Origin of the sequence: Ruminococcus flavefaciens MA2007, assembly GCF_000621845.1 — a bacterium.
Classification (GTDB): Bacteria; Bacillota; Clostridia; order Oscillospirales; family Ruminococcaceae; genus Ruminococcus; species Ruminococcus flavefaciens_E.
On the sequence record NZ_JHXF01000021.1, the window covers coordinates 1 to 57671 of the forward strand.

Annotated in this window: 52 protein-coding genes, 1 tRNA gene and 2 rRNA genes (1 of these 55 running past the window's edge); 31 read left to right on the forward strand and 24 right to left on the reverse strand. The window is 44.0% G+C overall.

Annotated elements, in window-relative coordinates:
• The 3 genes from T497_RS0109860 to T497_RS0109870 all read left to right on the forward strand — a co-directional run.
• Positions 1 to 302, forward strand: a 23S ribosomal RNA gene (locus tag T497_RS0109860); the annotation flags it as partial.
• 61 nt (positions 303 to 363) lie between these two features.
• A 5S ribosomal RNA gene (gene rrf, locus T497_RS0109865) occupies positions 364 to 480 on the forward strand.
• 48 nt (positions 481 to 528) lie between these two features.
• Positions 529 to 602, forward strand: a tRNA-Ile gene (locus T497_RS0109870).
• A gap of 83 nt (positions 603 to 685) precedes the next feature.
• Here the strand turns inward: T497_RS0109870 and T497_RS0109875 are convergent.
• Positions 686 to 2320, reverse strand: a complete 1635-nt coding sequence (locus T497_RS0109875; protein ID WP_028515469.1) for a CotH kinase family protein — start codon at positions 2318 to 2320, stop codon at positions 686 to 688.
• 157 nt (positions 2321 to 2477) lie between these two features.
• On the opposite strand from T497_RS0109875, the gene T497_RS0109880 reads away from it, so the two are divergent.
• Positions 2478 to 4217 carry a MutS-related protein gene (locus tag T497_RS0109880; RefSeq protein WP_028515470.1) on the forward strand — a complete coding sequence of 580 codons (1740 nt, stop codon included), beginning with the start codon at positions 2478 to 2480 and terminating at the stop codon, positions 4215 to 4217.
• A 332-nt stretch (positions 4218 to 4549) separates the two neighbouring features.
• On the opposite strand, the gene T497_RS0109885 is transcribed toward T497_RS0109880, so the two are convergent.
• Positions 4550 to 6439 carry a diguanylate cyclase domain-containing protein gene (locus tag T497_RS0109885; protein ID WP_028515471.1) on the reverse strand — a complete coding sequence of 630 codons (1890 nt, stop codon included), beginning with the start codon at positions 6437 to 6439 and terminating at the stop codon, positions 4550 to 4552.
• Positions 6440 to 6770: 331 nt separating this feature from the next.
• Here T497_RS0109885 and T497_RS17575 point away from each other — a divergent pair, with 331 nt between their 5' ends.
• The 5 genes from T497_RS17575 to T497_RS0109910 all read left to right on the forward strand — a co-directional run bounded on the left by T497_RS17575 (position 6771) and on the right by T497_RS0109910 (position 11468).
• On the forward strand, positions 6771 to 8645 hold the full coding sequence (locus T497_RS17575; protein WP_155266893.1) for an EAL domain-containing protein: 1875 nt from the start codon (positions 6771 to 6773) through the stop codon (positions 8643 to 8645).
• Positions 8646 to 8847: 202 nt separating this feature from the next.
• Complete coding sequence (locus T497_RS0109895) at positions 8848 to 9867, forward strand: lysylphosphatidylglycerol synthase transmembrane domain-containing protein (RefSeq protein WP_242840001.1); 1020 nt, start codon at positions 8848 to 8850, stop codon at positions 9865 to 9867.
• A gap of 103 nt (positions 9868 to 9970) precedes the next feature.
• A complete protein-coding gene (locus T497_RS16510) occupies positions 9971 to 10492 on the forward strand; it encodes a MotA/TolQ/ExbB proton channel family protein (protein ID WP_037324856.1) in 522 nt (173 codons plus the stop codon).
• Positions 10489 to 11046 (forward strand): hypothetical protein, encoded by a 558-nt coding sequence (locus T497_RS17580; RefSeq protein WP_051530617.1) that lies wholly within the window; start codon positions 10489 to 10491, stop codon positions 11044 to 11046. The genes T497_RS16510 and T497_RS17580 overlap by 4 nt, the downstream gene beginning before the upstream one ends.
• Positions 11047 to 11057: 11 nt before the next feature.
• Positions 11058 to 11468, forward strand: coding sequence for a hypothetical protein (locus T497_RS0109910; RefSeq protein WP_028515474.1), 411 nt, complete (start codon positions 11058 to 11060; stop codon positions 11466 to 11468).
• Between the two features lie 35 nt (positions 11469 to 11503).
• On the opposite strand, the gene T497_RS0109915 is transcribed toward T497_RS0109910, so the two are convergent.
• The 6 genes from T497_RS0109915 to thyX are packed head-to-tail and all read right to left on the reverse strand — an operon-like array spanning position 11504 to position 16973.
• The gene (locus T497_RS0109915) at positions 11504 to 12721 is read right to left on the reverse strand and encodes a peptidase U32 family protein (protein WP_028515475.1); all 1218 of its coding nucleotides are present in this window, start codon (positions 12719 to 12721) and stop codon (positions 11504 to 11506) included.
• Entirely contained in the window at positions 12714 to 14195 is a 1482-nt protein-coding gene (mltG, locus tag T497_RS17585) for an endolytic transglycosylase MltG (protein WP_028515476.1), read from the reverse strand. Before mltG ends, T497_RS0109915 begins: the two co-directional genes overlap by 8 nt.
• Positions 14188 to 14748, reverse strand: coding sequence for a 5-formyltetrahydrofolate cyclo-ligase (locus tag T497_RS0109925; RefSeq protein WP_037324868.1), 561 nt, complete (start codon positions 14746 to 14748; stop codon positions 14188 to 14190). Before T497_RS0109925 ends, mltG begins: the two co-directional genes overlap by 8 nt.
• 1 nt (position 14749) lies before the next feature.
• Entirely contained in the window at positions 14750 to 15292 is a 543-nt protein-coding gene (locus T497_RS0109930; protein ID WP_028515478.1) for a DJ-1 family glyoxalase III, read from the reverse strand.
• A gap of 16 nt (positions 15293 to 15308) precedes the next feature.
• Positions 15309 to 16196, reverse strand: a complete 888-nt coding sequence (locus T497_RS0109935; protein ID WP_028515479.1) for a DUF2156 domain-containing protein — start codon at positions 16194 to 16196, stop codon at positions 15309 to 15311.
• Positions 16197 to 16973 (reverse strand): FAD-dependent thymidylate synthase, encoded by a 777-nt coding sequence (thyX, locus tag T497_RS0109940; protein WP_028515480.1) that lies wholly within the window; start codon positions 16971 to 16973, stop codon positions 16197 to 16199. It abuts the gene before it with no gap.
• Between the two features lie 221 nt (positions 16974 to 17194).
• Between thyX and T497_RS0109945 the strand changes: the two genes are divergently transcribed.
• Positions 17195 to 18457: a hypothetical protein gene (locus T497_RS0109945; RefSeq protein ID WP_028515481.1), complete on the forward strand. Its 1263-nt coding sequence runs from the start codon at positions 17195 to 17197 to the stop codon at positions 18455 to 18457.
• A gap of 33 nt (positions 18458 to 18490) precedes the next feature.
• On the opposite strand, the gene T497_RS0109950 is transcribed toward T497_RS0109945, so the two are convergent.
• The 5 genes from T497_RS0109950 to sigK form a co-directional block, all read right to left on the reverse strand.
• Positions 18491 to 19450, reverse strand: a complete 960-nt coding sequence (locus tag T497_RS0109950; protein WP_028515482.1) for an ATP-binding protein — start codon at positions 19448 to 19450, stop codon at positions 18491 to 18493.
• Positions 19451 to 19462: 12 nt separating this feature from the next.
• Positions 19463 to 20443 (reverse strand): DnaD domain protein, encoded by a 981-nt coding sequence (locus T497_RS0109955; protein WP_028515483.1) that lies wholly within the window; start codon positions 20441 to 20443, stop codon positions 19463 to 19465.
• An 81-nt stretch (positions 20444 to 20524) separates the two neighbouring features.
• Positions 20525 to 20968, reverse strand: coding sequence for an HD domain-containing protein (locus tag T497_RS0109960; RefSeq protein WP_028515484.1), 444 nt, complete (start codon positions 20966 to 20968; stop codon positions 20525 to 20527).
• The gene (locus tag T497_RS16525) at positions 20965 to 21876 is read right to left on the reverse strand and encodes an NAD-dependent epimerase/dehydratase family protein (RefSeq protein WP_037324859.1); all 912 of its coding nucleotides are present in this window, start codon (positions 21874 to 21876) and stop codon (positions 20965 to 20967) included. Before T497_RS16525 ends, T497_RS0109960 begins: the two co-directional genes overlap by 4 nt.
• A gap of 89 nt (positions 21877 to 21965) precedes the next feature.
• Positions 21966 to 22649 (reverse strand): RNA polymerase sporulation sigma factor SigK, encoded by a 684-nt coding sequence (sigK, locus tag T497_RS0109970; protein ID WP_028515485.1) that lies wholly within the window; start codon positions 22647 to 22649, stop codon positions 21966 to 21968.
• A 236-nt stretch (positions 22650 to 22885) separates the two neighbouring features.
• On the opposite strand from sigK, the gene rpe reads away from it, so the two are divergent.
• The 11 genes from rpe (at position 22886) to pfkA (ending at position 35209) form a co-directional block, all read left to right on the forward strand.
• Positions 22886 to 23545 (forward strand): ribulose-phosphate 3-epimerase, encoded by a 660-nt coding sequence (gene rpe, locus T497_RS0109975; protein ID WP_028515486.1) that lies wholly within the window; start codon positions 22886 to 22888, stop codon positions 23543 to 23545.
• Positions 23539 to 24522: an RnfABCDGE type electron transport complex subunit D gene (locus tag T497_RS0109980; protein ID WP_028515487.1), complete on the forward strand. Its 984-nt coding sequence runs from the start codon at positions 23539 to 23541 to the stop codon at positions 24520 to 24522. The genes rpe and T497_RS0109980 overlap by 7 nt, the downstream gene beginning before the upstream one ends.
• Positions 24515 to 25147 (forward strand): Rnf-Nqr domain containing protein, encoded by a 633-nt coding sequence (locus T497_RS0109985; protein WP_028515488.1) that lies wholly within the window; start codon positions 24515 to 24517, stop codon positions 25145 to 25147. Before T497_RS0109980 ends, T497_RS0109985 begins: the two co-directional genes overlap by 8 nt.
• The gene (locus T497_RS0109990; protein ID WP_028515489.1) at positions 25131 to 25703 is read left to right on the forward strand and encodes an Rnf-Nqr domain containing protein; all 573 of its coding nucleotides are present in this window, start codon (positions 25131 to 25133) and stop codon (positions 25701 to 25703) included. Before T497_RS0109985 ends, T497_RS0109990 begins: the two co-directional genes overlap by 17 nt.
• 34 nt (positions 25704 to 25737) lie before the next feature.
• Positions 25738 to 26940, forward strand: coding sequence for a putative glycoside hydrolase (locus T497_RS0109995; RefSeq protein WP_028515490.1), 1203 nt, complete (start codon positions 25738 to 25740; stop codon positions 26938 to 26940).
• 40 nt (positions 26941 to 26980) lie between these two features.
• Positions 26981 to 27940: an HPr(Ser) kinase/phosphatase gene (hprK, locus tag T497_RS0110000; RefSeq protein ID WP_028515491.1), complete on the forward strand. Its 960-nt coding sequence runs from the start codon at positions 26981 to 26983 to the stop codon at positions 27938 to 27940.
• Positions 27941 to 27981: 41 nt separating this feature from the next.
• Positions 27982 to 28884 (forward strand): UDP-N-acetylmuramate dehydrogenase, encoded by a 903-nt coding sequence (gene murB, locus T497_RS0110005; protein ID WP_037324860.1) that lies wholly within the window; start codon positions 27982 to 27984, stop codon positions 28882 to 28884.
• A gap of 26 nt (positions 28885 to 28910) precedes the next feature.
• Positions 28911 to 29783, forward strand: a complete 873-nt coding sequence (gene rapZ / locus T497_RS0110010; RefSeq protein ID WP_028515493.1) for an RNase adapter RapZ — start codon at positions 28911 to 28913, stop codon at positions 29781 to 29783.
• A gap of 17 nt (positions 29784 to 29800) precedes the next feature.
• Entirely contained in the window at positions 29801 to 30709 is a 909-nt protein-coding gene (whiA, locus tag T497_RS0110015; RefSeq protein ID WP_028515494.1) for a DNA-binding protein WhiA, read from the forward strand.
• Positions 30699 to 34106, forward strand: coding sequence for a DNA polymerase III subunit alpha (locus T497_RS0110020; protein WP_028515495.1), 3408 nt, complete (start codon positions 30699 to 30701; stop codon positions 34104 to 34106). Before whiA ends, T497_RS0110020 begins: the two co-directional genes overlap by 11 nt.
• A 140-nt stretch (positions 34107 to 34246) precedes the next feature.
• Entirely contained in the window at positions 34247 to 35209 is a 963-nt protein-coding gene (gene pfkA / locus T497_RS0110025; RefSeq protein WP_028515496.1) for a 6-phosphofructokinase, read from the forward strand.
• 43 nt (positions 35210 to 35252) lie between these two features.
• Here pfkA and T497_RS0110030 read toward each other — a convergent pair whose 3' ends face one another.
• Both T497_RS0110030 and T497_RS0110035 read right to left on the reverse strand, forming a co-directional pair.
• Positions 35253 to 36170, reverse strand: a complete 918-nt coding sequence (locus T497_RS0110030) for a S1 RNA-binding domain-containing protein (RefSeq protein ID WP_028515497.1) — start codon at positions 36168 to 36170, stop codon at positions 35253 to 35255.
• 61 nt (positions 36171 to 36231) lie between these two features.
• Positions 36232 to 36588: a hypothetical protein gene (locus tag T497_RS0110035; protein ID WP_028515498.1), complete on the reverse strand. Its 357-nt coding sequence runs from the start codon at positions 36586 to 36588 to the stop codon at positions 36232 to 36234.
• Positions 36589 to 36759: 171 nt separating this feature from the next.
• Between T497_RS0110035 and T497_RS0110040 the strand changes: the two genes are divergently transcribed.
• Genes T497_RS0110040 through T497_RS0110060 form a run of 5 tightly spaced genes read left to right on the forward strand, consistent with a single transcriptional unit; the run spans position 36760 to position 41191 of the window.
• On the forward strand, positions 36760 to 36948 hold the full coding sequence (locus T497_RS0110040) for a DUF951 domain-containing protein (protein WP_028515499.1): 189 nt from the start codon (positions 36760 to 36762) through the stop codon (positions 36946 to 36948).
• Positions 36949 to 36997: 49 nt separating this feature from the next.
• The gene (prfA, locus tag T497_RS0110045) at positions 36998 to 38071 is read left to right on the forward strand and encodes a peptide chain release factor 1 (RefSeq protein WP_028515500.1); all 1074 of its coding nucleotides are present in this window, start codon (positions 36998 to 37000) and stop codon (positions 38069 to 38071) included.
• Positions 38072 to 38076: 5 nt separating this feature from the next.
• Entirely contained in the window at positions 38077 to 39090 is a 1014-nt protein-coding gene (locus T497_RS0110050) for an L-threonylcarbamoyladenylate synthase (RefSeq protein ID WP_028515501.1), read from the forward strand.
• Positions 39087 to 39734, forward strand: coding sequence for a dephospho-CoA kinase (coaE, locus tag T497_RS0110055; RefSeq protein WP_028515502.1), 648 nt, complete (start codon positions 39087 to 39089; stop codon positions 39732 to 39734). Before T497_RS0110050 ends, coaE begins: the two co-directional genes overlap by 4 nt.
• Positions 39735 to 39787: 53 nt before the next feature.
• Complete coding sequence (locus T497_RS0110060; RefSeq protein ID WP_028515503.1) at positions 39788 to 41191, forward strand: aminopeptidase; 1404 nt, start codon at positions 39788 to 39790, stop codon at positions 41189 to 41191.
• Between the two features lie 288 nt (positions 41192 to 41479).
• On the opposite strand, the gene T497_RS0110065 is transcribed toward T497_RS0110060, so the two are convergent.
• The 5 genes from T497_RS0110065 to T497_RS0110085 all read right to left on the reverse strand — a co-directional run bounded on the left by T497_RS0110065 (position 41480) and on the right by T497_RS0110085 (position 48248).
• Entirely contained in the window at positions 41480 to 42418 is a 939-nt protein-coding gene (locus T497_RS0110065) for a LysR family transcriptional regulator (protein ID WP_028515504.1), read from the reverse strand.
• 310 nt (positions 42419 to 42728) lie between these two features.
• Positions 42729 to 43334, reverse strand: coding sequence for a DUF308 domain-containing protein (locus T497_RS0110070; RefSeq protein WP_028515505.1), 606 nt, complete (start codon positions 43332 to 43334; stop codon positions 42729 to 42731).
• Position 43335: 1 nt separating this feature from the next.
• Positions 43336 to 46092, reverse strand: a complete 2757-nt coding sequence (locus tag T497_RS0110075; RefSeq protein ID WP_028515506.1) for a transglutaminase-like domain-containing protein — start codon at positions 46090 to 46092, stop codon at positions 43336 to 43338.
• Entirely contained in the window at positions 46092 to 47285 is a 1194-nt protein-coding gene (locus T497_RS0110080; protein WP_028515507.1) for a DUF58 domain-containing protein, read from the reverse strand. The genes T497_RS0110075 and T497_RS0110080 overlap by 1 nt, the downstream gene beginning before the upstream one ends.
• 9 nt (positions 47286 to 47294) lie before the next feature.
• The gene (locus tag T497_RS0110085) at positions 47295 to 48248 is read right to left on the reverse strand and encodes an AAA family ATPase (RefSeq protein WP_028515508.1); all 954 of its coding nucleotides are present in this window, start codon (positions 48246 to 48248) and stop codon (positions 47295 to 47297) included.
• 443 nt (positions 48249 to 48691) lie between these two features.
• Between T497_RS0110085 and T497_RS17590 the strand changes: the two genes are divergently transcribed.
• The 5 genes from T497_RS17590 to T497_RS0110110 all read left to right on the forward strand — a co-directional run bounded on the left by T497_RS17590 (position 48692) and on the right by T497_RS0110110 (position 54728).
• Positions 48692 to 49669 (forward strand): cell wall hydrolase, encoded by a 978-nt coding sequence (locus tag T497_RS17590; protein ID WP_051530618.1) that lies wholly within the window; start codon positions 48692 to 48694, stop codon positions 49667 to 49669.
• Between the two features lie 110 nt (positions 49670 to 49779).
• The gene (locus tag T497_RS0110095) at positions 49780 to 50130 is read left to right on the forward strand and encodes an arsenate reductase family protein (protein WP_028515509.1); all 351 of its coding nucleotides are present in this window, start codon (positions 49780 to 49782) and stop codon (positions 50128 to 50130) included.
• Between the two features lie 141 nt (positions 50131 to 50271).
• Positions 50272 to 52251 (forward strand): DNA gyrase/topoisomerase IV subunit B, encoded by a 1980-nt coding sequence (locus tag T497_RS0110100; protein ID WP_028515510.1) that lies wholly within the window; start codon positions 50272 to 50274, stop codon positions 52249 to 52251.
• 11 nt (positions 52252 to 52262) lie between these two features.
• Positions 52263 to 52487: a hypothetical protein gene (locus T497_RS0110105; protein WP_028515511.1), complete on the forward strand. Its 225-nt coding sequence runs from the start codon at positions 52263 to 52265 to the stop codon at positions 52485 to 52487.
• Positions 52488 to 54728 (forward strand): DNA gyrase/topoisomerase IV subunit A, encoded by a 2241-nt coding sequence (locus T497_RS0110110; RefSeq protein ID WP_028515512.1) that lies wholly within the window; start codon positions 52488 to 52490, stop codon positions 54726 to 54728.
• A gap of 44 nt (positions 54729 to 54772) precedes the next feature.
• On the opposite strand, the gene T497_RS0110115 is transcribed toward T497_RS0110110, so the two are convergent.
• The 4 genes from T497_RS0110115 to hpf form a co-directional block, all read right to left on the reverse strand.
• Complete coding sequence (locus T497_RS0110115) at positions 54773 to 55747, reverse strand: aldolase catalytic domain-containing protein (protein ID WP_028515513.1); 975 nt, start codon at positions 55745 to 55747, stop codon at positions 54773 to 54775.
• Positions 55748 to 55927: 180 nt separating this feature from the next.
• Positions 55928 to 56743: a putative ABC transporter permease gene (locus T497_RS0110120; RefSeq protein WP_051530619.1), complete on the reverse strand. Its 816-nt coding sequence runs from the start codon at positions 56741 to 56743 to the stop codon at positions 55928 to 55930.
• Positions 56744 to 56746: 3 nt separating this feature from the next.
• A complete protein-coding gene (locus tag T497_RS0110125; protein ID WP_028515515.1) occupies positions 56747 to 57418 on the reverse strand; it encodes a lactate utilization protein in 672 nt (223 codons plus the stop codon).
• Between the two features lie 66 nt (positions 57419 to 57484).
• Positions 57485 to 57671: the 3' portion of a ribosome hibernation-promoting factor, HPF/YfiA family gene (hpf, locus tag T497_RS0110130; protein ID WP_028515516.1), read on the reverse strand. The gene runs 341 nt beyond the window's last position; the window shows 187 of its 528 coding nt (coding positions 342-528); its start codon lies off the right edge, out of view; the stop codon is at positions 57485 to 57487.

Sequence of the window (57671 nt, forward strand, 5' to 3'; positions counted from 1 at the left end):
GTGAGACAGTTCGGTCCCTATCTGTCGTGGGCGTAGGATATTTGAAAGGAGCTGTCCCTAGTACGAGAGGACCGGGATGGACGCACCGCTGGTGCACCAGTTGTCATGCCAATGGCACAGCTGGGCAGCTAAGTGCGGAACGGATAAACGCTGAAGGCATCTAAGCGTGAAGCCGACCTTAAGATAAGATATCCCTTCGTAAGAGTAAGACCTCTCATAGACTATGAGTTTGATAGGCTCAAAGTGTAAGCGTGGTGACACGTTCAGCTTGCGAGTACTAATCGGTCGAGGGCTTTTCCTTTTTACTTCATTCAGAGTTTCGCCTCGCATTACGCTTTATTCTCTTCAAAACTTCAATAAATAGTCGGTGCTTATGGCAATGAGGTCACACCCGTTCCCATTCCGAACACGGAAGTTAAGCTCATTCGCGTTGACGATACTTGGCTGGCGACGGCCCGGGAAACTAAATCAGTGCCGACACTATATACATTATCGGAAGCTGAAAAAGCTTCCGATTTAATGTTATAAGGGCCATTAGCTCAGTTGGTTAGAGCATCCGGCTCATAACCGGACGGTCTGGGGTTCGAGTCCCTAATGGCCCACTCAAAAAAGCACTTCGCAATGCGAAGTGCTTTTATTTTTTATATAAAAGCAAGCCGCCTGCGAAATACAGGCGGCTTTCGTATCAGTTATGCCATTGCTCATTGAGAAATTCTATCCTGCTGTTGAGCCAATCAAGAAGAAAATCAGCAGCTTCTTTTTCAGTTTTACAATTTTTTGCAGGCTCAGACAGCTCATTTACAAATTGAGTATTGTTTTTAATATTATTCCATTTTTTATAGTTCTTTTCAAAATCCGTCTGAAGCGTTGAACTGTCATCGGAAATCAGCTTGCAGGTACGCTCGAAAACTCCACTGTCATAGGCTTTGGTCCATGTCTCCTTAATCATATCCTGATACCAGTCCTGATGAGCGAGGATAACAAGCCATGGATTTATAGTATCATATCCGCCGAATTTACTTCCTCCGTCAACGTCTGGAACAACATTTGAAGCATAGAAGCCCTCACCGTCAATACATCTGTCCTTATTGCCCATTGAGGAATCAAAATCCCACGGAGCTTCAAATGTAAGCTTTTTCTTTCCGTCCGCACCAAAATCAGCGTCCATATAGAAGCTAGACCAGTAAATATCCGCGTCGCAGGTCAGCTCACTTATAATGTACATATCAACGAGGGACTGAACGTCAACAACGTTTTCTACGGCTTGCTGAGGCGTGATTTTTGTGGTTTCTGAGATATTCTTGTAATCTGCATCGAAAACAAAAGCTTTATCATTGTAAGCAGCCTCATACATTATTTGGTATGTGTTATTTACGAAATTTTCGATGAAATCGTGCTGCTCCTGGGAGTAGATATCGCTCTTAATCGTCATTCCAACAGGTTTTTTATGTTCCATTTTGGTTGCAGGAAGTGCTCTCATTTTTTGTCCTTTATCCGAACCGTCGAAAGCTGTCAGAGGAGCATTGCCTGCCAGATCAAGGCTGAATTTGTGAAGCTCGTCTTCGCTTTCAAAATAGCCGTCGTACTCCATGAAATAGCCTATATCGGTGCCTGTATAGTCCTTTTCGGGCTCTGTTATTTTAACTCTCTGGGACGAAACCTGCTGAGTATCGGAGAGGAGATAGAGTCCCAAGTATTCGCCGTTTATCACCACCTGTACGAAGTCCGTGTCAGCAGCATAGAGACCGTCCTTGCCGAGAATCTCACGGGACGCATAAAGCGCAGCCTTATTTCTAAGCATTGAAGCGTCCTTGTACTCAGCAAGCAGCAGCCAACTTTTCTGCTCAGCGCCGTTATTGAGACCGAGCATACTCTGTTTTTCACTGAACTTTATCTTCAGAGGCTTTTTATCGTATAAAGTTGTCCAGTTTCCCCGAACTTTTACTTTTGCTTCGGCGGAATCAAGCATGACTTCGCCGTCTTTGTTCTTGAGAGATATTGTGCAGTCCTCATAATAGGGCTCGGGCGGAATTTTATAATTTGGAGTCCATGAAGCTATAGCCGCTGAAACGTGTCCTGCCACAGGCTTTGTTATGAAATCAAGGACATTTGCGTCCTTGCTCTTTGTTTCAATATAAAGTACAGGAAGAACATTTGAAATAGATTCTTCGGTATTAGTCGAAGCTGATGTTGCGCCTGTTGTGTGCTCTGTAGGATTTATTGCAGAATCAGATTCAAAACTGCTGTTATTATTGGCTGAACACCCGAAAAGCATTAATGCCGCAGCAGAAGCTGAGATTATTCTGGGGATTTTTTTCATTTTGTATGCTCCTTGATAAAAAATTACATTTCTATATTATCACAAATTGCACGAAAAATCAAGCGATTTATACATAATTTTGGCTTTTTTATTTGACTTTATCAGCATATTATGCTACAATGAATGTGCAATAGTTTTTTATATGAAAGGAGCTCCTATGAATACAAACAAATATTTCAGTATATTATTCCCAAATAACGCTGATATAAAATACAAACAGCTTTCAGCGGAGACCTGTCACGACCTTGGCCTTGATACCCTTTGCAGCTGCGTTACAAACGATACAAAAGAGCAGAATCTATTTATGAATATAATCTCAAATATGACAGCTGATCCGCAGGTCGCTGAGTACAGATGTCAGGTATTCAGGGATATTCTTCATAATCCTAAGCTCAGAACTCGTATGGTGGAGCTTTTTGATAAGCTTGGTTTTATAAAGCAATTCAGTGCTTCACGTATCGACTCCGACGAAAAGCTGGGGTTCTGGCATCTTATGCACAGGCTTGACGAGCTTAACGATTATATCAAGTGCATAGAGGAGATGAAAAGCTGTCTTGAGGGAGAAGATCTCCAATCAGAGGGACTAAAGGGTTTTCTGAGTTACATAGACGAGCTTTATAATGAAGCCTGCTTCGCGGAGATGAAAAAGGATATAGCAGAATTAAAGATAAAATCTGCTGATATACAGAGCGTTACTGTTGGTATTAACGTGAATGAACGCTTTGAGGCAACAAGTATGGGACTTATCTCCGTTAACGCAAGGCAGTTCAAAAAATCCAATATAGTGAGCAATTTTGCAGACGCATTAGCTTCAAAAAGCAAGATTAACGAGGGTGCTGCATGGGACGGTGATATGCATTATCATCAGGTGGATAAGCTCAGAACACACGCTATTTCTAAAACCATAAATAAAATGGGGGAGTATCTGGCTGTAACGAACACGGCTTTTGTTGACGGCAGGATAAGAGCTACGGTAACTCAGACTCCCGACGGCGACGGTACAAGCGGTGCGACCTTTTATCTTGATAAGGTATTGAATAAAATGCTTGACTCAATGGTGAAAAAGCTACGGGACACGCTGTCTAAATATGCGGATATAGCCGTTGTCAATATCTCCCAGCTTGTTCCCGAGTTCATATATTATATCCGATTTGCGGACTTTATAGAGCAGTATATCGGGAAAGGCTTCAAATTCTGCGAGGCGGAGACTATTTCTGACGATAATATCTCTATGGACGCTAAGGGAATGTACAATATGAAGCTTGCGGTGAACAGCGAAAAAATGGAGGATATAGTCTGCAACGATCTTGTTTTCGATAAGGAGCATTCTATTTATATCCTTACAGGAGCAAACAGAGGCGGCAAGACTACTATAACTCAGGCAGTCGGTATCATGTACGTTCTGGCACAGGGCGGTATCTGCGTACCAGCGGAGTCCTTCCGATACAGACCTGTGGACTGCGTATACACACATTTTCCAGCGGACGAGGATAAGACTCTTGACCTTGGCAGACTTGGTGAGGAATGTGTACGTTTCAAGGACATCTATTCACACTGCACCAAGGACAGCCTGCTGCTCCTCAACGAGACCTTTTCCACAACTTCATTTGAGGAGGGATTCTTTATTGCTCGTGATTCTGTAAAGGCGATAGCTCAGAAGCAGATTCGTACTATTTATAATACCCATATGCATAAGCTCGCACTGGAGGTCGATGATATCAACTCCGCCGAGGGCAATGCAAAGGTATCTTCACTTATCATGAAAAGCGATAACGGACAGCGCTCATTCAAAGTTGAGGTCGGTTCGCCCGAGGGTATGTCCTATGCCCATGATATCGCCGTGAAATACGGAGTTACATTTGAAATGCTGACAGATACAGAAAAAAACACCCATTAACCGTGATATTTAAATAGAAGTTTTACGCTTATTATTGAGAGAACAATTTTGAAGATGTTTTCTCAGATTTCTTTCAAGACCGTTATTTCATTTTTTCTATAAAAGAGCCCAAAAATTAAACTTGCCCCTCTGTAAAAATTACAGAGGGGCTCTTTTATAGAAAAAATCAGCTAAAAGTCTTTGGAAAGTGGTTCGGGGTGACTCCCCGCAGTGCGGGGAGATGTCCGAAGGACAGAGGGGCGCGCCTCCGTCAGAGGGAGCCTTTCCTCAGAAAGGTTTCCCCCGATAAAAAGTATAATCTGCTATATAAGTATCACAGTTAATAGGTGGTTTTACTGTCTGACGCTGCGTTTTGCTTTTTTATTTTCGTACATTCTGGCGTCGCTTATTTTTAGGAAGTCCTCAAGTCTTCCTGTTGCGTCAGTTTCAACAAGGTAAGCGCCGCAGCTCAGTGATACTGAGTAGGGCTTCTTGGAGTAGCCGTTATAGCTCTCGCACAGGTCGTTGAGCCTTTCTATAAAGCGTTCAAGCTTTTCCTCGGAATAGTCGGGAGCAAAGATATAGAATTCATCGCCTCCTGCTCTTCCAGCTATTTCGCCCGAGTCGCAGCATTTCGTGATTATGTCCGCAGCGCCCTTTATAGCGCGGTCGCCTTCGTAGTGACCGTAATCATCGTTGATACGCTTAAGACCGTCCATGTCAATGACCATGGTGCAGACTGTGCGGCTTTTTTCAATTGCAAGGATAGCCTCGCGTGACATATCGTCGAAGCCGCGGCGGTTCAGCATACCTGTAAGAACGTCCTTTATGCTGAGATTTTCCAGTGAACCGATAAGCTTGTTGATTCGGTCGTTCTTCATAAAGGTTTCAAGCGTCATCGCGATATTCAGCAGCCATACATTGTAGAACTCGTTGAATACGTGCTTTTCTGTCATCTCAATTGCAGCATATCCGAACATTCGCTCAGCGCAGTGAACGCTCATAATGTAAATAGAATGAGGTTTGTCGGACTTTGTATGCGGAACCATTGACGAGAAGTCAAAGGTGAGGGGGGAGCGGTCGTATTCATTGTTTTTATCTATCCAGATAGCAGGCGTGAATTTTCCTGACGGACAGGTATAATCGCTTTCGCTTGAAAGTCTGCCGCTGCCGTCGATATGGAGCATAAGGAAAAATGCATTGAAGTTTCCGAAATTAGTGGAATCAGTCTCAAAAACGTCAGCAAGACCTTTCAGGTCGTCCACCTTATTAAGCTTCAGGATAGATGATTCAGAATCATAAAGATTATAGGTGAAGGAGCGGTTCAGCGCATAGACGTTATTGATATTTTCGGATTCCTGCTTGTAATCCAGTGGGTGACAGCCGCATGAGTGCGTGAAAATCGGAGATGGAACGATGCGAAGATCGGTAATCTCTTCTTTTTTGTCAGCCAGATCCTTTAAAAGCTGGATACATTTATAAGCTATATTGCGCCTTTCTCGGGTAGCAGATGTGATATGCGGTATGTATTCCTGTCCTTCTATGGAGCCGTCATAGCCTGAAATGGCAATGTCCACGGGAACCTTGATACCGCGCTTTTTCAGTGCTGTTATAAGAGCGATAGCCATATAGTCGTTTGAGCAGACTATAGCTTCGGGACGTTCAGGGCGTGACAGGAAAAAATCAGCAGCCTCCTCGCCCTTATTGAACCAGAAATCTCCCTCGAATACACCGACGCCGTTCTTTGGGAATCCGTGTGATTCCATTTCCTCATTGAATACTTTCAGACGAAGCTGTGCGTCAGGGTGGGTGAGATAGCCTGCCATAAAGCCTATTTTTGTATAGTGATGAACATCTATCATATGCTCGATGAGCTGACGCATACCGCCTGCGTCGTCGAAATCGATATTATAGAAGCCCTCTACATAGCTGCTCATGGAAACAACGGGACACTTAGCTCCGCGGAGCTTGTGAATGACTTTTTCGGTAATGCCGTCAATATTGTAGCCCTCACCGTCGAAAATAATACCGTCGAACTGGTCAAGGTCAATGAATTCAATGAGATCAAACTCATAATCTCCGTACTGTGCGTTTTTGCCGCCGATCTTACCGAGGGAATTGATATAGACCAGATTTACATTGAGCTCCTGTGCTGCATCGTTGAAAGCAGTTGGCATACTTTGTCTGTAGAGACTTGAATAAGAACAGCCAAAGATAGCAATAGTTTTCAGTTTTTCGGTCATTGTCAAGCTCACCTCGGTTGGATAATCCTATAAAAATTGTAGTTATTAGTAGTATATATATCCTTTTATATTATAATAATATCACATTTTAGCCTGTTAGTCAATGAATATTTTGTTACAAAATAACATTTTATGAGAAAAAAGAGTTATTTTTTATAATTAATACATATAGTTATCTAAGTAAACATTTATACAGCTCAGTCAAAAGAAATATAGTTTACAATTTAAAACGATTTACAGAATATTCATGCAATATTATAAAATATATACAAATTTACATTAAAACTATGCTATAATAAAGTAAAAGTAAACTCATTTAGGGGGTGAGTTTTTGACACAAAGCATTCAGGTGCAGATGTGTGCAATGGTACTCATGCTGCTTGTCTGTTATTTTTCTTTTATCAGACACAGCGTTGTACTGAAAAGTATGCTGCTGTACAGGCAGCTGGTAGTAGTTACAACAGGATGCGTTGCGGCGGATATCCTGTCAATTATTGGTATCGCTCACGCAAATTCGCCTTTGACCGATATATTATGCAAGATATATTTGTTTTTTGTTATATGGACAAGTTTCCTGTCCTTCAATTATGTCTGTTATGACATTGTAAAGATCAGGCGCAAGGTCATGCTGCGGCGTTTTTTCAGGTTCTTTACTCTTGTCAGCAGTATCATACCGTTTTTCCTGCCCATTGATTTTTACAATTCGGGAGACGAGATCTACAGCTTCGGACCTGCTGTGACCTATACTTTTGTAATTTCTCCTATTTTTATAATAGCTTCTATGGTACTTATCCTCATATGCAAGAAACATATGAACCCCTATCGCAGCAACGCTGTTATGATATGGATGCTTATGGAGACAGCAGGAGCGCTTATCCAGATAAATAACCGTGGATTGCTGCTTATAAGCTTTTCTATGGCTTTAGGAGTTACTGTGCTCTTTGCTAAGCTTGAGAACCCCGACAGCGGTATCGAGCGAGTAACGGGCTGCTACCGTATATCACTTCTGAGGGAATATGTTCAGCAGTTATACGATAACGACGACAAGGAAAGAGCGCTTATAGTTATCGAGAACGAAGAACTGGAAAAGGAGCTTTCTATTGAAGCTATAATGCTTATCGAGATAGGTAATTTCCTAAAAAGACTGAATTGCGGAAAGGTGTTCCGTGGTATCGGGAATGACTTCGTTATAGTTTTCAAGGACGTAAACGAAGCCAAAACGATTTTTCCTGCTATCAAGGAGCGCTTTGAGTTCAGCTGGCATGAGGGGAATATACTTCACCCGCATTATCTGCTTATACCGTCTATCAAGGTATTTGAGAACCCCAGCGAGCTTTTCTCTACATACAGGTATTACTCCAATATGACTGCGGATAGCAGCGAATCTTTCTTTATCATTGATTCGGAAGCTCTTGACAAAATGAAGGAATTCCGTTTCATGCAGAGCGAGATAAAGGCAGCTCTCAACGAAAACAGGTTCATTGTCTTTTTGCAGCCAATATACTCCGTGACGGAAGGGAAATTCGTTTCGGCAGAGGCTCTTGTCCGTATGAAGAGCCGCGACGGAAAGCTTATCATGCCGAGCAGCTTTATCCCTATTGCTGAACAGACAGGACAGATAGAGCAGATAGGCGAGAGGGTATTCGAGATAGTCTGCGACGTCATCAAGGAGCATGAAATACAGCTTCTGGGACTTAAATACATTGAGATAAATCTTTCTGTCATTCAGTGTGAGAACAGAAACCTTGCGGCGCGTTTTTCAGATATAATCCGAAGATATGAGATAGAGCCCAATACAATAAATCTTGAGATAACCGAATCGGGTTCCATAAAGCAGAAAAGCATACTTCTGGATAATATGGACTACCTCAGCAGATACGGCTGTTCATTTTCGCTTGATGATTTCGGTACAGGCGAATCAAATCTCAATTATATCGTGAATATGCCTGTTGATATCGTAAAATTTGACCGTTCAATGGTGCTTTCCTATTTTTCAACGAAAAGAGCGGGAATTATGTTTGAATATGTAACAGGAATGATAAAGCGCATGGGCATGAAGATCGTTGCTGAGGGCGTTGAGGAAAAATACCAGTTTGAAGCGCTTTCAAAGCTCGGTATCGATTATATACAGGGTTATTACTTCTCGAAGCCGATACCGATACCTGAGTTTATCAGTTTTATCCGCCGTGCCAATATAAGAAAATAGCAGCACGTACTGTTTCCCCAAACAGTTTTACTCAGACTGCCTGCCGATATATCGTCGGCAGGCAGTCTATGATTTTGTGTTGATTTTTCGTCATATAATACGATTTGTATTGACAAAAAAGGGCTATTATGTTATAATTTAAGTTACTGAAAAACTATATCGCGCGGGGGTGACTTTAATCAAAAAAATATTGAAATACGCGTTGAATATAGGTCTTATCCTCGTTATCACTCTGTTTACACTGAATCTCATCTTCAAGGAGCAGGAGCTCCCCGAGATAATTAGTGACCTGAAATTGGCAGATCCCCGCTGGATAGCTTTGGGCGCAGCGGCAGCGATATTCTTTGTGGCAGGGGAATCCTCTATCATTCACTATATGCTGAGGGTGCTTGATCAGAAGACCAGCTTTTTAAGATGCCTGAAGTATTCTTTCATTGGTTTTTTCTTCAGCTATATAACACCGTCATCAACAGGCGGTCAGCCAATGCAGATGTACCACATGAAAAAGGATAAGATAAAGATAGGTTATTCTACGCTTATAATGCTTCTAATAACCATAGCCTACAAGTCTGTGCTGGTACTGTTGGCGCTGGGATTTCTGATATTCAACTTTGATACTGTCGCCTTATATGCAGGGGACATGAAATGGCTGATAGTTCTTGGATTTGCTCTGAATCTTGCTTTTATAAGCCTGCTTCTGCTGGTTTTTATAAAGCCTATCTGGGCAAGAGCTCTTGGTATCAAGGTAGTTGAGCTTCTGACGAAGCTTCACATAATGAAGCGCAGAAACAAGGAAAAATACACCGAAAAGCTTATAAGGATATGTGATACCTATGCAATGGGCGCTGATTACATCAAAAAGAATCTTTCGGTAGTGTTCAACGTATTCCTGATGACGGCTGTACAGCGTATCTGCCTTTTTTCCATTACGTGGATAATCTACAGGGCATACGGCATGAACGAAACAAGATATATCGACATTCTGACCATTCAGATAATGATAGCTGTGGCTGTGGAGATGCTTCCTCTCCCGGGAGCAGCTGGCATCACAGAGGGCTGTTTCCTGCTGGCGTTTACAGAGATATTCACTATGGAGAGAGTAAAGCCTGCACTTCTTATCAGCCGCGGACTCAACTTCTATCTCATACTTCTTATCGGAGCAATAGTGACCTTTGCAGCGCACATAATCAACATCAAAAGAGACAAAAAACAAACAGAATAGCAATCTATCTCCGCGGGAACGCGGAGTTTTTTATTGTCAAATAATCGTAAAATATCTTGCAATTTAATATTTAAGGTGTTATAATAGTGTTTGAGGTGATAAAATGAGTATAATTGCTAAGCTGCTTCAGAGTATAGTTTCATCTGATATATATATTCTGTTTTTTTGTTTTGCTGCTTTGTTTGTTGCATTCAGAGTCAGCAGGCTCACAAAGAATGTTGACAATGATATATATGACTGGGAAGAAAAAAGCGACGAATTATCAAATAATCCCGAGAAAACAAATAAAATATTTGATTGCTACAAGCATCTGAACCGAAGCTATACTGTTTTTATTGCCTTGATATCAATTTTTCCGCTTTTGGGTATGTTCGGAACTGTCACTGCGCTTCTGAGCATTGATATGTCCGATGCTGAAACAATAAACACTGCTAAAAGCAGCTTCTTTAATGCGCTGACTTCTACTACGTGGGGCATTATTTTTTCAGTAGGCTTTAAAATAGCTAATGCTTACTTTTTCTCAGATGTAGAAGACCTGATTCAGCGGCTTTTAGCTTTAAAGAAAAAGCTTATCAAATACGGAATAGATGAATCCATAAAGAATAAGTCAGGGTGGCGCGTATGAAACTGCGCGAGATTATCCTTGATTTTACGTCCCTGCTCGATGTTATAATGATAATCCTGTTCTTTTTTGTCCTGTACAGCACCATGGACACAGAAAAAGCCGCAAATAAGGCTAAAGAAGCGGAACAGACATACAATCATCTCATAGTTGAGCAGCAGGAGATAAATGAAGAGGCTCAGAAGGATCTGGAGCGTATCAAGGCTGCGGACGAAAATGCGGCTGTGAATCAGCAAGCTCTTAACGCATTTGATAAAGGCGATTTTTTCACTTTCAGACTTGATGTTGCCGAGCAGAGCGACAACTGGACTTTGAGAGTATTCTTCGGCAGAAAACAGCTTGGTACGATCCATTCGCAGGAGACCGATGATATAAAGGGCTCCATAAGAGATATACTTGAAAAATCGGGCTTTACCACCGAAGATACATATCTTTGTATACTTTCCTATGACGGTCAGCAGTACGGAACAGCGCTGGCTTTCAGGGAAATTGACGAAGCAATAGATGATATTCAGCGCGAATATCCTAATTTATATTTTTCAAATCTTAATAAGTGAGGTAATCAAAAATGAAGAAATTATTGGCTTTTATTCTCTTAGCAGCAGTTATTGCAGCGCTTATCTGGGCATTCCTGCACTTCAAGGGCTTCGGACTGCTTGGTGAAAAATCAGAGGACGGCAAGGGTAAAAACGATACAAGCGTATCTGAGGTCGTAGAAAAGACCGAACCTGTAACAACTGAGAAAGCAACAGAGGAAAGCAAGGACGAAAAGCTTGCAATTTCAATTTCCAAGAATGAATACGTTATCGACAATAAGATGACAGGATTTGACGACCTTATAAATCTCATCTCCGAAAAAGACAAGAATATCGAAATTGAAATTACAATTGACGATACTGCTGCAAAGAATACAGTGGACGAGCTCACGGACAAGCTTGACGAGCTTGGCTACAAGAACTATAAAAAGATCGATAAGTAAAGTAAAAGGCTGATACGAAAGTATCAGCCTTGATTTTATGTTGTTTCTTTTCTTATCACAGTGCCCTTTGGGAAGGTGAGGTCGGATTTGAAAGAGAACTTCATCATTGCATGATTTGCAGTCTCGATCTCCTCGCCATTTTCGTCATAAAGATTATTCAGTACCATTGCTACTGGTTTCTGTGAGGGAGCAAGAAGCTCCACGGTATCGCCTGCAAAGAACTTGTTGCGCTGTGTGCAGTATACAGTGCCGTTTTCGCAGCTCTCAACAACAGCCACAACATCATAATTGCGAATATAGCCGCTGTTTTCATAATACTGGGATTCCTCGGGAGTACCAAAGAAGAAGCCGTTGCAGTATTTTCTGTGGCTTACCTTGTAAACCTCGTCTCTTATCCAGTCGGGGAGTACGAAGTTATCAGGATTCTTGTAATAGTGGTCAACAGCCATTCTGTAGGCATTTGTGACAACTGTAACATAGTAAGCGGACTTTGCACGTCCCTCTATTTTCAGGCTCATAACGCCTGCCTTTGCCAGTTTGTCGATGTGTTCTATCATGCACATATCCTTGGAGTTGAGGATATATGTGCCCTTTTCGTCCTCGAAAACAGGGAAGAACTCGTTGGGGCGCTTTTCTTCTACAAGATGATAGCCCCAGCGGCATGGCTGAGCACATTCGCCGCGGTTTGCATCACGGTTTACGAGGTACTGTGACAGCAGACATCTTCCTGAGAACGAAACACACATAGCTCCGTGAACAAAGGTCTCGATATCAAGGTCGGGACTTGTTTTTGCTCTTATCTCGGCAATTTCGTCCAGAGACAGCTCTCTTGCGAGAACAACGCGCTTAGCGCCCATATTGTAGAGCTCCCGAGCAGTAACGTAATTCACGATACCTGTCTGAGTTGAGATATGTATCTCCATGTCGGGAGCGTATTTTTTTATCAGCATGAGAAGTCCGATATCCGCAACTATAAGAGCGTCTACCTTGGCTTCTACAGCTTCTTTTACGAACTGCTCGAAATCGGGTATCTCGCTGTTGCGCGGCAGGGTGTTGCAGGTGAGATACACCTTGACACCTCTGTCGTGAGCAGTCTGAACAGCCTTGCAAAGCTGCTCGAAATCGAAATTCATTGGCGAAGAACGCATACCGAACTGCTTTCTGCCGAGATATACAGCGTCAGCGCCGTAATCCACAGCAGCAGTGAAGCGTTCCTCATCGCCTGCCGGAGCAAGAACTTCAAGCTTATTCATTAGCAGCAGCCTCCGCTTCCTTCTGTGCCTGTTCTGCTTCGTACTGAGCCTCGTCAGCCTTTACCATAGCCTTCTTCTGCTCATGCTCGTCATTGGTCTTGGAGAAGTAAGTCTTCTGAGTATAGATATTAGCGATGAAATAGTAATCCTCGGACGGCATTTTTTCAAGAACAGCGTCAATAGCGTCGATACCGGGGTTGCAGATAGCTCCCGGAGGAAGTCCCTTTGACTGATAGGTATCGTAAGCCTTGACGATATCGTTGTTGAGTACAGTCATATGAGGCTTGATAGTGTAGTTTGCGTAGTTCTTGGTAGGATCAGACTGGAGCATACCTACTGTTTCAGCGTCCTCATGTTCAAGACGGTTCCAGAATACGCTTGCAACGTGATTCATGTCCTCACGATTCGGAGCCTCAGCCTGAACGATTGAAGCGAAAGTAACAAGCTGATCCAGTGAAAGGTGGAGATTCTCCATTTTCTTGATACGCTCGTCTGTGAGCTTCTTGTCGAAGTTGTAGTATATCTTCTGGCATACCTGCTCAGGATCCATTTCCTTTGTGAATGTGTAGGTATCAGGGAAGAGGTAGCCCTCCATACGTGTATCAGCGAATCTGAGAGTGCTTGTATTCTTGTTGAGCTTGTCCTCGAATCTGTTGCCGTAGCCGCCTGCATTGAAATAGAACATGAAATCGCTTGCCTTGCATACGCCCTGCTGCTCGAGGAGGTCAGCTGCTTCGTATAGAGTAATAGCTTCACGGAATGTAACATTTACAGATTCTTTTTTCTCCTCCTCAGCCTCATTGGTGAGAGTATCAATGATAGTCTCATATGCCATATTGGGACTTACGAAGTGCTCTCCGGGGAGATACACATCGGGAGTTTTTCTGAATTTTGAGAAGAGCTGGAAGCATTTAGGTGAGTTGATGATGCCCTCGTCGTAAAGCTGCTGTGAGATCTGTTCTGTATTGGTATTTTCGGGAACGATTATCATTTTAGTTGTGTCGTCCTTGCCGATACCGAACATATCCTTGCCGAATGCGATTATAACAAGAGAGAGACAGATAGAAACGGCGAAGATAAATACAGTGAGTATGAGAACGCCGGGGAGTCTGCTTCTTCTCTTTTTCTTCTTTTTCTTGTGATGAGCCGCATTGCGTTTTACAGCTGCACTGTTGCGCACGTGTTCGGACTCGTTTACACGCGGTCTTGGAGCTCTAGCAGGCGGGGGAGCGGCAGCGCCATCGCGATTGCCCTCGGCACTTGGACGGGGACGTTTTTCAAGCTGTCTGTGAACAGGTCTCGGAGCAGGTGCAGGAGCTTCTTCGCTGACGCTTTCAACTGCTCTTTCGGGCTGTTCTGCTTTTTCTTCGATTTTTTCGGGTGTTGGTTCAATCTCTGCTTCCTGCTGCTTTTTTGCATTGTCAAGCTGATTAAGGATATCATTGATAACATCATTATTATTGTTATCAGCCATTGCAGAGCACCGTCCTTTCTTCTGTAACTATAATATCGACTCTGAGGTCGTGCTGCATAAGAGGCAGCCGCTCGACGATAAGCTCCTCATAAGCGAGAGCGATAGTCGTCATATGTGGATTTTCCTGTATAAATTTATCGTAGTATCCGCCGCCGTAGCCGAGACGTCCGCCCTCCTCGGTAAAAGCAAGACCCGGGATTATGCAGACTGTCTTATCGGTTATAACAGGCTGGGGGAGAGCACTGTCGGGCTCTGAGATCCGGTACATACCCTCATGAAGGTCAGCAACAGAGCCGATAATATGGAAGGTCATTGAGCGCTCACCGCCGCATATTGGCAGAGCAACGTTCTTGCCCATTTCTATGAGCTTGTCGATGAGCAGATATGTATCGACTTCTGAACCAAAGGAAGCATAAAGGAGTATATTGTCAGCCTCCAGTATCTTTTCTTCCTCCAGAAGTCTGTCGGTGATGTCAATGTCCTTTGACACCTTGTCGCGTATCTCGGCACGGAGATGTGAGAATTCTTTTCGCAGTTCTTTTTTATTTTCCATATCAATCACATAAGATAGCATTACGCTGTCGTCGGCTTTCTTCCTTTGAATGAACTTTTTCCACAAGCTTCAGACCGAAATCAACGGCTACTCCCGCACCTCTTGCGGTGATGAAGATACCGTCCTCGGCAACACCGCTGTTTCCGATGTTTGCGCCGTCGAGCTGAGTCTCAAAGCCCTCATAGCAAACGGCTGTCTTGCCGCGGAGAAGTCCCTTGTGTCCGAGAATAGACGGAGCAGCGCAGATAGCGCCGATGTATTTATTATTAGCTGCGCAGTAGTCGATAGCTGCCTGAACGTACTCTGACTTTTCAAGGTTGAGAGTACCGGGCATACCGCCGGGGAGAACTATCATTTCAAGCTCGTCGGAGAGCTTGGCTTCCTGAGCAATGGTATCTGTAACAACAGGGATACCGTGTGAGCCGGTGATGATGTTATCGCCCACGCCGACAGTAATTACCTGCTTGCCTGCGCGTCTGAGAAGATCAATGGGTGCGATTGCTTCGGTCTCTTCAAAACCGTTTGCGAGAAAAACGTAGATCATGATCTGTTTCCTTTCATTAAAATGTAACAGTATATTTTTTGAGGAGAAATGCAGGGTGATAGGACTGCTTCGACCTGCGAAGTCCCTCAAGCCCCAAATCTTCCTCTCTGTTGATATATTTATAGCCGGCAGCGGCAGCCCTTGCGAAGCTGTTGTTGATACCGACGTATATTCCGTTGTATTGGGTATCTGCCTTTTCGATGTGAACGCAGAATGTTTCGTTGTTGAGCTTTTCGCCTATGGTGAACGCAGCCACATTGCCGCCTATGCGGATTACTCCGCCTGTAAGTCCAAGCTCATTAAAGTAATTGAAGTAGGTGTTTATTGCAAACTGCTCGGCAATAAAGGAATGGTCTGAAATATCCGTCTTGTTATTGTACTCAACTGCACTGAATGTTATGCAGTCGTCAAAGTCCTTTTCAGTCATTATTGAGAACTCAGCCCCAAGCTCGTTGAAGCGGGCGAGATGATTGCGCTTGCTGTGGTACTTTCTGCCAGACAGCTCAATAAGGTCGGCTGAATTGTAGATGTAGTCCCAGTCGCCCTCGTCCGTATCCACGGTAAAACTATCAGGGAACAGTTCGTTCAGCATTTCAAGTGAATTATCAGTCACACCTGCAACTCTCAGAGGCTTACCCAGAGAATAGGCGTACTCTTTCATAGCGCCCATGACTTCAATATAGCTGCCCTCGCCCGAGGGTAGAAAGAACCGCGGTATACCGTCCTCGGTAGTAAAAGAACAGCAGATGTAGAAATCCTTGTAAAAGGCTATCTGTGAATCAGCAAGCCGCCGCCACGCCATATTATTGGCAAAGCTGTACTCGCAGCCCATGAACTGCGATTTGCTGAGCGCTTTTGTTATGCGCTCCTTATCGGTTATATCAATAACTCTGAATTCGAGCATTTACTTATCATTTCTCTTCATTGCAGCGAAGTATTCCTTTACTTCGTTTATTTTTCCACAGGTCATCTTGCCCTCGGGACATTTACCCTCAGCCACACAGGAAGGACCTGCATGGGAGAAGATATGGGGAGCGACCTCCATGCACTGACGGAGCATTTCGTTTGCAACAGCTCTTATCTCCCACTGTGCTCGGTTGCAGCAGCGGTGACGGAAGAAGTTGAACAGCGAGCGGACGTTCATAGTAACGACTATCTTGGTCTCGCAGGCGTTAGGCAGAATAAAACGTGCGTCCTCGTTAGCCATTTTTGAAGCCTTTGAACGGGCAGTCTTTTCGTCCATGCCCTGTGCAATGAATTCTGCGGTATGCTTTTCTGTAAGGATATTGGCAAGCTTTTCATAGCTCTCGGTTATCTCGGCGATAACTCTGTCGTACTCTGCCTTAGCCTCGGGTATTTCCTCGATAGCAGGGGGAGTGATGAACTCAAAGCCGTTCTCGTTTACATATCGCTGGCTTTTCTGAGAGTAGGAAGCTATACGGTGTCTTACAAGCTGATGTGAACAGGCTCTTGATATGCCCTCGACACCAAAAGTAAAGCTTACGTGCTCCATTACACTTTCGTGACCGATAGAAACGAGCATATCAAGAAAGCTTTCGATCTTCTCCTCGGTAAGTCCGTCACGGAGAGATTCAATGTCGCTGCTTGAATAGCATAGCTTGGCAGCTGTGGCAATAAGCTTTTCAGCGTCAGGAGTATGTGATAAGAGTTTGACGTTCAATACAGACACCTTCCTTTATAATAAAGCATATACATCTATTGTAACATTTATCTGTAATTAAGTCAAGGAAATAACGCGAATTTTAATTAATGTAATTTATTTAATAAGTGGATTTGGTGATAAAACGGAAAAAATTTTCGTTTTACTATGGACAAATCGAAAAAAATGTTGTATAATTAAACAGTATCTGGAATCTACAATTATATCGGAGGAATATACAGATGAATAAGTTTAATAAGTTTGCGGCAGCAGCTGCTGCATTTGCGCTTGCTGCGGCTTCAACTTCATGTGGCGCACCCGAGGCTATCACTATTGGAAAGGGTACGCAGACAGCGCTTACCGTTGACGGATATGATGTCCCCGCAGGCGTATTTATCTATAACGAGCTTTATGCATACAATCAGGCATCATATGAGCTTTACGGTACACTTGGCAAGATGCCTACTGTAGACGAGGTAAAGAACCATCAGTTTGAATCTCTTGACGCTACAGACTGGATACAGGACAAGGCTACCGAGTCATGCGTTGATTTCGTCGCAAACGAAAGAGAGTTTGAAAAGATCGGCGGAGCTCTTACAAAGGAAGAGCTTGCTGAGATAAAGGAATTCGTTTCTTCAAACAGCGCACAGGCTATGTTTACCGAAAACGGTGTAGGTGAGGACTCGCTTACAAAGATAATGACAAACAACTATAAGCGCGAGGCTATTTTCAAGCATTACTATGGTCTTGATTCCGAAAAGGGCTGCTCTGAGGACGAGCTCAAGCAGTATTATCAGGACAAGACAACAAGAGTAAAATATTTTTCTGTTTCTATGGTCGATGATAACGGCGATGCATTCGGTGCTGACGAGAAGCGCCGTCTCAATAACATGATAGATGATTATGTTGATGAGATAAACGCGGAGAGCTCCAACAGCGCAAAGCTCAAGAAGATCGACGAGTGCGAGAAGGAATATAACGAGTATGTTGAAAAGCGTACTGCTGAGGCTGCTGCAAAGGCTGCACAGGAGGCAGGCGAGACAACTACTACTACCACAACTACAACAGCCGCAGGTACAACAACTACTACAACAACTGATCCCTACGCAAACGAAGTTACTGTCACAAAGCGAACAACAACTACTGTTGATCCTAATGCTGTAAGTGCTGTAACTACAACAACTGCTTCTGCCGAGGCTGCCGCTTCACAGAAGGCGTTTGAGGATTACAACGATTATATTTTCGAGAAGCTCGGCTTATACAAGGCTGAGAAGTATCAGTACGATGAGAACACAGTATACGTCATCATCAAGGCTGATATCAAGGATAGAATGAATTCTGCCGACCTCTGGACTGAAAATACTATCCAGTCACTGCTCAGCGAGCGTTACTATGAAGATTTCGAGAATATGATGAAGGGTATCGCCAAGGGCTATACTTCCGAGAAGAACAGCTCCGCGTACAGAAAGTTCACACCATTCAGTCTCAAGCTTGAAGACAAGTAAAAATGATAAAGGCTGCCGAAAAGGCAGCCTTTTTTATGTGTTGTTTCTTTTTTGAAGTCTTACGTCCTTGCCTCTGAATTCAAGGCAGGTGTACATGGATACTATTCTTGACATTACACGTCTGTCATACCTTTGGGCAATGCCTTCAAGATCGAGGTTTGTGCTGATGATAGAAGGTTTGCCGCAGTTAAGACGGGTATTGATTATGTTGTATATAGTAGCGGTGTAGAATGGAGTTACATATTCCGTACCCAGATCATCGAGGATAAGCAGGTCGGTGTTCATTACGAGGTCGATCATTTCCGAGGAGTATTCACGGTTGAAGTGTTCCTTTTCGATACTTCGGAGAATATTTATAGCCGAGTCATAAATGACGCTGTATCCCTTTTTCAGTACAACATTTGCGATAGCAAGCGAAAGGTGAGTTTTTCCCAGACCTGTTTCGCCGAACATCAGTATGCTTTTTGACTGATTATTGAAAGTTTCTGCGTATTGCTTTGTAAACTCAAGGATATTCTTCATTGTCATGTAGTTTTCCCCTGAGTAGTATATGAGGTCGAAGCTGTCAAAATCCGACAGCTTTAACTGAGAGCTCTTATTGAGCTCGTCCGCAGCAAGCTTTCCGCACAGTGTCTTGAAGCACTCGCAATATTTGCTGCCGTTATAGCCGCGGTCACAGCATACAGGGCAGGTGTAGTGCATATCGAGATAATCCTCGGGGTAGCCATGCTCTGCAAGAATTTTTCTTGACATAGCCTGAGCGCCGAGGTTGTACTGCCTGAGCTGTTCGACCTTTTCGGAAATATCCTGTCCTTTTCCGTTTGAGATAATAGAGATAAGCTGCTTTCCTGTATTGAAAAGAACGTCGTTTATCTCTCTTATCTGCGGAATTTTTTTATTTATCTCATCGATACGCGCTTCATTCTCACTTTCAGCTCTTTTGCGGCGGTTAGTGAGGATAGACTGCGCCTTATCGAAAATTTCGCTGTCCATTTATGTTTCTCCTTAATAAAGAAATTTATTGATAACGGATTTGTATTCTTCAATATCTGTAGAATTGCTGCCGTTTGATGAAGAATTCTTTTTCTTTTTGTAGTCGATCTCGGCGTTCTGAACGTCCTTAACTGAAATAAAGCCGCTGTCTCTCCACGAAAGGAGAATCTTGTTTATGTAATCGAAATTCAGCTTATCTATGCGCTCAATGGTCTTTTCATAGGCGTAGCGTATGAGCTCGACGGGAAAGCCTGCATTTTTCCACTGCTGTATAAGCTCAGCCTGCTTAGTTGTGGGACGGCGCGTCATTTCAAACGCACGCATTATACCAGAAATATAGTCTCTTGATGCGCTCATGCGCTGTATCTCGTCCTGTGCAGCAGCCATAGTGTTTATATCGTTTTCAGCCCATACAGAGGCTATTTTTTCAACATAGGCAGTATTGGTCTTTTCAATAGAAGCGCAGTAAGATATGAGAGTGATAATGACCTCTTTTTTCAGTCCTAAGTGGTCGTACATCCAGATAATAGAGTTCATCTGGCTGTTTTTCAGACCTCCGAGAATGCTTTCTGTTATCTTGAACAGCTCCCTGATATCCTGAGAATCAGCCATAATTGCAGCTATCTCCTGACCGCTGAGGTTTGTTTTATGGTCTGGAGCAGGCTCTGCCGATTTCTGAACAGCAGGTGCGGTAGCTTCAACACTCTGAGAAGGCTGTGCCATTAAAGAGGGAACAGGAGCAGGTGCGCCGCTTGTCTGCGGACTGAGAACATTTGCCTGCTGCCAGAAAAGAACCGCTTCCTCGGCTTCTTCGGGCGAAACTCCTGTGTTTGCGGAAATATCTTCTGTGGAACACATTTTTCCTGAATATCTGAGCAGATACAGCAGGACCTTTATCTGTCCGCCTGTAGCCAATTTGAGAAAATTATCGGCAACTATAACGGGGACTCCGAACATAGCTCCCCATATGCCGCAATTGACCTTAAATTCCAAGAAAGACACCTCCGAAAAAATACTGCAAGGGAAATTATAACATATTATTTTTGAAATTGCAACTGACAAAAATCAACAATTTCAGTCTGCTTCTGTCAGTATCTTTTCTGCCTCTGCGTATTTCTGCATACGCTCAATAGTTTTGTCGCTTATACGCTTTTTGATATCGGTGATACGGCTGATATCGGAGTTGTGGTGCAGGTCGGCAAGCTTGACAGTCTTGGCGACTCTGTTTCTCTTTACAGCGCGGATATAGTCGAAATAGTCCACATTATCGCTGTGAGTAAGGAGCTTTACAGCTTCGGTGACCTCAGAGGGGAACTCCTTTTCAAGGTCTTCGATAGTAACATCGGTGTCCTCGACAACATCGTGTAGCAGAGCAGCACATACAGTAAATTCGTCGGTCATCTGCTCGGCTAAGTGATACGGGTGGAAGATGTAGGGGATACCGCTCTTGTCCAACTGTCCCTGATGAGCGTTGTATGCGATATCCATTGCTTTGCAGGTAAGTTTTGTGTAGATCATGGCTTTTCCTTTCTGAGTTCTCTGTCGATAAACACTTTTAACGGCTTGCGGACTATGGAATTTCGGTTATTTCTGAACCATTCGTATGACTGCCTGAGCGAGTCTTCAAGGGGAGTGAGCCTATTAATCAGAGCGTTCATTGCTTTGACATCAAGAACGTACTCATAGTCATAGAACGGGAAGTAGCTTCTCTGTGGGATATCATCGGTAACGTATTCAAAACGGGGAGTCCTGCCCACGACACGATAGCACAGCTCTGCCCATTCTCTCACTGTTACGGGAGTTTCGTACCCGACGTTCAGAATATGCTGTTCGGGTTTCTGTTGCAGGATAGCTTCAATTACGCGGCAAAGGTCGCCGATGTGGAAGAATTGAAGCTTCATTTCGCCATGCTTCGGGAGATAAAACTCCCTGTCCTGTTCAGCACATTCATACACAAAGGCTTCACGGTGCAGATTATTCATAGGACCGCATAAGTAGGGCGGACGAAGCACATATGCTTCGGGAACACGGCTGAAAAGAGAATTTTCAGCGGATATCTTATCGGTTCCGTATTTGCCCCAGATACTATTTTCGCCGCATTTGTCAGTCTCTTTGAACGGCTGTGGGAGAGTTTCCGGATAAACGGCACTGGAGCTGATGAAAATATAGCTGTCAAAGCTGTCCAGACCATCGAGCAGATCGTTTACATCGTCTGCATTGTAGGCTGTTACGTCTACAACAGCGTCGAAATGCCTGCCGCGGAGCTTATTACTAAGATCGTGCCTGTCTGCTATGATAGGTGTGACGCCTGTGGGCTGCGGACGGCTTCCGCGGTTGAGAACAAATACATTATGCCCGTTTTTAGCAAAATATTCGGCAGTATATCTGCTGGCGAAGACGGTTCCTCCTGTGACAAGGATATCCAAGCTTATTGCTCCTTTCTAAAATATGAATCAATTATATCATAAAAATACGGAAAAAGCAACAATCGGAGCTAATAATCTCGCGTTTCAATTCAAAAAGCAGCATTATCAAACATTTTTTTCAGCTTGCCGATAGCTTTTTTCTCGATCCTTGAAACATAAGAGCGTGAGATGCCCATTTTTACGGCAGTTTCGTTCTGTGTATGTGGCTTGCTGCCGTAAAGTCCGTAGCGGTAAACGATGATATCAAGCTCCCGCTTGTCGAGACATTCCGTAAGAAAGCTGTAGAGCTGACGTGAGCGGATAAGAATATCCACCTGCTCATGGATATCTACTCCGTCGTCGATAAGGTCCATGAGCGTGAGAGCGTTTCCGTCTTTGTCAGTCTCAATAGGCTCATTGATGTAAACGTCGCCTGCGGATTTTTTTGCTGCACGAAACTGCATAAGTATCTCATTTTCAATACACCTGCTGGCATAGGTGGCGAATTTTGCTCCTTTGGAGTTGTCAAAGGAGGATACGGCTTTGATAAGTCCCACAGTTCCTACGGAGATAAGTTCGTCCTGTTCGTCAGCTCCCGAAGCGTATTTCTTTACGATATGGGCTACAAGCCGCAAATTATGCTCGATAAGTCTGTTCCTCGCGGAGCTGTCGCCCTTGGACATAAGCTCGAAGCACTCATTTTCTTCTTTTTTTGAAAGCGGCTTGGGGAATATGGCAGAACTTTCGATATGCAGGGCAAAAAAGAAAAGATTCCGCAGCAATTCAATAAACATAGTACATCACCTCATTATCTCTGATAGAAAATGATATGAAGAAAAGCATGGACAATATAAAAAATAAATGTATTTAACATTGGCGCATATAGATATGTTTTTATAAAAATAAAATAAAAAACAATTTATCTGTATTGACGTTGAGCGATAAATATTATATAATAATAGTGTATGGATTTTTTAAGAAAAGTTTTTGTCTGATATTTCAGACCAGTTACATCGGAAGAAGTGATAAATTGAAAAATTATGTTTCAGCTTCTGTGTTGAGCGCAGATATGCTTGAACTTGGCAAAGAGATAAAAAAGCTTGAGGATAACGGGATAGATATGCTCCATTTCGACGTTATGGACGGTATATTTGTTCCGAATATAACCTTTGGCATACCCGTGCTTCAGCAGGTGAGAAAGGTCACTGACATCACCCTTGACGTTCACCTTATGATAGCCGATCCTTTGAAATACGTTAAGCGTTTTGCAGACAGCGGCGCTGATTTGATATCCTTTCACATCGAAAGCGACAGCGATACCCTTGAAACTATCAAGGCTATAAAAGAATGCGGAGTAAAGCCTGCTCTTGCTATAAAACCTGCAACTCCTGCGGAAAGCGTTTTTGAGTATCTGCCTTACCTTGATATGGTACTTGTGATGACAGTTGAGCCGGGCTTCGGCGGTCAGAGCTTTATTACCGAGACAGTCGACAAGATACGCGCAGTCCGTCAGAAGATAACCGAACTGGGACTTGACGTCAATGTTGAAGTCGACGGCGGCATAAACGGCGTAACATCAGGAACAGTACGGGAAGCAGGGGCTAATGTGCTTGTTTCGGGCAGCTATCTCTTTGCTGCCGGGAATATGGCTAAGGCTGCACAGTCTCTGAAGGAAGATATGCCATGCTGAAAAAAGCGAGAAAAGAACGCCTGATATGGCTTGATATAATGCTTACGCTCCTTACTCTGGAGCTGATGTCCTATTTCTATTACGGAATGCGTTCTGTTGTTCTTGCAGGAGTATGTGTGGCTGTTTCGGCTGCGGCGGAGTTCATATCTCTGCGCATGATGAATAAGAAATTCACTGCCGATGACCTTACCTGTACCTCTGACGCGCTGATACTTGCGCTGATGTTTCCTGTGGTTATGGACTACAAGGTTGCGGCGCTCGCAGTGCTTTTTGCGATCATTGTTGCTAAAAACGTCTTTGGCGGCAGGATAAACATGATATTTTCACCTGCGGCGGCAGGATATATATTCGTGCTGACCTCATGGGGACGACAGCTTCTTCAGTATACCGAGCCGTACACCAAAACAGGTATATTCGACCACCCGACTTCACTTGTTAAGTCAGCTTCATACATTTTCAATACAACGAGAGTTTTCTCTCATACGGATTTTGAGCTTTTGCTGGGCAATTTCAGCGGTCCGTCGGGCTCTGTAAGCGTTCTGCTCCTTTGCGTTGCGGCAGTAGTGCTTATGATGAGAAGAAGTATTTCCGCAGGCGCTTTTATCGGAACTGTTTTCGGTACAGGCTTCTTTGCGGTTGTAACTCCCGTGCTCAGTTCAAGAGCAGCTTCGCTTAAATATTCTTTGGTACTGAATATGGTGCTGTTTTCGGCTATATATATAGTTTCAGATGTAAGAATTGCTCCTAAGCGCAATTATTATGCGTTTTTCTACGGACTTTTCATCGGCGTCATTTCCTATGTGCTTGTAGCTACAGGAGTTAAGGAAAACGCTATAATCATCGTATCTGTGCTGTTTACGCCTATCGCTCTCGGCTTCAAGAATCTTGAAAAGAAGATAGAGATAGCCGAAAAGGAGCATATCGAGGCTGTAACAGCTGCAAATGCCGACGGAGAGGAGGCTGCTGCACATGAATAATAACAAAAAGCAGCTTCTCGGAGGTATTCTCGGCGATAATATCGTCCTTTCGGGGCTTATGGTGATATCTCCCGTAATAATCTGCGGAGATACGCTAAAAAACGCCGAAGCTCTCGTCTATGCTTTTACGGCAATAACCTTTCTTTCGGTGATAATCTCTTCATTTGTGCCGAGGAAACTGCCTTATACCGTAAAAGTAATACTCTATGCGCTTATATCTGCTCTGGTTTTTATCCCTGTAGAGCTTGCTACACAGGAGTTTTTCCCGGGAGTCATTCAGCGAATAGGGATATATTTCCCTCTGCTTGCGGTAAATTCACTTATAGTTTTTCAGACTGAGGCAAAATTTTTCCGCATGAAAAGGCTTGATATGATAATATCCCTTGTTTTCTGCATAATCGGCTTTGACGCCGTAATGCTCATAACGGGAGTTCTCCGTGAGCTTTTCGCCTACGGTACGATAAATAACCGTATAGTGGATATAAACACACTGATAAGCGGACTTTCACAGCCATTCGGAGGATTTGTCTTCCTTGGACTTATGTGCGGAGCATATAGGTTTATCCGTGGGCTTGTCTCGAAAAATAACGAAGTAAGGAGTAATGCTGATGTTTCTGATAGATGAACTTATAGCTCTCCTTGCTGCTAATCTTATATTATCGCAGGCGCTTGGAACAAGTACGATGTTCATAGCGGCTGACAGCAAGAAGAATATGCTTGCGACCTCATGTGTTATCACTGTTTTTACTACACTGAGCTCTGCGGCGGCATATTTTATCGACAGCATACTCCCCTCATCTGTGTCTGAACTGAGACTGCTTCTGTATACGGCAGTCATCGGTGTGCTGTATATAATCATGCTTACTGCGTCTTATTTTGTCGGGAAGAACTGGTTTGCGGATTTCCGTAAGTATATCCATGTATCTGCATTCAACTGTGCGGTAATGGGTACGCTTTTCACTATAAGCGGCAGAGCCGCAGAGAACAGCTCGGCATTTGATCTGGGTTGGTATATCTCGTCTGGCTTTGAAGCAGGCATAGGCTTTATCGTGGCGGCACTGATCCTTGCTGCTGCATATCGTAAGCTCAATTCGGCAAAGGTACCTGCGTCGTTCAGGGGGTTCCCTGCAATGCTCGTTTACCTCGGGATCATTTCAATGGCAGTATATTCGCTTAAATAAAAGGAATATACTGATACTATAGGAGAGTTATTAAATGAAGTTCAAAAACAAAGGAAGAAAGATCTACAAGACCAAGGAGAAGAATTACTACGGCAAAAGCCCTGTGGGAAAGGCTTTTTCTGTCGGTCTTACTGTTCTTCTGATAGGCGGTATAGGCTTTATTGGCTACAGCGTTGCCGAGCCGCTTATAAATTACTCTAAGAAAAAGGGCGACAATACAGAAAGTTCTGTTGCAGAGGCGGCTACCGAGGAGCTTACCGATGAAAACGGCGAGACAGTTACCGAGAATAATGCCCCTGATGTTCCGCTTCCTGTAAATGCGGAAAAATACAGAGCATATTCACTTACTACCAATGATCTTATAGGTACCGACACCTTAAAGGACGCATTGAAAAGAGTTCCTGCAGGTGAAAATATCGAGTACGTAGAGGTGCCTCTCAAGGTAGGCGGCGGAGAAGTTTACTATGCTTCCAACAATTATTACGTTACCTCGGCTGGTCTGATACGTTCATATATCAGGCTGAAGGATATAGTTTCCACTATAACCGACGCAGGCTATAAGCCTGTTGCCTGTGTAAGCACCTTCAACGATAATACACTGCCTAACTACTTCCGCGATATGAGCTATCTCTGTGTTGATGACGGCTCTCAGTGGATAGATAACACTGTTGAAGCAGGCGGCAAGCCATGGATGAATCCGTTCTCTGAAACAGCGGTAAGCTATAACAGCGATATCGTTGAGGAGATATCATCGGCAGGCTTCGACAAGGTAGTGTGCTATGACTTTATCTTCCCTGATTTCCGCCCTTCGGACGCTGAATATCTCGGAACAGAGGTCACAGGACCTGACAGATACATGGCTCTTACCTCGGCTGCAAATCTTATGTATGATAAGATAATGCACAATGGAGCAACTATGCTTCTTGAAGTCAACGCAGCTGATCTTCTCAGAGGCAAGGACGACGTTTTACAGCCCATGCTTCTCAAAGTAAATACAGTTGTTCTCAATATAGACGTTGACGCTATAAGCTACGGAGTATACACAGGCGAAACTGTGTATGAGTTTAACGGTACTCCTGCTGAAAACGTAAAGAAAATGCTTGATCTTGTGAGCGATGACGTTGAGGATTTCAACGTTGCTGTGCGTGTTTCTGGCGTTACGGCAAGCACACAGGACCTGCTCGATGCAAAGGACGAAATAGTCGAATACGGTTTCGATTCATATGTACTCGGCTAAAAAATAACTCCCGACGGAACGTCGGAGAATGGAGTTTATCATGGCAGAAAATTTCAAGGTCTCGCTTCAGCGCTTGATTGATGAATTCAAGCTGGAAAACATTTACGCGCCAAAGGATCCCAATGAGATAATGATCGATGAGAACGATGTAAACCGCCCCGGCTTGCAGCTCATGGGCTTCTATGAGTATTTCAATCCCGAGCGTATCCAGATAATCGGAAAAATGGAGTTCGCTTATCTTTCCACTATTGATGAAAAGACCAGAAGAGAGCGTTTACAGCGCCTTTTCTCGCAGCGCATACCAGCTCTCATAATCACAAGAGAGCTCCCGTACTTCCCCGAAATGCTGGAGCTTGCCACTGAGTTCGAGGTACCGCTTCTCAGAAGCAAGGAAAGCACATCTAACTTCATTGCAGGACTTATTGCGTTCCTCAATCTTACACTTGCTCCGAGAATCACACGTCACGGTGTTCTCATAGAGATATACGGTGAAGGTGTGTTCATTACAGGTGAGAGCGGCGTAGGTAAGAGCGAGACAGCGATCGAGCTCGTAAAGCGTGGTCACAGACTTGTTGCCGACGACGCTGTTGAGATAAGAAAGGTCTCAAACATTAGCCTTGTGGGAAGCTCGCCTGACAATATCCGTCATTTCCTGGAGCTCCGCGGTATCGGTATCATCAACGCAAGACGACTCTTCGGTATCGGTGCTGTTAAGATGACCGAGAAGATAGACCTTGTTGTTGAGCTGGAGCAGTGGAACTCTGAAAAGATATATGACCGTATGGGTGTAGACACCGAGTTCGTAAATATTCTCGGCGTGAAGATCCCGTCTCTTACTATTCCTGTAAAGCCGGGACGTAACCTTGCGGTAATACTTGAAGTTGCTGCTATGAACAACAGACAGAAGAAAATGGGCTATAATGCAGCCCGAGAGCTTCTGAACAGACTTGGTATGGAATCCGATCCCAAGGAAGTTGTGCGTGATTATGACGCATTCTGATGATCTCACTACATAATTGAAAGATTCAGGGGGAAACTACTTTGGATATCAATGAACTGACAAAACTATGCGATAAGCTCGGGTGCAGGATAACTCCCGAGGCTGCGCTTAAAGAATATATAACATTCAGATTCGGCGGCCCGTGCAGAGCTCTTATAAATATAAATTCTGCCGATTCTGCCGCTGAACTGATAAAATACATGAAGCAAAATAATATCAAATACGGTATCCTCGGCAGAGGCAGCAATGTTATTGCTTCTGATGAGGGCTTTGACGGTGTGATACTTCATTTCGGCAGCGATTTTTCCGAGATAGAAGCCGACGGAAATACTATCCGCTGTGATGCGGGAGCACTTCTTGCTTCTGTCTGTGTCCGTGCTCAGCAGCTCGGACTTACAGGCATGGAGAACCTTTTCGGTATCCCCGGTACTGTAGGCGGTGCGCTTTACATGAATGCAGGCGCTTACGGCAGCGAAATGAAAGACGTTGTTGTCTCGGCTGAATATATCGACGAGGACTGCACCATAAAGACAATAAAAAGTGAGGATATGGAGCTTGCCTATCGAAGAAGCTTTTTCTCGGGCTCTGACAGAGTCATAACATCTGTTACTATGGAGCTCAAAGCAGGAGACGCCGATGAGATAAAGGCGGCAATGTCCGAATGTATGGCAAAGAGAAGCTCCAAGCAGCCGCTTGACTATCCAAGTGCAGGAAGTACCTTCAAGCGTCCCGAGGGAAGCTATGCTTCACTGCTCATCGATCAGTGCGGACTGAAAGGTCTGACCTGCGGCGGTGCTATGGTTAGCGAAAAGCACAGCGGCTTTGTGATAAATAAAGGCTATGCGACCTGCGCAGACGTTTTGGAGCTCTGCGAAAAGGTCAAAAAGGTAGTAAAGGAGAAAACAGGATTTCAGCTTGAGCTCGAACCTGTTATCCTCAGCTGACCTTTAAAGTAATTAAGGAGAGAATTATGCAGTTACTGATAGTAACGGGTATGTCAGGCTCGGGTAAATCAAGTGTTATGGACGTAATGGAGGATATCGGCTTTTATTGTATAGATAATATCCCTCCAAAGCTGATAACACAGTTCGTTGACCTGTGCAGGCAATCCGAAACTGATATCAATAAAATAGCCGTTGCGGTAGATATCCGTACAGGCGATATGTTTGCGGAGATATACCGCTCGTGGCTTGAACTGAAGCGTCAGCCCGATGTTGATGTTAAGGTGTTGTTTGTTGAAGCAACTCACGACGTACTGCTGAAGCGTTATAAGGAAACACGCCGCAAGCACCCGCTGTCGGATAAGTTCAATGGAAGTATTCACGAAGCAATTAATTTTGAGTGGACTCAGCTTTCACAGCTTCGCGAGATAGCCGACTATTACATAGAGACATCTAACTTTACCACCTCACAGCTAAAGGAGCAGGTAAAGTCCATATTCCTTGAAAAGAGCTCAGATTCGCTCATAATCAAGGTGATGTCCTTTGGCTTCAAGTACGGTGTATCAACTGAGGCAGACTTAGTATTTGACGTAAGATGTCTGCCTAATCCGTTTTATATCGAGGAGCTTCGCAATCATACAGGCTGTGACAGTTGTGTAAGGGACTATGTTATGAGCTTTGAACAGTCGAAAACTCTATTTGACAAGCTCAAAGACCTTATCGACTATCTTATTCCGCTTTATGTACAGGAGGGCAAGAGCCAGCTTGTTATAGCCTTTGGCTGTACAGGCGGAAAGCACCGCTCCATAACTTTTGCCGAGCTTATGGCTGACCACCTTATTGATAAGGATTATAAGGTACAGAAGTACCACCGCGATATAACAAAAGATAAAAAATTCTGAGCAGGGAGTGAGTTGAAATATCCTTCTCAAATGATGTAAGGCAGGAGATATGCTCATCTGTAAACGATAAAGACAGGCGGTTTGCCTGCCTTTACGGTATGCTGCTGTTTTGCAGAACGCTCAATCGTGAGCATATCTGCTTTCAGAGCGAGAGCAGAATCTCCGCCGAGCTTTTTTGCAGTCTTTTTGAAGCTGTTTTCCGCAAGAAGCTGAGCGTAACAGAACACCTCAGAAAAAACGGTGTCGTTCTATGCTCTTGCGACACGGACAGCGAGACTGCACAGGAAGTATTTCAGAAATACCGTCTTGCGGATAATGCAAGACTTATTGATTCCGAGATTATTGCCACAAATAGTCTCGGAGTTTTTACAGCAGGAGTATTTCTTGCCTGCGGTAGTGTGAACGATCCGAACAAGGAATATCATCTTGAATTTGCCTGCCCCGAGGAGCAGCTTGCTGTACAGCTTGCAACGCTTCTCGGCGACATAGGCGTTACCGCAAAAACGGTTGTCCGCAGGGGACAGCATATAGTCTATATCAAGGGCAGTGAGTCCATAGAGGACACGCTGACCTTTATCGGTGCGTCCCAGTGTACTCTTGAACTTATGAACACCAAGATTTACAAGGATATCCGCAACAAGGCCAACAGGATAGCAAACTGCGACGCCGCAAATATCGACAAGGTAGTCAAAGCGGCTATGAAGCAGATAGATGATATCAAGCTCATCGACCATGCTGTAGGACTTGATACGCTGTCAGACGAGCTTCGTGAGGTAGCACAGCTCCGACTTGATAATATCGATATGAGCTTACAGGAGATAGGTGAGACTCTCAGTGAGCCCATTAGCCGTTCGGGTGTAAATCACCGCTTCAAGAAGCTTGCTAAGCTTGCAGACGAGATACGCGGAGGTTCGTATGAGAAGTGACGAATTTGTAAATCTTCATGTCCATACCGAGTACAGCCTACTTGACGGCGCCTGCCGTATAAAAGAGCTTATAGCGCGTATCAAAGAGCTCGGTCAGACCGCTGTCGCCATAACAGACCACGGAAATATGTACGGCGCTGTAGAGTTCTGGAATGCCGCAAAAGCCGAGGGCGTAAAGCCCGTTATCGGCTGTGAGGTCTACGTTGCAAGGCGTACACGCCATGACCGTGAGCCTAAGCTTGACGCTTCGTCCTATCATCTCATACTTCTCTGCGAGAACAACGAGGGCTACAGAAATCTTGTAAAGCTTGTATCTCTGGCAAGCATTGAGGGCTTTTACAATAAGCCACGTGTTGATCTGGAGCTCCTGAAAAAATATCACAGCGGACTTATCTGTATGTCAGCCTGTCTTGCAGGCGAGATACCGAGACTTCTTGTCGACGGTCACTATGACGAGGCAAAGGCAGTTGCTTTGAAATACCGTGATATCTTCGGCGATGGTAATTACTTCATCGAGATACAGAATCACGGTATAAAAGAAGAACTGAAAATTCTCCCGCTTCTTTATAAGCTTTCGTCAGAAACGGGTATCCCTCTTGCGGCTACAAACGACTGCCACTATATAGAAAAAAAGGACGCCGAAATGCAGAACGTCCTTCTTTGCATACAAACGGGAAAAACTCTCAGCGATCCTAACGCTATGCGTTTTGAGACCGAGGAGTTCTACGTTAAGTCAGCAGATGAAATGGCAGCTCTTTTCAAGGGACACGAGGAAGCTGTCAGCAATACCGCTCTTATTGCAGAGCGCTGTAATGTTGAATTCGAGTTTGGCAATATAAAGCTCCCGAAGTTCACTATCGAGGGCGTTGATGATAACAAGGCGTATTTCCGAGAGCTCTGCCGAAAAGGCATGATAGAGCGATACGGCGAGGATCCTCCGAAAAAAGTTGTTGAGCGCATGGAATATGAGCTTGACGTTATCACAAAAATGGGCTATACGGACTACTATCTGATAGTCTGGGACTTCATTCGCTATGCCCGTGAGCATAATGTCCCTGTAGGTCCGGGGCGAGGTTCGGGAGCAGGCAGTCTTTGCGCCTATTGTATCGGTATCACAGGAATTGATCCTATCAAGTTCAATCTGCTCTTTGAGCGTTTCCTCAATCCCGAAAGAGTAAGTATGCCCGACTTTGATATCGACTTCTGTATCGAGGGACGTCAGAGCGTCAAGGACTACGTTGTACGCAGATACGGTGCGGATTATGTTTCAGAGATAATCGCATTCGATACGCTGAAAGCCCGTGCGGCAGTCCGCGATGTGGGACGAGTTCTCGGTATATCCTATCAGCTCTGCGACAGAGCCGCAAAGGAGATAGATCCGCGGGCTACACTTAGTCAGGCTATGAAGGAGTCCGATGAGCTCAGCGGACTTTATCATTCCGACAGAGATATGCGCAGGTGTATCGACCTTGCAAAAAAGCTTGAGGGAATGCCGCGCCACGCTTCAACTCATGCGGCAGGCGTTGTAATATCCGCAGTACCTCTAAGCGACCTTGTGCCGCTCCAGAAAAACGACGATACAGTAGTTACTCAGTACACTATGGGAGTCCTTGAATCACTGGGGCTTTTGAAAATGGATTTTCTCGGACTGCGCAATCTTACAATTATAAGAGACACGGTCAACGAGATACACAAGACGGAGCCTGATTTCGATATCAGTGCAATACCCGTTGACGATAAAGCAGTATATGAAATGATGACGAGGGGCGATACAGAGGGCGTTTTTCAGTTTGAAAGCGAGGGCATGACTGCCCGTGTTATGGAGCTTGCTCCCGAGCGCCTTGAAGACCTTATCGTTATAATCTCACTTTACCGTCCGGGACCTATGAAGTCCATACCTGTATATATCGAAAACAAGAAGCACCCAGAAAGCGTCACCTACAAGCATCCGCTTCTGAAAGACATACTTGCCGATACCTACGGCTGTATGGTATATCAGGAGCAGGTAATGGAGATTTGCCGAAAGCTTGCAGGCTATTCTTACGGACACGCAGATATAGTCCGCAGAGCTATGGCAAAAAAGAAGCACGACGTAATGCTGAAAGAGCGTGAGAGCTTTGTAAGGGGAGCGGCTGATAATGGAGTTTCGGAAGATATTGCAAACTCCGTATTCGACGAAATGGTAAGCTTTGCTTCATACGCTTTCAATAAATCCCATGCGGCGGCATACGCCTATCTTGCGTATCAGACGGCATATCTGAAGTGCCACTATCGTGGTATTTACATGGCGGCGCTGATGTCCAGCGTTATGGGACAAAGTGACAAGCTTGCTGAGTATATCAATTCCTGCAAGGAAAACGGAATAGAGATTCTGAGCCCTGATATAAATAAGAGCAATAAGGGCTTCACATATGTTGGCGGTAAGATGTATTTCGGTCTGCTTGCAATAAAAAATGCAGGAAGCGGACTAGCGGACAAGATAATCTCAGAGCGTACAAAAAACGGCGCTTTCACAGGCTTGCAGGATTTCTGTGAGCGAGTCGAGGGCAGGGAGCTTAACAAAAAAGCTCTTGAAAATCTTATAAAGTCAGGAGCCTTTGACGGTCTGGGACATAACCGCAGACAAATGCTTGAAAGCTATGACGAAATACTGGACATGACAGGAGCAGGTACAAGGGGAGTAATAGAGGGACAGCTCAACTTCCTCGAGGGTACGGACACCTCAGAGATGAATGTCCGTATTCCGTATAAGCAGGAGTATGACACGAAACAGCTTCTTGCAATGGAAAAAGAAGCCACGGGAATGTATCTCAGCGGTCACCCTTTGTCGCCCTATTACTGGATAGGCGAGCTTATGCACGTCCGCAGGATAGGCGATATCCTCACAGACAGCACTGTAAAGGACGGCACGTCTGTAAAGCTTCTGTGCTGCGTTGAGAGCGCAAAGCTCCATGTTACCAAAAACGGTGACAAGATGAGCTTCGCTGTCTTTTCAGACGAAACAGGGGAGATAGAGGGAGTTGTATTCCCCGACCTGTTTATGGTAAGCGGCGGCAAGCTTGTCCCTGACGGTATAGTTATTGTTAGCGGTAAAATATCCGTCAAGGACGACAGACTTACAGTGATATGCGGAGCAATAACCGCTGATACAGAGCTTGAACGTTTGATATCCACTATGAAGCTCTGCATAAAAACGACTTCGTCAGAAGCCGCTTTTACAAAGGGATTTATTGACCTCTGCACTCAGAACAGCGGAACTACAGCAATATGTCTGTATCTTGGGGATATGAAAAAAACTGTTATTCCGAGGACAAAACTCAGCGTAAAGGTCACAAAGGAGTTCTGCGAAGAGCTGAAAAAGCACTATGCTCCCTCTCAAATCGGGCTTATACAGTGATTTTTGAGATGAAAGCGGAAAAAATACGGAATACACTTGACATTTTTTCCACAAAGTAGTAAAATATAAGAGTATGGAATTACGCCGCAGTTTCCCTGCGGGTTAAACAATATATGCCAAGTGCAGAATGGAGAATATGTATGATCAAGAAAATTGGTGTTTTAACAAGCGGCGGTGACGCTCCCGGAATGAATGCCGCTGTAAGAGCTGTTGTAAGATCTGCTCTTGCCAAGGGCATGGAGGTCTATGGTATCCGCAGAGGTTATGTCGGACTTCTCAACGGTGATATCATCAAGATGGACGAGAGAAGCGTTTCCGATATTATACACAGAGGCGGTACAGTTCTTTATACTGCAAGATGTCCTGAATTCAGAACAGCAGAGGGCGTTGCAAAGGGTAAGGCTAAGCTTGACGAGCTCGGTATCGAGGGACTTGTAGTTATCGGCGGTGACGGTTCATTCAGAGGTGCAGCTGATCTTTCTGCACAGGGATTCCTTTGCATTGGTATTCCCGGTACTATCGACAATGATATTGCCTGCACAGATTACACTATCGGATTTGATACAGCTATGAACACAGCTATGGAGCTTGTTGACAAGCTTCGTGATACATCTCAGTCCCACGACAGAATCTCAGTTGTTGAGGTAATGGGAAGAGGCGCAGGTCATATCGCTGTTAATACAGGTATTGCCTGCGGAGCAACAGATATCATCACAAAGGAAGTTCCTTACGATATAAACGCTATCGCAAACACAATGCTGGCTAAGAAGGCAAAGGGCAAGCAGAACTTTGTTGTTATCGTAGCAGAGAGCATCGGTCACTCAGACGAGATCGCAAATCTGCTCCACGAAAAGACAGGCATCGAAGCAAGATCAACTATCCTCGGTCACGTACAGAGAGGCGGCTCTCCTACAGTAAGAGACAGAGTTGAAGCTACTAGAATGGGCTACTATGCTGTTGAGCTCCTTGAGCAGGGCGTTGGCAACCGTGTTATCGGTATCAAGGACAGCAAGCTTGTTGACTATGATATCCAGGAAGCACTTGCTATGCACAAGGATTATGACGAGAAGCTCCACCACATCGCTGAGGAGATCGCATACTAAGAATAATATTAATGCACCTGTGAAAACAGGTGCATTTTTTATGTCAGAAGCTCGTTGAGATATTTTTATCGGAGTTTTCAGTCGAATACTTCCAATGATCAATGTGATCCGAGTTTATGAAATATTCAATTTCCTTTGGCGGAGCATATTCACCGCAAATGTCTACGATTATAAGCTTTACCTTCATTTTTTCTGGTATTATAGCCTTTATGTAGACGCTGACGCTTTGCCCTACGGATATGCCTTCCTTTGATTCGGCAAGTCCTGCAAGATTGGGTGTAAGCTCAACAAAAACTCCATAGTTCTCAATAGAGCGCACTACACCGGGAACGGTTTCTCCTGCCTTGAATTTTTCGGCATTTTCTTCCCATGTTCCGAGAAGCTCCTTATGAGTGAGGAATATCCTGCCGTTTTCAACGCTCTTGACAACTACTTTTATAAGCTGTCCTGCTCTGAATCTGTCTGTTGGGTGTGATATCCGCGACACCGACATAGTATCTATAGGCACAAGAGAGGGGATACCGCAGCCTATATCGACGAAGCTGCCGAATTTTTCCATGTGTGATATCCTTGCGTCGATTATATCTCCCGATTCAAGCTTTGATACGAAGTTTTTTTCACATTCTTTCTGTGCTGCTTTTCGTGAGAGCTTAGCTTCAAGCTCTCCGTTTTCTGTAAGCTCAAGCTCTGTGACTTTAAAGCATACTATTTTATTTACGCGTGATATAAGAGCTATATCACGCGTCCTACCCTCTGCGATTCCAATAGCGCCCTCCTCACGGGAGATAATGCCCCTTGCGCAGGGCAGCTCCACTATAAGGTCGTGAGAGCCTGTACAAAGTATTGCTTTAGCTTCAAGGATAATGCCTTTTTCCATAGCCTCTGCCAACCCCTCAGCCGAGGATATATATCTTTGATTTGACGGTGAATCGTATAAGCAGCCTTCTGGTCTAAATTCCATGTTTTTACCTCCGTTATAATAACTTTGTAGTCAATCATATGCGGCTGCTCAGATTTATATGCTACTGTGCAAAGCGTATATTAAGTCCGCCCAAAGCGTTGAGCACCGAGATAACATTATCCACAGCAGCACTGCCGCAGACGATACAGGCTGTTGTTTTACGATTCCGTGCAGGCTCGGGTATGATATCCTTTGAAGCAGGGGACTCCATAACGGCTGTTAGGAAGTTCGTATGGGTATTAGAATATGTTGGTATTACAGTAAAAGTGGAGCTTCGCCCAAGTCTTGCAGAGCGCTCGGCTATCCTGTTGTACATCATTTTTGCTGAATAAACATAGTCCACACTTTCACGCACACGTTTGAGAGCGAACTCAGCAAGCTCGGGAGTTTCAAATTCGGCAGTTACTCTTGATATCATAAAAAAGTTCCTTTCTATTTTTTGTATGGGTTCAATATGAATAATTGGGAGTTTTTATTATTTTTCACCAAAATGAAAAAAATATACCCGTAAAATATTGATTTGAGAGGAGTTTTAGGGTATAATAAAAATGTTCGATTTTTTCTATTTACGCGAGAGGGGGATAATGTCTTGGATATCAGACCGGGTGATGTACTTACAATGAAGAAGAACCACCCCTGCGGCGGCAGCGAAATGTTCGTGATACGTGCAGGAATGGATTTCAGATTAAGATGTGTCAAGTGCGCAAGAGAATTTATGGTCGCCCGCAATAAGATTGAAAAGAGTATCCGAAGCGTAAAACACGCCGATGAGGGTTAGCGTAGTGCAACATTTATTGTAATATTTTTAGCATTAAGGAGAATACTGAATGTTTGAAAAGCTTGCATTAATGGAGCAGAAATACGAAGAAATAAGCGCTAAGCTCTCTGAACCTGATGTTATCAGTGATAATAAGCTGTATACCCAGCTTATGAAGGAGTTCAAGAACATGACTCCTATCATTGAGAAATACAGGGAATACAAAAAGGCACAGGCAGCCTTTGATGAGGCGAAGGAGCTTCTTGACGCAGGAGGTCTCGATAAGGACTTCAAGGAAATGGCTCAGGCTGAGTATGATGAGTCCAGAGAGAAAATGGAGACCTGCACACAGGAGCTCAAGGTCCTTCTTTTACCGAAGGATCCCAATGACGACAAGAGCGTTATCATAGAGATAAGAGGCGGCGCAGGCGGCGAGGAGGCTTCGCTGTTTGCAAATTCCCTCTATCGTATGTATACAATGTACGCAGAGACTATGGGCTGGAAGCAGGAGGTGCTCAGCGCCAATCCCACTGAGCTTGGCGGTTTCAAGGAGATAAGTTTCTCCATTGAGGGCGACGGAGCTTACTCACGCCTTAAATATGAAAGCGGAGTCCACCGCGTACAGCGCGTTCCCGAAACAGAATCACAGGGACGCATCCACACCTCGACAGTTACCGTGGCAGTTCTCGTCGAAGCAGACGAGGTAGAGCTTGAAATAAATCCCACGGATCTGAAAATAGACTATTTCCGCGCAAGCGGTGCAGGCGGACAGCATATAAATAAAACAGAGTCCGCTGTAAGAATAACTTATCTCCCCACGAACACCGTGGTGGAGTGTCAGGACGAAAGAAGCCAGCATAAGAACAAAGATAAAGCAATGAAAATTCTGCGTTCACGTATTTACGAGGCTATGCAGGAGGAGCAAGACGCAAAGATCGCTTCGGAGAGAAAAATGCAGGTCGGAACAGGAGACCGCTCCGAAAGGATCAGAACATACAATTATCCGCAGGGACGTCTTACGGATCACCGTATAGGTCTGACTATTTACAGACTGGAAGACATTCTCAACGGAAATCTTGATGAAGTGTTTGATGCGCTTGCGACTGCCGATCAGGCTGCCAAGCTCGCAAGTCAGGAAGCGTAGTTTTTATGGATACAGTTTTACTAAATAACAAGGAAAAAGACCTTGAAATAGCTGCTGAATTTATTAAAAAAGGCGAGATAGTCGGTATACCTACAGAGACTGTTTACGGTCTGGGTGCAGACGCTTCCAACGAAGCTGCTGTGCGCAAGGTCTTTGAGGCAAAAGGCAGGCCTGCCGATAATCCGCTGATAGTACATCTTGCAGATTTTTCACAGGCTGTTGACTACACATCAGCTATACCTGCTCTTGCGTACAAGCTTGCTAAGCGCTTCTGCCCGGGACCTCTCACAATGGTACTTCCCAAAAACGACAGGATACCCATGATAACCTCAGGCGGACTTGATACAGTAGGAATCAGAGTGCCCTCACATCCTGTAATGCACAGGATAATAGAGCTCTCAGGCAGACCTATTGCCGCTCCGTCAGCCAATACATCGGGATATCCAAGTCCTACATCTGCTGACCACGTCATGCGTGACATGAACGGCAAAATAGCAGCTGTAGTTGACGGCGGAAGCTCTGAATTCGGCGTTGAATCAACAGTCATCTCCATTGAGGGAGAGAGCACTGCAAGGATACTCCGTCCGGGCTGTGTTACAAGAGAAATGCTCCTTGAAGTATGCGATGAGGTCATAATCGACCACGCTATACTCCACGAGCTTGAAGCAGGGCAGAAAGCCGCTTCTCCCGGAATGAAGTACAAGCACTATTCGCCAAAGGCAGATATAATCATGGTCGAGGGCTCGCTTGAAGGATTTATCTCCTATGTGGGAGCTCATAGCGGCGACGGCGTGTATTCGCTTATTTTCGATAATGACAGGGATAATTTCCCATACAGATATATGACCTACGGTAAAGACAGCTCTCAGCAGGCACATCTTCTTTTCCAAAGACTGCGCGAGCTTGACGACATAGGTGCAAAGGTAGTCTATGTTCGTGCTCCCGAAACAGAGGGAGTAGGACTTGCAGTATATAACCGCCTAATCAGGGCGGCAGGATTCGAGGTGATAAGGATATGAACAGTCTCAACGGAGTCATGGTCGTTGGTCTGACAGGTCAGACAGGGGCAGGGAAGAGCACAGTCTCAAAGATATTTGCCTCCAACGGCTTCACAGTCATCAACTGCGATCAGGTGGCTCGCAAGATAGTAGAAAAAGGCACAAAGTGTCTCGACGAGATAGCTGACCTTTTCGGTTCTGCTGTTATAAATGAGGACGGCACTCTCAACAGACGCGGTCTTGCAGGCATTGTTTTCTCTGACAAGTCCAAGCTTGAAGCACTTACCACTATTACATATCCTTACATCACAGGCGAGATACTCCGACAGATAAGAGTTCACTCCATGAAAGGTGAGAAGCTCATACTTCTTGACGCTCCAACACTTTTTGAGAGCCGAGCAGATGATTTCTGCGAGATAATCATATCCGTACTTGCAAATGCGGATATACGTGAAAAGCGTATTATCGCCCGCGACGGACTTACAGTGGATCAGGCTCGCAGACGTATGAATTCTCAGCTTGATGAGGAGTTCTTCAAGAGCCATTCCGACTACATAATCCACAATAACGGCAATATGGATACAGTCAATGGCATAGCATGGGAGGTATCAGGCAAGATACGCGAGCTTTACAAAAGCAAGCAGACTCCGATGAAGGTGCAGTAATTCAGCCGTAAATGGCTGTTATACAGATTTTTCTGCGAAAGGAGAGGTTTTTAATGGCAGAAAAAAAGAACGAAGCTAAGAAGCTCAAGGAAAAGCTTCTTATCCAGCGTAAAAACGCTTATCATCTTGTTTCGGACAAGGATATAAAAGCCTGCGATAAATTCTGCGAAGGCTACAAGGACTTCATGAACAAGGCAAAGATAGAGCGTGAAGCAGTTATATATTCTATAGAGCTACTTAAAAAGAAGGGCTTTGTTGAATTCAAGGCAGGCATGAAGCTTAAAGCAGGTGATAAGATATACCGCAACAACCGCGGCAAGTCTGTTCTTGCGGCTGTAATCGGTACAGCGCCTATCACAGAGGGCGTAAGACTTTGTGCAGCTCATATTGATTCCCCAAGACTTGACCTCAAGCAGAATCCGCTGTATGAGGACACAGAGATGGCTCTTTTCAAGACTCATTACTACGGCGGTATCAAGAAGTACCAGTGGACCACCATTCCGCTTGCGCTTCACGGCGTAGTTATCAAGGCTGACGGTACAAGCGTTCCTGTAAATATCGGTGAGGACGACAGTGATCCTGTATTCTGCGTAACAGACCTTCTGCCGCACCTTGCAGCAGCACAGATGCAGAAGCCTCTTGCTAAGGGTATCACAGGCGAGCAGCTCAACATAGTGATCGGCTCACGTCCGTTCAAGGACGACGAGGAGAGCGGCTCTGTAAAGCTCAATATAATGAATATCCTCTTTGAGAAGTACGGCATCACAGAGGCTGATTTTATATCATCAGAGCTTGAAGCAGTTCCTGCATTCAAGGCAAAGGATATCGGTTTTGACAGAAGCATGATAGGTGCTTACGGTCACGACGACAAGGTATGCGCATATCCTGCACTTGTAGCTACAGCTGAGTGCAAGAAGCCAAAGCATACAGTAGTTACTATACTTACTGACAAGGAAGAAACAGGCAGCGACGGAAACACAGGTCTCCGTTCTGCATATCTTGAATATTTCGTAGCAGATATTGCTGAAAATATGGGCAGCGATGCAAGAACAGTCCTTTCTGCTTCACAGTGCTTGTCCGCTGACGTAAACGCTGCATACGATCCTACATTCCCAGAGGTCAACGAGCGCAATAACAGCGCATATATTAACCACGGCGTAGTTGTTACAAAGTATACAGGCGCCCGCGGCAAGGCTGGCACATCAGATGCTTCTGCTGAGTTCACAGGACGTATAAGACGTCTTATGGATTCAAAGAATGTTATCTGGCAGACAGGCGAGCTTGGCAAGGTAGACGAGGGCGGCGGCGGCACAGTAGCTGCTTATATCGCTAACCTTAACGTTGACACTATCGATTTGGGAGTTCCTGTGCTTTCAATGCACGCTCCGTATGAGATAGTATCAAAGCTTGATACCTACATGGCATATAAAGCTTTTGAGGTATTTATGGCTGACTGACATCAAAGCCCTCGGCAGCACCGAGGGCTTTTTTATAAATAATTACATTTTGGAAATATATACTTAAATATTACTTATCAACAATCTATATACTGCAATTAATTATTTATATTTGCAATAAGTATTGCACTATGCTATAATAACATATGGAAAGTCATTCTTTCATAAATGACAATCTCATATCCCCTTATTAAGAATGAGAACCTCCCCCCTAATGGCTCTCATTCTTTTTTTTTCGCAAAAAATCCCCGATCAAAGACGGATAGCCGTCTGATCGGGGTATTTATTTTATATTTCCAGACCTTCTATTTTGTCTGCGTATTCATAAACGGTTCTTATACAGTCTGAAACAAGAGCGTTGTTTTCGCTTGCTTTGCGGTAGATTATCATATCTCGGTTAAGATTGTTCGCGTATGAGCATTTTCTTGTAACAAGCTCGTTGAATCTGAGAATGCTCTGAGACATGGGAGCAACCCACATATAAGCATTCTTTACAGTCTTGAGCATACTTATCTGTGTACCTCTGTCGTAGATAAGGATACGCTTTGTAGAGCGCTTTTCGTCGTAATCCTGATTGATAGCAGCACGGCGAACCATTTCAGGCTCATCATCACCGTGGATTATCTCGGGATATTCTGAAAGAAGCTCATAGGGAACATCATCGTATTTAGCAAGAGGGTGCTTGTCGCTCATTACTATCTGGAGAGGGAACTCCATAATCGTTCTGCCTACCAGATTACGGGCTTTAAGACGGCTTTCTATCATTTCCGCATATGTGCTCGGAACGCGGATAAAGCCGACATCGTATTTGCCTGCGCAGATATCCTCGAGGACCTTAGCAGTGCTTGTTTCCATGACATGAACTTCGATCTTATCGGTCTTGTCGATGTATTTGCTGATAAATTTTCCAATAGCCGCAGTTGCGTAGGTCGAGCGGGCAGCAGCGACCTTGAGCTTCATTTCGTTATCAGGAGTCTGAGCATAGTCTCTTTCGAGGCTCTGCATTTCGTCAACGATAGTCTGAGCGCGTGCAAGGAACTCCTCACCCTCGGGAGTTAGTATCATACCGTTGGGAGAGCGGTTGAATATCTGTATACCCAGAGAAGCCTCAAGCTCTTTCAGGGCGATACTTATATTAGGCTGAGCCTGATAAAGCTTCTTAGCTGCCTTTGTAATACTGCCTTCTCTTGCAACGGCAATAACATATTCGAGCTGCTGTATTTTCATAAGCAAATCCTACCTTATTCTTATTCATAGTAAACTATATAAATATTATATCACTATATAAATGAAATTGCAATACCAAATTTCACAATAATATAATTTAAGCTGAACACAATAAATTAAGCTTGTTATTTCAGTGGTACAAATCTTTATATATTTTTCTTTTTCTCAAATGCACGGCATAAAAAAGCTTTATAAAGGTACTTTTGAGAAAACATCGAATATAATTGTATCATAAAATCATTGATTTGTCAAAGCTTTATTAAGCTTTTGCGAAAAAAAGAACTGCCGATCTCTCAGCAGTTCTTTTTGTTTATTGAAGCTTCGGTGTATTATCATTATCAGGTACATCATGACCGACTGTATCAATTATATCGTCATATTTCTTAGCAGCTGATGTATTGCTAACAACTCCGCCGTTGCGTTCATTGATGACATAAGCCACATAGAAGTTGAACAAAGCATAGCCTATCAGGATTATACCGACGATGATACGGATAATATTTCCGCCTTTGAATGGATCAAAAATGAGAAATACCGAACCGATAAGAAGAATAATTCCGAAAACCAACTGGAATATCTTAAAGCCATTTTTCATTTCCTTGGTCAGCGCCTTTATGATCTGAACAATTGCGATTATAAGTATGATAAAACCTACAATAATTGATATATGAGCGCTTATTACCTTCGGGAGACACATGATGAAAAGTCCTATTGCTGCGCCTATACCACCGACAGGGAGAAGTGAACCGTCTCCCTGTGTAATACCGCCGAGTCCTGTCAGGACGCTTCCTGCGACGATTATTCCGCCTATGATATAGAACGTCCATGAGATAACATTAGGGAAGAATGCAAAGCATACGCCGCATACTGCAAGAAGTATGCCCTTGACGATATATCCTGTGTTGTCTATCTTCATATTATTCCCCCTTTACAAGGACTTTGAAATACATAAGCCTGAATTTCTGGTATTTATCGGCTTTCTGATAAATAGAATCTGCAAGGTCGGTCAGTATTTTCTCACATTTTTTAATATCATCTTCACTTGGAGTCTCATTATTGAAGGCTGCTCCAAGTGCGATATCTGTGACCTTTTCAAAACCGCCCTTTTCAAAGTAGATATCACCGTGCCATTTTTCGACATCGGCAGCGAACTGTTTATAATTTCCGTATTCGCTTCTGAGATTCAGCTCAGCAAGAAGCTTCTCCGCATATGAATACATATATCTTATTCGTGTTCGGGTATCGCCGTTTTTGAAGTGCTTTTCCCGCATATTAAGTATAAAAGATCTTCTGATGCGTATCAGCATTACTATCGCAGCGATAAACAGAACAATAGCGAAGATATCCTTTAAGAATCCGGGAATATGTATACCCTTGCCGCCCTTACCGCCCTTTACAACAGTCGTTGCAGTAACATCTGTGCCTGTTGCGGTAGTTGTTGTATGTGATGAGGTGAGCGCGGTATTCTTTGTTGTACTCGATAGGGAAGTATTAGTTGTTGTGGTTGTTGAACCGGACTGAGTTGTTGTTGACTCAGTAGGCTTTGTAGGCTCAGGAGGTACATCCTGCTGACTGTAGCCTGCGGTAAACTCATATGGTATCCAGCCAACGCCGTCGATATAGACCTCAGCCCATGCGTGGCTCCTGTTGTCCTTGACGTCAATTGTTATTGAATCGTCATTGTTTACTTTGCCGCCCTTTATGTCGTTTTCCACAAGGATATATCCTGTAGCGTAACGGGCAGGGATACCAGCCATTCTTGCAAGTATAACGCCTGACGAAGCGTAATGAGTACAGTACCCCTTATGTGTTTCAAGCAGGAATGTCTTTACAAAGTCGCGTGAGGCAGGTGTTACGCCTGGTTCAAGCGTATATGTGCTGGTAGCCGCCATTTTTACTCTTATGTTATTGAGTATTTCAAATATTTCTTCAGGCGTGTTATCATGTTCAACATCTACAAGGTCGCTGTAAGCCTCTCTGACTTCTTCCATGTCCTTATTCTGAGGAACATCGAGGTAGTTTTCGTAAACGAACTTTTTATAACTGCTCTCCAGAAGCTCAGCCATGATTATATTGCCGTGCTCATAAAGATAGGAGGTATCAGCAGGGAGCTCATAATCTATGTTGAAATAGTCCTCATAGTCGAAAAGGTCGTTATCCTTGCAGTACTTGACGACCTTGTCCTTCCACTTTGTATCTGTTATGCCCGAAGCCGAGAAAACAGTTCTGTTTGGAGAGGAAATGGCGTTATTCGCTGCGTTTAAAGTGAATTCGCCGTTTTTGCCCTTGCTGAAAAATACGTCCATGCCTTCACCCAGCAGGACCTCGATATTATCGGGATTTGTAGGAACGAATTTGTATGAGGTCTCGCTCTTTTTCTCAGTTTCAGGGAAAATAAGTGTATCATTTTCGTATTTTATCTTGCCGAAATCCTCAACTCCATATGGAGAGTATACACGGCGCTTTTTTCTTGGGCTGTTTTTTATCCAGATAGTGTTCTTGTCGTCTTTTCTTTTTATGTACTGTCCGAAGATAGCAGGGAAGTTCTGGGGCGAAATGCCGTATTCCTTAAAATCATCGAACATCTTGTCCTTGTATTTTGACGACGGGAGCTCGAACCATTCGTTGTCGTGATAAAGGGCACGAATTTCGTTTTTTAGGTATAAGGCTCCTGATATCGGCTTTTCGATAGTAACTGTAAGGTCGGTTACGTTCTTGTAGCGTACATGGTCGCTGGTTCCGAGCTTGTGGTTCTCATAATCAAGGTTGAAACCGAAAGCGTTAGTCAGATTTGCGATACTTTCGCCAAGATTATGGAAAGAGAAGTTTTCTACAGCGTCTGTAATATCACGGCGCTTCTCATTTATAGAATCACTTCTTTTATAATGTGTGATATTAAGGTAGCAGTTTGCAAGAACTGCCACTATCATAACAGAAGCGATAACGAACATACCGCAGCGCTCCGTTACCTTTAGCTTCATGTGCCGCTTGGGGAAGAACAAATTGTTTTTTCGGACGAATCCGCTTTGTCCGCCTGAATATTCGCCGACGTCAATAGTTGACATAGCAAGTATGGCAAGCCAGTACGAGATGCACATGATTCCCCAGAATACAGGCATTTTTATACCGTTGTACAAGCCTATTTCGAGTATGGGGAAGGTCACCATAAGGGGCAGAACAGGGTTCGGTCTGCAAATGGTGAAATAGCATAGCACAATAGCAAGAAGCCATATATAGAAGACAAAAAGCGTTGTTACAGATGTAACTTCAAGCGTCTTCTTCAAAGCCTTATAATAGTTGAGCTTTGAATCAAAAGCTTCCTTATATATAATATTGTATACGAACTTAAAGCCGAGAACTATTTTTTTCGATTTCCGATACGCAAAAAACAAGAATCCCAGCACCGACAGCAAATATGCTCCGAGAGCCTTTCCGCCTTTAAGCGCAATAAGTATATGAAACGCTGCAAAGCAGAAAAACGCAGCAATTACTGTGCTCTTATTATAGCGGAAATGGAACATTCCGAGAAAAGACATTATAACGGACAGCATACCGATAATAGTAATAGCTGCCGCATAGAATTTTCTCATGCTCGGGTGTTTTTGTTTTACGGACATTACTATGCTGTCGCTTATATTAATGCCGTTAGTGTTTTGTATGTTCTTTCTTTTCATTATATATCTAAATCCTTTATTGAGGCAGATATTCTGCCGACTACGACAGGTATAACGTTAAGTGAAGAATAACCGCCGCCTAAAGAAGCGGTTTTTTCGATATCGTCAATGATTATTACAGCGTTCTTGAGGTCGGCTTCGACCTCCTCGTCAATACTGTCAAGCAGCTTTTCGTCAAAAGCAGAGCTTATATATGTAAGTGAAGCAAAGGAGAGACCATCATTCTCCGTAAAGTAAACATCAGGCTTCTGACAGACGCGAGTGCAATCTACCGAGGATATAAGCGCCTTGACAACTGCCGAAAGGTCTGCGGAGCTTGTTATGCTGTACTCTGCAAAGCGATTCTGCGAAGCATTGAAGAAAACTGCCGAGTGACATCTTTCGTTGTCCAGCAGGAACTGCGAGATAGAAAGAAATGTTTCGATAAGAGTATCTATCACAGGCAGGGCAACATTATTCTCCGAATAGCATTTCAGGTCAAGGAACAGCATACAAGGAACATCTATCGGGAGACTGTAATCCTTTACGATAAAGTCGTCCTTTTTTGAACTGAGCTTCCAGTGTATGCGGTTGAGCTTGTCGCCTGCGTTGTATTCACGGAGATCAAAAACCTCCGACGGATCGTCGCCTGCGCGGTGTTCTGAGAAAAGATCGCTTTCTTCGTTCACACGGTCACTGTAATGAACGACACCGCCGATATCATGACCTTCAGGCATGATAGTGACTTCTGTATGTACATTGCTTGCCGCCTTGAATTTGAATATCCTCAGCGGATCATAAATATTGAGATACAGTGTTCTTATTTTAATAGTACCGCAGAACTTGGAGTTCAGCTGAAATGTCACGCGCTGTGAATTTCTCGGCTGTATGGGCAGAAACAGGTCAAAGGAAGAAATATCATTGCTGAATGTGTTGTAGTATTCTACCTTTGCCTCAGCCTTACCGATAGGGAAAATGCTCTTGTTGGTAACGACCAGTTGAACAGGGAAGTCCTTTGACTTAACAGCGTTTTTGTCCTTTACGGCAAATTCGACCTTTATGCTGCGCTTTGTTATTAAAGTTGTGACAAACATAATGATAGGCAAGGCTATCATTACGATAAGAAGTACAAGTGCAAAGTCCCATATATATAGTATATAGAAGAGTGCACATATGATTATCAGAGCGATGAACAGCAGCTTTGTGAGTATCATGCCGCCGCCTTACTTTTCGCCGATACCCGGAACAGGAACTGTTCTGAGAATTTCCGTGATTATATCAGAAGCAGATGTATCCGAGAGCTTTGCCTTTGAATTGAGCATTATACGGTGCTCAAATACATCGTTGCAGATATATGAGATATCTTCGGGGATAACATAGTCACGGCCCATAGCTACTGCGATACCCTTTGAGAGCTGCATAAGAGCCAGAGTACCACGGGGGCTGACGCCAAGCTTCAGCATAGGGTGCTTACGTGTAGCAGCAGAGATAGAAACGATATACTCGTAGATCCTGTCGTCGATGTAAATATTGGAAATATACTCCTGAAGCTCGGTAATAAAGCTTGCGTCCGCAACAGGCTTTACATTCTCAAGCGGATTGTCGTTGTGCTTAGCTTTAAGGATAGAGACCTCACCACTGAAATCAGGATAGCCCATGCTGAGCTTTATCATGAAACGGTCAAGCTGTGAATCGGGAAGATTATGAGTACCTGCCGAGCCGATAGGATTCTGAGTAGCGATTACGGTATACGGCTCAGGGAGCTTATATGTATTACCGTCAACGGTAATGCTCTTTTCTTCCATGAGCTCAAGAAGAGCAGACTGAGTCTTGCTTGATGTACGGTTTATCTCATCGGCGAGGAAAAGATTGCAGAACGCAACGCCGGGGCGGAACTCGAATTTTCCGTTGCTCTTATTATAAACGGAAAAACCCGTAACGTCCGAGGGGAGTACATCGGGAGTGAACTGCATACGGTTGTGTTCAAGAGAAAGCGCCTTTGAAAAAGCAAGTGCAAGAGTAGTTTTGCCAACGCCCGGGATATCCTCGATCAGGATATGTCCCTTACACAGCATAGCAAGCAGTGCCTTGACGATTATAGCGTCCTTGCCGATAACGGCTTTTTTTACTTCTGCGATTACAGAGTTTATTTGATTTGTATAATAAGTCTTGTCCATATTGTTTCTCCTATGAATTTGTTTATACTATATTATTATAGCATTAAACGCTGACATTTGCAATAGCTCTCTGTATATTTTTACATGAGTTGTTTGTAACTGTTCAGTTACCAAAATTATGATTGTAAAATGTCGCGAAATGGCGAAAACAGCGTAAAACAGAGAGTTTAATTTTACTCTGATATACAGAAAAAGAAGCCTTCTTGTTACTGTTTTGTAACAAAACGCAGTTAAAACTGAATTATTATTAATATTTTATTTACAGATAGTCCATTAAATCTCCATATAATATGTGCACATTTACTCCGAGTCAATAAATACCGTGGAAAATATTAGCCACAAAATGGAAAAAATCCTAAAAGTATTGCCATTTCGAGGAAGATGTGTTATCATATCAACAGCCCGAAAAAATTGAAAACACTTTTTCAGGAAAGGATGAGTTGATGGGTAATCTCAAAGCCGCAGCGTTAGCATGCGGAGTAGTTGCTTCAGTTTTGGGCGGAGGAATCGGAGTTGGATATATTACATCTTCGACCGTAAGTACATCTGATATAGTTAGTGCGGAGGGCACAGTGGCAAATGCTATGAGCGCTGTTTCAAATACAGCGGCTGAGCTTTCAGTAATGACCGAAAAGGCAACTGCAAACAAAGGAACAACCACCAAGAAATCTTATACAGTCGAAAAGTCGACGGCTGCAAGCAAAAAAACAAATGCTGCACAGGAAGGCACAACTTCACTGTACGGTATAGAGGTAGCTACAACAGCTGCTCAGATTTCAAGATCGGTGCCCGCACCGGCTCATGCGCCGGCTGCAATCACACAGCCTGCTACACAGGCATCTACAACTGCTGCAATAGTAGCAAGAGCTACAGAGGCAGTTAAGGTAACTACTGCAAAGCCTGTAGTTACAACAACATTGATGACAACAACAACGACTGCTACCACCACGACCACGATGGTAGAAACAACAATTGCTGCAGAAGAATACGTTGAACCAACAACCGAAGCTCCGCAGGAAACAACAGAGACTTATGTTGAGCCTGTAACAGAGCCTGTAGTGATCGATGTTGAAACAGAAGAGGACTCATTGCCTATAACCGATGAAGAGTACATACTCCTTTGCAACGCTGTTGCGCACGAAGCAGGCTGCAATTGGATCTGTACTGAGGATAAGGCAAAGGTAGTAGAAGTGATTATGAATAGAGTTTCTTCTCCTAAGTTCCCGAATACGATTTACGGTGTAATCACACAGCCGTATCAGTTCTCGGGTTCAAGTACATACGCAAACTTAAACACATACAGTTCTCACGTTACACAGAGCGTGAAGGACGCGGTTACTCTTTACTTCAAGGAAAATGGATCCTTTACTCAGGGTTACATTGGTTTCTGGGGTGACGGTTACAGTAACCACTTCTATTAATTAATAGTATCAAAGCAGCCGGTATACAGTCGGCTGTTTTTTTATTGCATAATAAGTGCCGATGTGGTATAATATATTAAAATTATTTTAGACCGAAAAGGAGAATTGATATGAAATTTTTTTGTTATCCGAAGTGCACTACCTGCCAGAAGGCAAAGAAATGGCTCGATGATAAGGGCGTATCCTATGAGCTTAGAGACATCATGGAGAATAATCCCTCAGAGGCTGAGCTTAGAGAATGGCACAAAAACAGCGGACTTCCGCTAAAGAAGTTCTTCAACACCAGCGGTCTGCTCTATAAATCTATGGAGCTGAAAAACAAGCTTCCTGATATGACCGATGACGAGCAGATAAAGCTCCTTGCCACAGACGGTATGCTCGTTAAGAGACCTATACTTGTTGACGGCAAGAAAGTCCTTGTAGGCTTTAAGGAAAAGGAATATGAGGAGCTTCTTTCTTAACCCTATACTAATCTGAAAAGCAGTCTTTGTGGCTGCTTTTTCAGTATATCGGGAAATTATTGCTGCGGACTTGCTTTTTTGAAAATTATATGATATAATAACTTTTGTATGCATTAAAACGTGACCGAAAGGCAGAGGATTATGGCTAAGAAACAAGACTACGGCAATGAAAGTATTACAATGCTAAAGGGCGCGGACAAGGTTCGTAAGCGTCCTGCGGTTATATTCGGCTCTGACGGCTTAGACGGCTGTGAGCACTCGATTTTTGAGGTCATCTCAAACTCCATTGACGAAGCCCGTGAGGGTTATGGTAATAAAATAGTCATTACTCACTACAGGAACCACGATATCGAGGTAGAGGACTTCGGACGCGGCTGTCCTGTTGACTTTAACAATAACGAAAAAAGGTATAACTGGGAGCTTGTCTACTGCGAGCTTTACGCAGGCGGTAAGTATGACGATTCGGCTGAATCCTATGAATACTCCCTCGGACTTAACGGTCTGGGACTCTGTGCAACGCAGTTTGCCTCTGAGTTCATGGACGTCGAGGTAGTTCGAGACGGCTTCAAGTACAATCTGCACTTTGAAAAGGGCGATAATGTAGGCGGTCTGAAAAAGGAGCCTTGCAAGAAAAAGCAGACAGGTACAAAGACTCGCTGGCGTCCTGACCTTGAAGTTTTCACAGATATAGATGTATCCGATGAATATTTCTGCGATATCCTTAAACGTCAGGCAGTTGTAAACCCTAATATCCTGTTTGTATTCCGCTCTGAGAATGAGGCAGGCGGCTTTAACGAGCAGGAGTTTATCTATGAAAACGGTATCACAGATTACGTTACAGAGCTTTCTGCGGACAAGAATCTGACCTCCATACAGCACTGGACTGCCGAAAAACGCGGACGTGACCGTGAGGACAAGCCTGAATACAAGGTAAAACTGGACGTTGCTGTTACATTCTCAAATAAATTCAAGCTCACTGAGTATTATCATAATTCAAGCTTCCTTGAGCACGGCGGCTCTCCTGAGGACGCTGTAAAGCGTGCCTTTGTAGCTCAGATAGACAGCTATATCAAGTCCATAAACGGCTATCAGAAAAACGAGGGCAAGATAACCTATGCCGATGTTGAGGAGTGTCTCATACTTGTTTCTTCCTCATTCTCAACTCAGACTTCATATGAAAACCAGACTAAAAAGGCTATAACCAATAAATTTATCCGCGAAGCCATGACTGAGTTCCTCCGTCATCAGCTGGAGGTATATTTCATTGAGAATCCAGATGAAGCCCAGAAGATAGCCGAGCAGATACTTATAAACAAGAGAAGCCGTGAAAACGCAGAAAAGGTTCGTCTCAACGTAAAGAAAAAGCTTACAGGCACTATCGACCTTGCCAATATGGTTGAGAAGTTCGTTGACTGCCGTACAAAGGACGTTTCACGCCGTGAAATTTACATCGTGGAGGGTGATTCGGCTCTCGGTTCTGTAAAGCTTGCAAGAAATGCGGAGTTTCAGGCTATTATCCCTGTCCGCGGTAAGATACTCAACTGCCTTAAAGCTGAGTATTCAAAAATATTCAAGAGTGAGATAATCACCGATCTTATCAAAGTCCTCGGCTGCGGAGTTGAAGTTACCACCAAGGCTAACAAGGAGCTTTCCAACTTTGATATCAACAACTTCCGCTGGAGCAAGATAGTTATCTGTACCGATGCGGACGTTGACGGTTTCCAGATAAGAACTCTTATTCTTACCATGCTCTATAGGCTCACACCTACTCTTATCGAGCAGGGATATGTTTATATCGCGGAGTCTCCGCTCTTCGAGATAAACACAAAGGAAAAGACTTATTTTGCCTATACAGAGCAGGAAAAGCAGAGGATCCTTGAAATGATAGGCGATAAAAAGCACACTATACAGCGCTCGAAAGGTCTCGGTGAGAACGAGCCCGACATGATGAGCCTTACAACTATGAATCCCGATACAAGACGTCTTATCAAGGTAACCGCCGATGATATTACAGAGTCCGCAGAGGTATTCGAGATGCTCCTCGGTGACGACCTGCAGGGACGTAAGGACTATATCTCAGAATACGGCGCAGATTATCTTGAGCTTGCGGATATAAGCTAAGGAGCTGTCCTATGAAAAAGATCAGAATGACAAAATGCCGTTTCTGCGGCGGAACTGAATTTATAACAGGATATCAGAACTTTTACGGAGCTGTTTACAGTGCTGACAGCCTTATGCGCTCCACATCGCTGTATCATACTATCTGCCGTGACTGCGGCAGTGTTGTAAGGTCTTATGTAAAGGATCCCGAAAAGCTTCTGAAAAAGAGCGAAAGACGTAAAGAAGGAGAAGAATAAATGCCAAGGAAAAAGGAAACTCCCAATAAGCAGCCTGTTTTCAAGCATGAAGCTTATATAGAGGGCTCGGGAAGCGTTGTTGATGAAAAGATTACAGATACGCTGAAAAAGAACTATATGCCTTATGCCATGAGCGTTATCATCTCCCGTGCACTTCCTGAGATAGACGGCTTCAAGCCCTCACACAGAAAGCTTCTCTATATGATGTACAAGAGGGGACTGCTCAGTCCTGATAAGGAGCGTTCAAAGTCTGCTAACGTTGTCGGTGAGACCATGAAGCTCAATCCTCACGGCGATCAGGCTATATATGAGACTCTTGTCCGTATGACGCGAGGAAATGAGGCTCTTTTGCATCCTTATATTGACAGCAAGGGCAACTTCGGCAAGCAGTATTCAAGCAAGATGCATTTTGCCGCTCCGCGATATACTGAGGTAAAGCTTGAAAAGATATGCAACGAGCTCTTCCGAGATATCGATAAGGAGACTATAGATTTCGTACCTAACTACGATAATACCATGCAGGAGCCTACTTTGCTCCCTGCAACATTCCCGACAGTCCTTGTAAACTCAAACACAGGCATTGCCGTATCAATGGCAAGCAATGTGTGTCCGTTCAACCTTGAGGAGGTATGCGAGACTACTATAGCTCTCATGAAGGATCCCGAGCATGATATAATCAGTACACTGAAAGGTCCTGATTTCCCGGGCGGCGGACTTATGCTCTATGATGAAGCAGAGCTGAACAAGGTCTATGAAACAGGACGCGGCAGTATAAAGGTACGTTCAAAGTACAGCTATGATAAGAGCGCTAACTGCATAGAGGTAACTGAGATACCTTATACGACCACTATCGAGGCTATTATCGAGAAGATAATCGACCTTGTTAAGCAGGGCAAGATAAGAGAGATATCATATATCCGTGACGAAACTGATATCGACGGACTAAAAATCGCTATCGACCTGAAGCGTGGAATCGATCCCGATAAGCTCATGCAGAAGCTTTATCGTCTTACTCCGTTACAGGACAGCTACCCATGCAACTTCAATATACTTATTGCAGGCACTCCAAAGGTAATGGGAGTTCGCGAGATACTTATCGAGTGGACTGCTTTCCGTGAGGAGTGCGTTCAGCGCAGGACATACTATGATCTGCAAAAGAAAAAGGAGAAGCTCCATTTGCTGGAGGCTCTCTCGAAGATACTTCTCGATATTGACAAGGCTATAAAGATAATCCGTGAGACCGAAAACGAAGCGGACGTTGTGCCGAACCTTATGATAGGCTTCGGTATTGACGAGATACAGGCTGAATATGTTGCAGAGATAAAGCTCCGCAATATCAATAAGCAGTATATTCTCCGCCGTATCGAGGAGGTCGACCAGCTCAAAAAGGATATCGAGGAAATGGAGGATATTCTCCGTGATAAGAAGAAGATACGCAAGATAATCATTAATGAGCTCCGCGACGTTATCAAGAACTATGCTCAGCCAAGAAAGACTATGTTCTACTATCAGGCTGACGTTGAGGAAGCCGAGGAGATTGATGATACTCCTGATTATCCTGTTAATATCTTTGTTTCCGACAGCGGCTACTTCAAGAAGATAACTCCTCAGTCTCTCCGTATGAGTAACGAGCAGAAGCTCAAGGAGGGAGATTTCATCAGCCAGAGCTTTGATGCTACAAATAAGACAGAGCTTGTATTCTTCTCGGATAAGGCTCAGGCATACAAGTCAAGAGCAAGCGCCTTTGATGATACAAAGGCAAGCGTTATGGGCGATTATATCCCTGCAAAGCTCAGCTTCGACGAGGGCGAGAGCCTTAAAATGGTAGTCCCCACTGTTGATTACAGCGGATATGTCATATTCTTCTTTGAAAACGGCAAGGTAGCAAAGGTTCCGCTGAAATCCTATGAGACCAAGACTAACCGCAAAAAGCTTGCAAAGGCTTATTCCGAAAAATCTCCACTGGTGGCTGCAATATTCATTGCAGAGGACAGCGACATACTTCTCAGGACTACCAGCGGTCATGCCCTTGTATTCAATACAGGAATGATACTGCCCAAGTCTACAAGAGATTCACAGGGTGTACAGGTCATAACTCTCAGAAGAAAAGCTTTGCTTTCATCGGCTTCGCTTATAGCTCCTGAGGAGCTTCCTGAGCTTGAAAAATACCGTTCAAAGAGCGTTCCTGCCGCAGGCAAGCCTGCTAAGGAATTAGGAGACAGCAATCAGCTCACATTCTGATAAAATAAATGCCCGAAAGCTTTTGCTTTCGGGCATTGTTTTTATTATTCCTGTGAGATTATCTCCTTGTAGAATTCAGCGAAGTCCTTACGCTTATCCTTTGTGAACTGGATAGCTGTTCTTGGGTGCTGATTGAAAAGACCTGTGAGGAGATACTGGAGATCATAGCCCCATACAGCGCCTTCCTCGCGGAGCTTTTCCATGTGTTTCTCAATGAACTGGAATACAGGATATACATTGTACTTTGGATTTTTGAGGAAACCGAGAAGAAGCTCCATTGCGCAGTTGCCTGCGCCTCTGCCCATTGATGAGTATGTAGCGTCAAGCCAGTCAACACCGTCGCCAACAGCTTCAATTGTATTTGCAAAAGCAAGCTGCTGGTTGTTGTGAGCGTGGATACCGACCTTTTTGCCGTATTTGTCTGCTGCTTCAAGGTAAAGGTTTGCTATCCGTGCCAGCTGCTCGGGGTAGAGTGCTCCGAAGCTGTCAACGATATAGAATACATCAACAGGGGACTGTCCGAGAATGTCAAGAGCTACTTTAAGGTCACCCTCCTGGGCATTTGATATTGCCATGATATTGCAGGTAACTTCATAGCCCTTCTTCTTAGCATCTTCTATCATATCAACAGCAGTTGGTATCTGGTGGAGGTATGTTGCAACACGGATAAGGTCGACAGGGGAGTTCTCACGCTCAACGATGTCCTGCTTGTAGTTGCAGCGTCCTACATCAGCCATGATGGCTATTTTGAGGTCAGTGTGGTTCTCGCCAACTATAGAGCGGATATACTCATCGTCGCAGAACTTGCATGGACCAAAATCCTCGACTTTGAACATTTCCTTGTCAGCTCTGTAGCCGAACTCCATATAATCAACGCCTGCCTTGATATTGGACAGGTAAAGGTCTCTTACGAACTCATCAGAAAATCTGAAATCGTTTACAAGTCCTCCGTCGCGGAGAGTAGCGTCTACAACTCTCACATCTGATCTGTAATTCATCAGCTTAGATATCTCTTTCATATTTATCCCTCTTTCACAAAGTAAACTGTAACGCTTTTAAGCTTTTGAGCTTTAAAGCGATTTGCTTCTTTGTATAGTATATCACACATTTTGTACTTTGTCAAATACTTTTTTGAAGTTTAAGAATGCAAATTTTTATGTAAAATAACAAGGGACTTTGCAAAAAAGTCCCTTGTTAATTCAATGTTTGTTTTTACGGAGCTCCTCGAGCTGTTCCTTAAAGCTTTTAATGTTTATGATATCAAGCTGAGGGAATGCTTTGGAAAGACGTTTAAGAGTAAAGCTTCGTTTCTCATGGATCGCCTTGTACTTATCCCTGAGCTCTTCGAGCTTTTGTCTGTATTCTGCATTGCGTTCATCGAGCTCACTTTTCTTGTCCATGACGTGTTCTACACCCGTAAAGATCTTTTCGCCTGTTTTATCTGATATCTTTCTCATTTCAGCGGATATTCCTTCAAGAACCACAAGTCTTTGCTTGATATGGATTATTGCCGCAACAGTGATTATGGTATCGCTGATGAAACCTATAAGTATCACCGTTAAGATAACGATACCGAAGGCAGAGGGGATATCGCGGACAAATTTAACAGTAAGAGGGTGTATAAGTCTGACGGTAACAAGGCAGGCGACTCCCCATAGAAGGGAGAATTTAAGACATATATAGCCTTTGAGGTTGAAACGTTCACCTGAGTAATCCCACCATTTCTGCGAAAAAAACTTTTCCAGCAGAAAGCCTGTAATAAGTTCAAGGAACGTTGTCAGCAGAACAGAGCCAACATAAAGAACAACAATGTTCTCCTTGATAGGTTCAAGGGCGAAACAGACGAGTATCACCCCAAAGCCGTATATAGGACAATACGGACCGTTGAGAAAGCCGCGGTTTATGAACCTGCCATGTTCTACAGCCTGATAAACGACTTCAAGGCACCAGCCTAAAAAGGCGTATATGACGAAATAGCCTGCTGTTCGGCAGATAGCAAGGGTAGTATCGTTCATATATTAATAGCCCAGCTCCTCGCCGACGATAATGACCTTGATACGTCCCTTATGGCGCTGATGTGCGGAGATAAGATAATTACAGCATATTCTGCCGTCACTGCCGCAGCCGTCATACATCTGAGAGCACGACTTTGTAAGAGAGACGCATTCGCCCTTTTCCTTACAGTAGGTATCACAGTTGAGACGGACGCAGTTAGGCGGTGCAGCCTCGCGCTTAACACGGAGCTCTGCTTCCCTGAGGTCTTTAACTATTTTATTGTAGCCTGCGATAATGATAACAGACTTTGGTCCGAAAGCTATTGCGGCGATACGGTTGCTGTTGCCGTCAACATTATAAAGAACGCCGTCCTCGGTGATAGCGTTTGAGCTTGAAATATACACATCTGCGAAAAAGGCTTTTCTGTAGAGCTCCACTACTTCCTCGGGAGTATTTACCTTTGCGCGGTCAAGGTATTTATACTTTGGCGATTCAAGGAGTGATTTAAGTCCTATCTCGCCCATAGTCATCGTGCCGCCGTTTGTGATAACGTCGCCCTCTTTTAAGAGAGATTCAACGATAGGACAGACATCGGCGCTTGTTTCGGCGTAGTAGAATTCCATATTGTTCTTTTTGAGGTTTTCGCCTGTTTTATTTATCCTTTTTTTGATTATTGATTTTTTATTATCGTCCATGATCTTTACTCCTTTATAAATTTAATATGCGGAACATAACGTTCCGCATATTATTTCAATAATTAATTAAGCGTTGTCAGGCTCAAGTACAGCGTAGTTTCCGTCGTCACGCTTATAAACTACGTTTATCAGACCTGTCTCTGCATTTGTGAACATAAAGAACTCGTGATCCAGCATATTCATCTGGAGTATAGCCTCGTCGATGTCCATAGGTCTCATCTTGAACTTCTTGTGCTTGATAACCTCATACTCG

Coding starts and splice junctions, on each gene's coding strand:
- T497_RS0109875 (WP_028515469.1), bottom strand. CDS start 2,320: ATGAAAAAAATCCCCAGAATAATCTCAGCTTCTGCTGCGGCATTAATG.
- T497_RS0109880 (WP_028515470.1), top strand. CDS start 2,478: ATGAATACAAACAAATATTTCAGTATATTATTCCCAAATAACGCTGAT.
- T497_RS0109885 (WP_028515471.1), bottom strand. CDS start 6,439: ATGACCGAAAAACTGAAAACTATTGCTATCTTTGGCTGTTCTTATTCA.
- T497_RS16510 (WP_037324856.1), top strand. CDS start 9,971: ATGAGTATAATTGCTAAGCTGCTTCAGAGTATAGTTTCATCTGATATA.
- T497_RS17580 (WP_051530617.1), top strand. CDS start 10,489: ATGAAACTGCGCGAGATTATCCTTGATTTTACGTCCCTGCTCGATGTT.
- T497_RS0109910 (WP_028515474.1), top strand. CDS start 11,058: ATGAAGAAATTATTGGCTTTTATTCTCTTAGCAGCAGTTATTGCAGCG.
- T497_RS0109915 (WP_028515475.1), bottom strand. CDS start 12,721: ATGAATAAGCTTGAAGTTCTTGCTCCGGCAGGCGATGAGGAACGCTTC.
- mltG (WP_028515476.1), bottom strand. CDS start 14,195: ATGGCTGATAACAATAATAATGATGTTATCAATGATATCCTTAATCAG.
- T497_RS0109925 (WP_037324868.1), bottom strand. CDS start 14,748: ATGGAAAATAAAAAAGAACTGCGAAAAGAATTCTCACATCTCCGTGCC.
- T497_RS0109930 (WP_028515478.1), bottom strand. CDS start 15,292: ATGATCTACGTTTTTCTCGCAAACGGTTTTGAAGAGACCGAAGCAATC.
- T497_RS0109935 (WP_028515479.1), bottom strand. CDS start 16,196: ATGCTCGAATTCAGAGTTATTGATATAACCGATAAGGAGCGCATAACA.
- T497_RS0109945 (WP_028515481.1), top strand. CDS start 17,195: ATGAATAAGTTTAATAAGTTTGCGGCAGCAGCTGCTGCATTTGCGCTT.
- T497_RS0109950 (WP_028515482.1), bottom strand. CDS start 19,450: ATGGACAGCGAAATTTTCGATAAGGCGCAGTCTATCCTCACTAACCGC.
- T497_RS0109960 (WP_028515484.1), bottom strand. CDS start 20,968: ATGATCTACACAAAACTTACCTGCAAAGCAATGGATATCGCATACAAC.
- sigK (WP_028515485.1), bottom strand. CDS start 22,649: ATGTTTATTGAATTGCTGCGGAATCTTTTCTTTTTTGCCCTGCATATC.
- T497_RS0109980 (WP_028515487.1), top strand. CDS start 23,539: ATGCTGAAAAAAGCGAGAAAAGAACGCCTGATATGGCTTGATATAATG.
- T497_RS0109985 (WP_028515488.1), top strand. CDS start 24,515: ATGAATAATAACAAAAAGCAGCTTCTCGGAGGTATTCTCGGCGATAAT.
- T497_RS0109990 (WP_028515489.1), top strand. CDS start 25,131: ATGTTTCTGATAGATGAACTTATAGCTCTCCTTGCTGCTAATCTTATA.
- T497_RS0109995 (WP_028515490.1), top strand. CDS start 25,738: ATGAAGTTCAAAAACAAAGGAAGAAAGATCTACAAGACCAAGGAGAAG.
- hprK (WP_028515491.1), top strand. CDS start 26,981: ATGGCAGAAAATTTCAAGGTCTCGCTTCAGCGCTTGATTGATGAATTC.
- rapZ (WP_028515493.1), top strand. CDS start 28,911: ATGCAGTTACTGATAGTAACGGGTATGTCAGGCTCGGGTAAATCAAGT.
- T497_RS0110020 (WP_028515495.1), top strand. CDS start 30,699: ATGAGAAGTGACGAATTTGTAAATCTTCATGTCCATACCGAGTACAGC.
- pfkA (WP_028515496.1), top strand. CDS start 34,247: ATGATCAAGAAAATTGGTGTTTTAACAAGCGGCGGTGACGCTCCCGGA.
- T497_RS0110030 (WP_028515497.1), bottom strand. CDS start 36,170: ATGGAATTTAGACCAGAAGGCTGCTTATACGATTCACCGTCAAATCAA.
- T497_RS0110035 (WP_028515498.1), bottom strand. CDS start 36,588: ATGATATCAAGAGTAACTGCCGAATTTGAAACTCCCGAGCTTGCTGAG.
- prfA (WP_028515500.1), top strand. CDS start 36,998: ATGTTTGAAAAGCTTGCATTAATGGAGCAGAAATACGAAGAAATAAGC.
- T497_RS0110050 (WP_028515501.1), top strand. CDS start 38,077: ATGGATACAGTTTTACTAAATAACAAGGAAAAAGACCTTGAAATAGCT.
- coaE (WP_028515502.1), top strand. CDS start 39,087: ATGAACAGTCTCAACGGAGTCATGGTCGTTGGTCTGACAGGTCAGACA.
- T497_RS0110060 (WP_028515503.1), top strand. CDS start 39,788: ATGGCAGAAAAAAAGAACGAAGCTAAGAAGCTCAAGGAAAAGCTTCTT.
- T497_RS0110065 (WP_028515504.1), bottom strand. CDS start 42,418: ATGAAAATACAGCAGCTCGAATATGTTATTGCCGTTGCAAGAGAAGGC.
- T497_RS0110070 (WP_028515505.1), bottom strand. CDS start 43,334: ATGAAGATAGACAACACAGGATATATCGTCAAGGGCATACTTCTTGCA.
- T497_RS0110075 (WP_028515506.1), bottom strand. CDS start 46,092: ATGAAAAGAAAGAACATACAAAACACTAACGGCATTAATATAAGCGAC.
- T497_RS0110080 (WP_028515507.1), bottom strand. CDS start 47,285: ATGATACTCACAAAGCTGCTGTTCATCGCTCTGATAATCATATGTGCA.
- T497_RS0110085 (WP_028515508.1), bottom strand. CDS start 48,248: ATGGACAAGACTTATTATACAAATCAAATAAACTCTGTAATCGCAGAA.
- T497_RS17590 (WP_051530618.1), top strand. CDS start 48,692: ATGGGTAATCTCAAAGCCGCAGCGTTAGCATGCGGAGTAGTTGCTTCA.
- T497_RS0110095 (WP_028515509.1), top strand. CDS start 49,780: ATGAAATTTTTTTGTTATCCGAAGTGCACTACCTGCCAGAAGGCAAAG.
- T497_RS0110100 (WP_028515510.1), top strand. CDS start 50,272: ATGGCTAAGAAACAAGACTACGGCAATGAAAGTATTACAATGCTAAAG.
- T497_RS0110105 (WP_028515511.1), top strand. CDS start 52,263: ATGAAAAAGATCAGAATGACAAAATGCCGTTTCTGCGGCGGAACTGAA.
- T497_RS0110110 (WP_028515512.1), top strand. CDS start 52,488: ATGCCAAGGAAAAAGGAAACTCCCAATAAGCAGCCTGTTTTCAAGCAT.
- T497_RS0110115 (WP_028515513.1), bottom strand. CDS start 55,747: ATGAAAGAGATATCTAAGCTGATGAATTACAGATCAGATGTGAGAGTT.
- T497_RS0110120 (WP_051530619.1), bottom strand. CDS start 56,743: ATGAACGATACTACCCTTGCTATCTGCCGAACAGCAGGCTATTTCGTC.
- T497_RS0110125 (WP_028515515.1), bottom strand. CDS start 57,418: ATGGACGATAATAAAAAATCAATAATCAAAAAAAGGATAAATAAAACA.